The following is a 54,501-nucleotide window of genomic DNA, read 5'->3' as shown; positions in this document are numbered from 1 at the left end:
GGGCCGTGATGTCCAGCGGGCGCGCGTAGGCGCGGTCCATGGCGTTTCGCGCCCGGAGCATACGGCGGTTGGTGTCCTCGGTGGCGCCGCTCACCCGGCCAGGGCCGCTACCGTACGGTCACCGGGTACGTGACCGACCGGGCCAGCTCCGGGGAGTAACAGCCGGCCTCGCGGTCGCTGCCGCACCGGTTGGTGAGGTTGATGCGCGTGGTGCCGGGGTTCCCGGCCACGAACGTGAAGTACAGGGCGTAGCTCGAACCGGCCGCCTCCCGTTCGCGGGCGGTCTGGTAGCTGCTGGTGCCGGCGGGCCGGACGACGTTCCGGTCGGGTCCCGGGGCGGACAGGCTCCAGTCCAGGCGCGCGGACGCGCTCTGCCGCATCTCGATCGTGAAGCGCTCGCCGTGCCGGACGGTGAGCGTTCCCTCCGTGCGGTCGCGCGGGTTCGGCTGCGCCGGGTCGTACGGCGGCATCCGGTCCTGGTGGACGGTGCCGAGCATGCCGCGGCGGTCCTCGTCCCCGCCCTCGGCCGCGTGGCTCTCCTTGCCCTTGTCCTTGCCGGGGGCGTGGCTCCCGCTTCCTCCTCCGCCTCCGCAGGCGGTCAGAGCGAGCGTCAGCAGGGCCGCTCCCGCGGGCAGGAGGGCGGTGCGGACGACGGGTCTCTTCGCTGTGTTCACGGGGTCATGTTCGCCGGTGCGGGGGATCGGGTGGTACCCGCGGTCCCTTACGCGCGGTGGCGATGTCAGTGGCGGGTTCTAACGTGCTGTCATGACGTCCTACTTCACGCGGTACGCGCAGGGTGAACACGAGCAGGTCTGGAACGAGTTGCGCCGGCTCGGTCCGGTGCCCGGGGCGCTCCGGGAGGATGTGGAGGCGGTGGCCACGGCCACCATGGAACGGGTGGCGCGGCACGTCGTCCGGCTCGCGGAGGCGCTGCCCGAGCTGGGGTTCGTCCAAGCCTCGGAGGGGATGGCGCCGCACCGGCCGCCCACCGAGGGCACTCCGGCCGCCGTGCGCGCCATGGAAGAGGCCGTCGGCGTGCTGCCCGCCGCGCTCAAGGCGAGCTTCCTGACCGTCGGCGACGTGTCCTTCCTCGGCGACTGCCCGGTGCTCGGGCTGCACTATCACCACGGCCCGCCGCCCCGGACGGGCCCGCCCGGCGTCGAGTACCCGGATCCGCTGGACATCGCGGGCGTCGAGCACCTCGCGTACGAGTGGGAGGCATACACCGAGGATCCGGACTACGCGAACGGCGACGCGGAGGAGGAGTTCCTCTTCTCCCTCGCGCCCGACGAGCTCCACAAGGCCAACGTCAGCGGCGGTACCCATGACGTCGCCCTCCCCGACCCCAGCGCCGATCCGGAGGTGTACGGGGTGGCCGGGCGCGCGGGGATCACGCTCGTGGAGTATTTGAGGACGTCCATAGCCTGGGGCGGGCTTCCCGGCTGGGAGTTCGCCCGGGGTCCGGCGCCGGACGCGCTCGCCCGGCTGGCCGTCCGGCCCGATTTTTGAGCCGCCCTGACTTCTGAGCCGTCCCGCGTCCTGGGCCGTCCGCGTAAGGAGAGCGTCGCTATACGTGATTACAGACGTGATTCAGGTGACTTGGGTCACTCTCTGAGCAAAAGGAGGCATGAGCGCCCCGCTTTCGGTTAGGCGCGCCCCGTTGACGGCCGAGCTCTGTGCTGAGGCGGTCGTCGGCGGGACCGCACGGAGACCGGAAGCAGAGGAAGAACATGTCGTCAGTCGAGACGATCCACGTGAACGGCAGGTGGCGCGCCGCCGCCTCCGGCGCTCAGCGGGAGGTGCTCGACCCGGCCGACGCCAAGGTCCTCGCCGTGGTGGCCGAGGGCGGTACCGAGGACACGGACGCGGCCGTGGCCGCGGCCCGGGCCGCGTTCGACCACGGCCCCTGGCCGCGGACGCCCGTCGCCGAGCGCGCCGCGCTGCTGCGCCGCGTCGCGGACCTGCTCCAGCGGGACCGCGAGGAGATCGCCCTCACCGAGAGCCGCGACACCGGCAAGACGCTGGAGGAAGGCCGGGTCGACGTCGACGACGTCACCAACGCCTTCCGCTACTTCGCCGACCTCGTCGTGAACGAGAGCGGCGGCCGGGTCGTCGACGCCGGCAGCCCCGACGTGCACAGCGTCGTCGTGCACGAGCCGGTCGGCGTCTGCGCGCTCATCACGCCGTGGAACTACCCGCTGCTCCAAGCCAGTTGGAAGATCGCCCCGGCGCTCGCCGCGGGCAACACCTTCGTGATCAAGCCGAGCGAGGTCACGCCGCTGTCGACCGTGCACCTGATCCGCCTCCTCGTGGAGGCCGGCCTGCCCGCCGGCGCCGCCAACATCGTCACCGGCGCGGGCGACCCCGTCGGCGCCCGGCTGTCCGAGCACCCCGACGTCGACCTGGTCTCCTTCACCGGCGGCCTGGCCAGCGGCACCCGCGTGATGCGCGCCGCCGCCCCCACGGTGAAGAAGGTCGCGCTCGAACTCGGCGGCAAGAACCCCAACGTCGTCTTCGCCGACGCCTGCGCCACCGACGAGGGCTTCGACACCGCCGTCGACCAGGCCCTCAACGCCGCCTTCATCCACAGCGGCCAGGTCTGCTCGGCCGGCTCCCGGCTGATCATCGAGGCGTCCGTCCGCGAACGCTTCGTCGCCGAACTCGCCCGCCGCGCCGAGCGCATCCGGCTCGGCCGCGGCACCGAGCCCGGCGTGGAGTGCGGACCGCTGGTCTCCGCCGCCCAGTTGGAGAAGACAGAGGCGTACGTGGCCTCCGCGCTCGCCGAGGGCGCGGTGCTGCGCTGCGGCGGCGCCCGCCCCGAGCCCAGCGAGATCCGCCCCGCCACGGGTTACTTCTACGAGCCGACCGTCCTCGACCGCTGCACGCGCGGCATGAAGGTCGTCCGGGAGGAGACCTTCGGCCCCATCCTCACCGTCGAGACCTTCCGCACCGAGGACGAAGCCGTCGCGCTCGCCAACGACACCGAATACGGGCTCGCCGGCGCCGTGTGGACCCGGGACGCCGGCCGCGCCCGCCGCGTCGCCGGACGGCTGCGGCACGGCACGGTGTGGATCAACGACTACCACCCCTACCTGCCCCAGGCGGAGTGGGGCGGGTTCGGGAAGTCCGGCATCGGCCGGGAGCTCGGACCCTCCGGGCTCGCGGAGTACCGCGAGGCCAAGCACATCTACCAGAACCTCGCTCCCGCGCCCGTGCGCTGGTTCGCCGGCTGACCCCGGCGGCCCGGGCCCTTCCTCGGATGCCGGCGCGCCGTCGCGGCCCACCCCCCGCCCGGCGCGCCGGACGTAACCGGCCTCGCCGTCGACCCGGCACCCCGGCCGGAACCGGGCAGTCGGAGACCGGCACCCCGGCACCCCCGGACGTACCCATCGCAAGCCCTCACCGCAAGCCCCCCACCCCCAAGCCCGCTACCCGCTCACGTGCCACCACCGGCCGTGAGGCGGAAGCGCAGTACCTTCCGCGACCACTCCACACCTGAGGAGCGTCACCGCATGCCCCCCGCAGTTGAGAAGATCACGGCCGACTACGTAGTCGTCGGCGGCGGAACCGCCGGTTCGGTCATCGCGTCCCGCCTTGTCGAGAACCCCGACACCAGCGTCGTCGTCATCGAGGGCGGCCCCACGGACATCGACCGCCCCGACGTCCTCACCCTGCGCCGCTGGCTCGGCCTGCTCGGCGGTGACCTCGACTACGACTACCCGACCGTCGAGCAGCCGCGCGGCAACTCGCACATCCGCCACAGCCGCGCCCGCGTCCTCGGCGGATGCTCCTCGCACAACACCCTGATCTCCTTCAAGCCGCTGCCCGGCGACTGGGACGAGTGGGCCGCCGCCGGCGCCGAGGGCTGGGACTGGGCGTCCATGGACCCGTACTTCGAGCGGCTGCGGAACAACATCGTCCCGGTCGACGAGAAGGACCGGAACGCCATCGCCCGCGACTTCGTCGAGGCCGCCCAGACGGCGGCCGGCGTGCCGCGCGTCGAGGGCTTCAACAAGAAGCCGTTCCACGAGGGTGTCGGCTTCTTCGACCTCGCGTACCACCCCGAGAACAACAAGCGCTCCTCCGCTTCCGTGGCCTACCTCCACCCGCACATCGAGGCCGGCGACCGCCCCAACCTCCGCATCCTGCTGGAGACCTGGGTGCACAAGCTGGAGCTGGACGGCACCCGCGCGACCGGCGTCCGCGCCCGTACCAAGGACGGGCGGGAGCTGCTGGTCGAGGCCGGCCGCGAGGTGATCCTCTGCGCCGGCGCGGTCGACACCCCCCGGCTGCTGATGCACTCCGGTATCGGCCCCAAGGCCGACCTGGAGGCGCTGGGCATCCCCGTGGTCCACGACCTGCCGGGCGTCGGCGAGAACCTGCTCGACCACCCCGAGTCGGTGATCGTCTGGGAGACGAACGGACCGATCCCCGAGAACTCGGCGATGGACTCCGACGCGGGCCTGTTCGTGCGCCGCGACCCGGACGCCACCGGGCCGGACCTGATGTTCCACTTCTACCAGATCCCGTTCACCGACAACCCCGAGCGCCTGGGCTACGAGAAGCCCGCGCACGGCGTGTCGATGACCCCCAACATCCCCAAGCCCCGCAGCCGCGGCCGCCTCTACCTCACCAGCGCCGACCCCGAGGTCAAGCCCGCCTTGGACTTCCGGTACTTCACCGACGAGGAGGACTACGACGCGCGCACGCTCGTCGACGGCATCCGCCTCGCCCGCGAGATAGCGAAGACCGAGCCGCTGGCCGGCTGGCTCAAGCGCGAGGTCTGCCCGGGCCCGGAGACCACCTCCGACGAGGAGCTCAGCGAGTACGCGCGCAAGGTCGCCCACACCGTCTACCACCCGGCGGGCACCTGCAAGATGGGGGCCGTGACGGACGAACAGGCCGTCGTCGACCCGGAGTTGCGGGTGCGTGGTCTGGAGGGGGTGCGCATCGCCGACGCGTCGGTCTTCCCGACCATGACGGCGGTCAACCCGATGATCGGCGTGCTGATGGTGGGGGAGAAGTGCGCGGAACTGCTTGTATCGGGCCCGACCGAGAGGGGTGACGGCCAGTGAGCGGAACCGACACCGTCAACCGGACGCCCGACGCGGAGTCCTCGCGGACCACCGCCGCCACCACCGCCACCGCGAAGCCCGCCACCGGGCCCGGCCGCCCGGCGGCGGCCGAGAAGCCCGCCGCCACCGCCCCGGTCACCGCCGCCGATCGCGCCCCCGAGCCCGACCGGGCCCGCGAGGCCGACCGCACCACCGAACCCGGCGGCACCGCCGCCCCCGTCTTCTCCGTCCGCAACCTGTGGAAGGTCTTCGGCAACCGCCCCGAGCGCGTCCCGGGCAGCGACCTGGCCGAGCTCACCCCCGAGGAGCTGCGCGAGAAGGCCGGCTGCACCGTCGCCGTCCGGGACGTGTCGTTCGACGTCCGGCCGGGTGAGGTCTTCGTCGTGATGGGCCTCTCCGGCTCCGGCAAGTCCACCCTCGTCCGGTGTCTCACCCGCCTCATCGAGCCCACCAGCGGCAGCATCGCCATCGACGGCGAGGACGTCCGCTCCATGGACAAGAACGCCCTCCGCGAACTGCGCCGGCACCGCGCCGCCATGGTCTTCCAGCACTTCGGCCTGCTGCCGCACCGCACCGTGCTCGACAACGTCGCGTACGGCCTGGAGATCCAGGGCATGGCCAAGGCCGAACGCCGCGCCCGCGCCGCCGAGATGGTCGACAAGGTCGGCCTGGCGGGCATGGAGGCCCGGCGCCCCAGCCAGCTCTCCGGCGGCCAGCAGCAGCGCGTCGGCCTGGCCCGCGCCCTCGCCGCCGACCCCGAAGTCCTGCTGTTCGACGAGCCGTTCAGCGCCCTCGACCCGCTGATCCGCCGCGACATGCAGGAGGAGGTCGTCCGCCTGCACCGCGACGAGGGCCGGACGATGGTCTTCATCACCCACGACCTCTCCGAGGCGCTCCGCATCGGCGACCGCATCGCGCTGATGCGCGGGGGCCGGGTCGTGCAGTGTGGCACCCCCGAGGAGATCGTCGGTTCCCCGGCCGACGACTACGTCCGCGACTTCGTCCAGGACGTCCCCCGCGAGCAGGTCATCACCGTCCGGCGTGCCATGCGCCCCGCCACCCTCGGCGAGGCGCGCGGGGACACCGGGCCCACCGTGACGGCCGGGACGACCGTGGCCGAGGCCATCGACGTCGTCGCCCGCGACGGCAAGCCCGCCCGCGTCCTGGACGGAGACCGCTGCGTCGGGATCGTCGACTTCAAGTGCCTCCTGAACGTCGTCGCGGGGCTGGACGGCCCACAGCACGGCGGACGCCTGGAGAAAGCGGCCGCATGAGCACCACCAGCACCACCCCCACCCTGGCCACCGCCCCGGACACCGCGCGGCTCCGGACGCTCCTCCGCCGACCGGCCGCCCGCAAGGTCCTGGCCCTGGCCATGGCCGGGCTGGTCCTCGCCCCCTTCGCCCACGCGGCGTGGGGGAGCGGCGGCTGGCCGGACGCGCTGTCCGTCTCGCTGGACGGGCCGCTGCGCTCGGCCGGCGACTGGATCGTGGACAACCGTGACAGCCACTGGCTGTTCCTGTACTTCTTCGGCCACATCAGCAACGTCATCATCGGCGCCGTGCACGCCGTCTACGTCGTGCTGCTCGCCCTCGGGTGGGCCGGTGTGACGGCCGGCGCCGCGCTGGTGGCCTGGCGCGCGGCGGGCGTACGGGCCGCCGTGACGGCCGTGGCCTCGTTCGCCGTCTGCGGCCTGCTCGACATGTGGGTGCCGACGATGCGGACGCTCGCGCTGATGGCCGTCGCCGTCGCCGCGTCCGTCGTCGTCGGCGCGCTCCTCGGCCTCGCGGCCGGGCTGTCCGACCGGACGTTCCGCGTGCTGCGGCCCGTCCTGGACACCATGCAGGCGCTGCCCGCCTTCGCCTACCTGCTGCCCGTCGTCCTCGTCTTCGGCATCGGCGTGGCCCCGGCCGTCCTCGCGACCGTCGTCTACGCGGCGCCGCCGATGGCCCGGCTCACCGCGCTCGGCCTGCGCTCCACCGACCCCGGCATCATGGAGGCCGTGGAGTCGCTCGGCGCCACCGGCTGGCAGCGGCTGGTCACGGCACGCCTGCCGATGGCCCGCAAGCAGCTCCTGCTGGGCCTCAACCAGACGATCATGATGGCGCTGTCGATGGCCGTCATCGCCTCCGTCATCGGCGCGGACGGCCTCGGCGACCGCGTCTACCAGGCGCTGTCCACCGTCGACGTGGGCGCCGCGCTGGCCGCCGGCATCCCGATCGTGCTGCTGGCGATCGTCCTCGACCGCACCACGTCGGGAGGCTCCGACGGCACCCCCGTCCGCCGGGGCCACCCCGCGGTCGGCTGGACGCTCGCCGCGGTCACCGTCGCCGGCTTCGCCCTGACCCGCTCGCACGACTGGCCGCGCGGCTGGACCGTCGCGATCACCGAGCCCGTCAACCGGGCGAAGGACTGGATGGTCGACCACCTCTACTCCGGGATCCCGGGCATCGGCGGCACCGCCGACTGGGCGGCCCACTACACCGGCTGGGTCCTCGACCCGCTGCGCGACGGCCTCCAGGCGCTGCCCTGGTGGGGCGCCGTCCTGCTGGTCGCCGCCCTGGCCTGGGCCATCGGCACCTGGCGCACCACCCTGACGGCCGTCCTGTCGCTCTCCGCGATCGGCGTGCTCGGCCGCTGGGACAGCGCCATGGACACCCTCTCGCAGGTGCTCGCCGCCGTCGCCGTGACGCTCGTCCTCGGCTTCGCGGTCGCCGTCGCGGTCGCCCGCAGCCGGCGCACCGAGCGGCTGCTGCGGCCGGTGCTGGACGTGTTCCAGACCATGCCGCAGTTCGTCTACCTCATCCCGGTGGTCGCCCTGTTCGGCGTGGGCCGGGCGCCCGCCGCCGCAGCGGCCGTCGTCTACGCGCTGCCCGCCGTCATCCGCATCGCGGGCGAGGGGCTGCGGCAGGCCGACCCGCGGGCCATGGAGTCGTCGACGTCCATGGGCGCGACCGGCCGGCAGCAACTGCTCCAGGTCCAGTTCCCGCTGGCCCGCAACGAGCTGCTGCTCGCCGTCAACCAGGCCGTGGTCCTCGTCCTGTCCGTCGTCATCATCGGCGCCCTGGTGGGCGGCGGCGGCCTCGGCTACGAGGTGGTCTTCGGCCTCGCCCGCGGCGACCTCGCCACCGGCCTCGTCGCCGGCGCCTCGATCGCCTGCCTGGGCCTGATGCTCGACCGGGTCACCCAGCCGACGAAGGGAGCGCGCGATGCGCGGTAAGTGGATCGCCGGTGCGGCGGCCCTCGGCACGCTCGGCACGCTCGCCCTGACCGGCTGCGGGGCGGCCGACATGACCAAGCAGGGCTCGCCGTACGCCAACGCGGCCGGTACGAAGTCCGTGACGCTCTCCGTCCAGTCCTGGGTCGGCGCCCGCGCCAACACGGCCGTCGCCCAGTACCTGCTGGAGCACGAGCTCGGCTACCGCGTCGACACCGTCCAGGTCGACGAGGTCCCCGCCTGGGACGCGCTCAGCCAGGGCCGGGTGGACGCCATCATGGAGGACTGGGGCCACCCCGAGCAGGAGAAGCGGTACGTCGCCGACAAGAAGACCGTCGCCGACGGCGGCGACCTCGGGGTCACCGGCCACATCGGCTGGTGGGTCCCCAAGTACTTCGCCGACGCCCACCCCGACATCACCGACTGGCGGAACCTGAACAAGTACGCGGCGCAGCTCAAGACCCCGGAAAGCCGCGGCAAGGGCCAGCTCCTCGACGGCTCGCCGTCCTACGTCACCCACGACAAGGCGCTGGTGAACAACCTCAAGCTCGACTACCAGGTCGTCTTCGCCGGCTCCGAGGCGGCGCAGATCACCCAGATCAAGCAGTTCGCCAAGGACCGCAAGCCGTTCCTGACGTACTGGTACGAGCCGCAGTGGCTGTTCAACGAGGTGCCGATGGTGGAGGTCAAGCTTCCGCCGTACTCGGACGCCTGCGGGACGAAGGGCGAGACGGACCCCGACTCCGTCGACTGCGCCTACCCGACCACGCCGCTGAAGAAGTTCCTCAACGCCGACTTCGCCCGCAAGGGCGGCGACGCGGCCCGCTTCCTGAAGAACTTCCGCTGGACGAAGCGGGACCAGAACGAGGTCGCCCAGCTGATGGCCGAGGACAAGCTGCCGGCCGACAAGGCGGCGGCGAAGTGGGTGAAGGCGCACCCGGACGTCTGGAAGAAGTGGCTGTGACGGTCAGCGGGTGAGCAGCCCGGCGACGTGGTCGTACATCCCCACTAGCCACTCCGGGTCCCCGTTGTCGCGCCCCCACAGCGCGGCGCGGACGCAGCGCAATTGCGCCCAGCGGACCGTCCGTTCGCGGTCCAGCTCCGCCGCCTCGGCGAACACGTCGAGGCGGCGGAGCAGTGCCGCGCCCAGGTCGGGGGCGGTGAGCAGGTCGGCCGCGTGGCTCCGCAGCAGGGTGAACGCGTCGTAGGCCGGATCGCCCACGAAGCCCTTGGGGTCGATGGCGAGCCACGGCTCCCGCTCGGCGCGCAGCACGTTGGCGGCGTGCAGATCGCCGTGGACGAGCGTGTCGGGCTGGTCGGGGACCAGCTCGCGGACGGTGGCGAGCGCCGCGCCGAGCACGTCGCCGGGTATCGGCTGCCCCAACCGCCGGTCGCACGCCGGTAGTTCCCCTTCCCACGCCCCGGCGCGGTCGCGCAGCCGGGGCAGGCCGGGTGGCGCGGGGACCGCCAGGCGGCGGGCGAGCCGGCCGGCCTCCGCCATGGCCTCGTCGGCGTCGGGGAGGTCCGCGAGCGAACCGCCGTCCGCCCGTTCCAGCAGCATCGCGAAGCGCGCGTCGTCCCGTTCGAGGAGGCGGACGGCGCCGCGTCCGCCCCAGACGGCGAACGCGTCGGGCTCGTGGACGTTGCCGGGGTGCGGGAACGACACCTTCAGCACGGCGGGCGTACCGTCCTGCCGCCGGACGGGCACGACGACGCCGACCTGGCCGTGCACCACGGACCCGTCCCGGTGGCAGCGCCACCGCCCGAGCAGGTCCTCGACGATCCCGGGCAGCCGGGCGAGCCAGGCGCGGCCGGCGTCGCCCTCGCGATCGGTCGTGAGCGTGGCGAATACCTCTGGTACCAGCATCATCGGGCTACCGTAACCACGGCCTCCGTTCGACGGGTTCCGGCGTGATCGGCCGGGGAGGGATCCGCGGTACGAGGAAGTGTCCGGACCCGGGCGGAAGGCGATAGCGGCCCTGTTCAACGCACGACCCGGCCCGGGCGGGCGTCCGTTCCGGGCATATCCCGAGGGGCCCAGGCCGGCCGGCCCCGTGTCCGGCCGGCCTCCGGCGGTCCGGAAAGGGCCTACGCCGACGGTCCGGAAGAGCCCTACGCCGAGCGCAGCCCGGCCTCCGGCGGTCCGGAAAGGGCCAACGCCGACGGTCCGGAAGAGCCCTACGCCGAGCGCAGTCCGGCCGCCATCTCCCCGGCCGCCGCCATCGCGCGCACGTACATCCCCTTGCCGAACGTGATCCGCCCGGCGCCCAGCGCCCCCAGCCGCCGGACGGCCGAATCGTCCGGCGCGGCCAAGGCGTTGACCGGGATGCCCGACGCCTCCGCGATCCCGGCGAGGGCCTCCTCGGGTGCCGTGATCGGGTACACGCAGTCCGCGCCCGCCATCGCGTACAGCCGGGCCCGCTCCCGGGCGTCCTCGTCGGACGCGCCGTGCAGGAAGCTGTCGATCCGGGCGTTGAGGAACAGGGCGTCGCCGGCCTCCGCGCGGACGGCGGCCAGCCGTTCGGCCTGCTCGCGCGGGTTCCGGAGCCGGCCGGTACGCCGGTCGGTGTCCTCCAGGTTGCAGCCCACCACGCCCGTCGCCAGGGCGCGTTCGACCAGTTCCCGGGGCGGGAGCCCGTAGCCGTCCTCCAGGTCGGCGGAGACGGGTACGTCGACCGCGCGGACGACGCGGGCGACCGCCGCGAACATCTCCGCCGCCGGAACGTCACCGTCCGCCAGGCCGAGCGAGGCGGCCACCGCCGCGCTGGGCGTGGCCAGCGCGGGGAAGCCGGCGTCGGCGAAGGCGCGGGCGCTGCCCGCGTCCCAGGGGCCCGCCAGGACCAGCGGGCCCCCGGCGGGCCGCCCGTGGTGCAGGGCGCGGAACGCCGCGGCCGTCACTAGCGGGCCTGGTAGGCGCCGGGGACGGCGCGGGTGGAGACGGCGAACCGGTTCCAGGCGTTGATCGTGGTGATCACGGCGAGGAGCTGGGCCAGTTCGCGCTCCTCGAAGACGCCCGCGGCCCGCTCCCAGACCTCGTCCGGCACGAAGCCGTCGGTGAGCACGGTGACGGCCTCGGTGAGGGCCAGGGCCGCCTGTTCCTTCTCCGTGTAGTAGCCGGCCGCCTCCTGCCAGGCGCTGAGCAGGTAGATGCGGTCCTCGGCCTCGCCGGCCTTGCGGGCGTCCTTGGTGTGCATGTCGATGCAGAACGCGCAGTGGTTGAGCTGCGAGGCGCGGATCTTGACCAGTTCGACGAGAGAGTGGTCCAGGCCGTTCACGGCGGCCCGCTCCAGGGCGTACATCGCCTTGTAGACGTCGGGGGCGACCCGCGCGTACTCCATCCGGGGGCCGTGCTGGTGGGTGCCGGTGTTCTTCGTGGTCTCCGTCATGGTCTCGACACTACGACCGGGGCAGCCCACGCGTATGGTCCATTCCCATGGAGAAAACGTGGGCCAATTCCGCCGGGGACGGTACGGTCGCGGGAGCCGATCTGCACCTCGACCTCTCCGGCCCCGGCGGCGTGCGCGCCGCGCTGATCAGGGCGCTGCGGGACGCCGTACGCTCCGGCCGGCTCGCTCCCGGCACCCGGCTGCCGTCCTCCCGCTCCCTGGCCGGCGACCTCGGCCTGGCCCGGAACACCGTCGCCGACGCGTACGGGCAGCTCGTGGCCGAGGGCTGGCTCACCGCCCGGCAGGGCTCGGGGACCCGAGTGGCCCAGGCGGCGACGGTACGGGCCGCCGCCTCCGGGCGGGCCACCGCCCCCCGGCCCGCCCGCCCGGCCGCGCGCCCTCCGCACGACCTGCGCACCGGAACGGCGGACGTCTCCTCCTTCCCCCGCACCGCCTGGGCCGCGGCGACCCGCCGCGCGCTGGCCGCCGCCCCCAACGAGGCGTTCGGATACGGCGACGGCCACGGGCGCGTCGAACTGCGGACCGCCCTCGCCGGCTACCTGGCCCGGGCCCGCGGCGTACGGGCCGACCCCGAACGGATCGTCGTCTGCTCGGGGTTCATGCAGGGCCTGGCCCTCCTCGGCGGCGTCCTGCGGCGGCGGCGCGGCGCCCGTACGGCGGCGGTCGAGACGTACGGCTTCTGGATGCACCACGACGCGTTCACCCGCGCCGGGCTGCGGCAGGTGCCGCTGCCGGTCGACGGCCGGGGCGCCGACGTCGCCGCGCTCGACCGGCACCGCGGCCTCGGCGCCGTGCTGCTCACCCCCGCCCACCAGTTCCCCACCGGCGTGCCCCTCCACCCGGACCGCAGGGCCGCCGTCGTCGACTGGGCCGGGCGGACCGGCGGACTGGTCGTCGAGGACGACTACGATGGCGAGTTCCGCTACGACGGGCGCCGGGTCGGCGCGCTCCAGGGGCTCGCCCCGGAACACGTCGTCTACTGCGGGACCGCCAGCAAGTCCCTCGCGCCCGCCCTGCGGCTGTCCTGGATGGTGCTTCCCGGACACCTGGCCGCCGAGGTGGCGCGGGCCAAGGAGACGGGGGAGTGGAGCACGGGCATCCTCGAACAGCTCACGCTCGCCGAGTTCATCACCTCGGGCGCGTACGACCGCCACGTCCGGTCGATGCGGCTGCGCTACCGGCGGCGCCGCGACCGGCTCGTCGCCGCGCTGGCCGAACACGCCCCGCACATCCGGGTGACCGGCATCGCCGCCGGACTCCACGTCGTCCTCGAACTCCCGCCCGGAACCGAGCAGTCCACCCTGCAGGCCGCGCACTGGCAAGGTCTGGCCCTGGAAGGGCTGAGCCGCTACCGCCACCCCGCCGCGCCGGCCCTCCCGCCCGGCAGCCCCGACGGGGTGATCGTCGCCTACGGGACCCCGGCCGACCACGCATTCCCCGGCGTCCTGGAGGCGCTGCTCAGGGCACTGCCGCCGGCCGCGTAAGGCTGCCAGGGGCCGTTGTCGGTGCCCGGGTCTATCGTGGAGCGATCAGTCGGACGCACGGCTGTACGACGGGGGAAGAAGAATGGGACAGAACAGCTCACGACGTAGATTCCGGTCCAGCACGGTCATCCTGGGCGGCATGGGCGTGCTCGCCACCGCCCTCACCTCTTGCGGCTCCGAGCCCGACAAGCGCTGCGTCGACCCGAACAGCTACGACGTGGCGCGCGGTTACCGCGTGCTGGACTCCAAGGCGTGCAAGAGCACGTCGTCGTCCGGGTCCTCGGGCTCGACGGGATCATCGGGCTCGTCCTCGGGCTCGTCGTCGGCCCGCTGGTACTACGGCGCCAACCGGAAGTCCGGCGGTTACGCCGACAGCGGCACGTTCAGCAAGAGCCAGGCCGTAGACCGCGGCGGCTTCGGCTGCTCGTCCTCCGGCTCCGGAGGCGGGTGACCGCCGTGCGCCGTCACCGCACCACCCCGCGCCCCGGCTGGCAGGAGACCGTCGAGGAACAGGGCCTGATCTACCCGCTCACCCGCCACCCGGACGGCGAACTGCGCCCGTACTGGGACGAGAGCGCGTACTACTCCTTCACCCTGCCCGAGATCGAGGCCCTGGAGGAGACGGTCGAGGAGCTGCACGCCATGTGCCTGGCCGCCGCCGCGCACATCGTGGAGCGGGAACGCTTCGAGGACCTGGGCATCACCGACGCCCGGCTCGCGGGGCTGGTCGCCGAATCCTGGCACCGCCGAGCCGAACTACCGTCTCTGTACGGCCGCTTCGACCTCCGCTACGACGGCGACGGCCCCGCCAAGCTGCTGGAGTACAACGCCGACACCCCCACCTCCCTGGTGGAGGCGGCGAGCCCCCAGTGGTTCTGGATGGAGGAGCGCTTCGCCGACACTCCCCAGGCCGACCAGTGGAACTCCCTCCACGAACGCCTCGTCGCCGCCTGGCGCCGCCAGGCGCCCCTGCTCCCGCCCGGCGCGCCCGTCCACTTCGCCCACTCCGCCGGCGACGAGCTCGGTGAAGACCTGATGACGGTCGCCTACCTCCGCGAGACCGCCGCCCAGGCCGGCCTCGACACCCGCGCGATCTCCATGGAGAACATCGGCTGGGACCGGATATCCGGCCGCTTCGTCGACGAGCGCTACGGCTTCGTCCGCGCCTGCTTCAAGCTCTACCCCTGGGAGTGGCTGGCCACCGACCGCTTCGGCCCGCACGCGCTGGACACCCTCGACAACGGCGGCGGCACGGGCTCCACCCTGTGGATAGAGCCGGCCTGGAAGATGCTCCTGTCCAACAAGGCGCTGCTGGCGGTGTTGTGGGAGCTGTACCCCGGCCACCCGAACCTGCTGCCCGCCTACCTGGACGGCCCGAGGGAGCTGTCCCGCACGACGGGCTACGTCGCCAAGCCGCTGCTCGGCCGCGAGGGAGCGGGCGTGACGATCCACCCGCCCGGCACCGACACCCCGGCCCCCCGCGACGAGCGCTGCTGCTACCAGGAGCTGGCGCCACTGCCGTCCTTCGACGGCAACCATGTGGTGCTCGGGGCGTGGGTCGTGGAGGACGAGCCGGCGGGCCTGGGCATACGCGAGTCGGAGGGCCTGGTGACGGACGGGTACGCGCGCTTCCTGCCGCACGTGATCCTCTGACGCCCGGCCGCCCGCCGCGTCACCCGCCCCGCCGCTCCCCACCTTGCCGCGAACGACCTCCCGGGCCCGCTCCATGAGCGCCTTGACGGACCGGGCCGGATGGCGGCGCGGCCGGCCCGGCCCGTCCGGTGAGCGCGAGCCGGGGCGCGTCTTCGACGCGAGCCGTCCTAGCCCGCCAGCACCGCCCGCAGCTGCTCCAGCCCCCAGTCCAGGTCTTCCTTCGAGATCACCAGCGGCGGCGCGATCCGGATCGTCGCCCCGTGCGTGTCCTTCACCAGCACCCCCCGCTCCATCAGCCGCTCCGACACCTCCCGTGCCGTTCCCCGGGACGGCGCGATGTCGATGCCGGCCCAGAGCCCGCGGCAGCGGACCGCGTCGATGGCGCCGGTGCCGGCGAGGACGTTGAGCTCGTGGTGGAGGTGCTCGCCGAGGCGGGTGGCGCGCTCCTGGAATTCACCCGTCTTGAGGAGGGCGATCACCTCCAGGGCGACCGCACACGCGAGGGGGTTGCCGCCGAAGGTGGAGCCGTGTTCACCCGGCCGGTGGACCCCGAGCACCTCCGCGGAGGCGACGACGGCCGACACCGGGACCACGCCGCCGCCGAGCGCCTTGCCGAGGACGTACATGTCGGGGACGACGTCCTCGTGGTCACAGGCGAACGTGCGGCCCGTGCGCCCCAGCGCGGACTGGATCTCGTCGGCGATGAACAGCACGTTCCGCTCGGTGGTGAGCCGCCGCACCCCGGCCAGGTAGCCGGACGGCGGGATGAGCACACCGGCCTCGCCCTGGATGGGCTCCAGCAGGACGGCCACGGTGTGCGCGTCGATCGCGCCCTCCAGGGCGGCCAGATCGCCGTACGGGACGGTCTCGAAGCCGGGGGTGTACGGGCCGTGGTCGGCCCGGGCCTCGGGGTCGGTCGAGAAGCTGACGATGGTGGTGGTGCGGCCGTGGAAGTTGTTCGCCGCCACGATGATCTTGGCGTGGCCGTCCGGCACGCCCTTGACCCGGTAGCCCCACTTCCGCGCGGTCTTGACGGCGGTCTCGATCGCCTCGGCGCCGGTGTTCATGGGCAGCACCATGTCCTTGCCGCACAGCGCGGCGAGCTCGGTACAGAACTCCCCGTACCGGTCGTGGTGGAACGCCCGGGACGTGAGGGTCACCCGTTCCAGCTGGGCCTTGGCGGCGTCCAGGAGACGACGGTTTCCGTGGCCGAAATTGAGCGCCGAGTACCCGGCGAGCATGTCGAGGTAGCGGCGCCCCTCGACATCGGTCATCCACGCGCCCTCGGCGGTCGCCACCACGACCGGAAGGGGGTGGTAGTTGTGCGCGCCGTGGGCCTCGGCGGCGGCGATGCTGCGTTCGGTGGCGGTCAACGTGTGCTCCGTTCGGGTCGGGGCATGCGGTTGTCCGCCTTTCTAACACCGGCGCGGCCACCGCCGGACCGAGTCGGCGCCCGTACCTGAGAGAATGTGCGCATGGCCCTTGATCGTCCGCGCGCACTGTCCGGTATCCAGCCCACCGCCGGCTCCTTCCACCTCGGCAACTACCTCGGTGCCATCCGGCAGTACGTGGCGCTGCAGGAGACGCACGACGCGTTCTACATGGTCGTCGACCTGCACGCGATCACTGTTCCGCAGGACCCGGCGGAGCTGCGCGCCAACACCCGCGTCGCCGCCGCCCAGCTGCTGGCCGCCGGGCTGGACCCCGAGCGCTGCACGCTGTTCGTCCAGAGCCACGTCCCCGAGCACGCGCAGCTCGGCTGGGTGATGAACTGCCTCACCGGCTTCGGCGAGGCGTCCCGGATGACCCAGTTCAAGGACAAGTCGGCCAAGCAGGGCGCCGACCGGACGACGGTCGGCCTCTTCACGTACCCGATCCTCCAGGTCGCGGACATCCTGCTGTACCAGGCGAACGCCGTCCCGGTCGGCGAGGACCAGCGCCAGCACATCGAGCTGACCCGCGACCTCGCCGAGCGCTTCAACGGCCGGTACGGCGACACCTTCACGCTGCCCGCCGCGCACATCGTCCGCGAGACGGCGAAGATCTACGACCTCCAGGACCCGACCGCCAAGATGAGCAAGTCGGCGTCCACCACCAAGGGCCTGATCAACCTGCTCGACGAGCCCAAGGTCTCCGCGAAGAAGATCAAGAGCGCCGTCACCGACACCGACACGGTGATCCGCTTCGACCCCGAGGAGAAGCCGGGCGTCAGCAACCTGCTCACGATCTACTCCACGCTCACCGGGACGGGAATCGCGGAACTGGAGCAGAAGTACGAGGGCAAGGGCTACGGTGCGCTCAAGACCGACCTCGCCGAGGTGATGGTGGAGTGGGTGACACCCTTCCGTGCCCGTACGCAGGAATATCTGGACGACCCCGAGACGCTGGACTCTGTCCTGGCCAAGGGCGCCGAGAAGGCCCGCGCCGTCGCGGCCGAGACCCTCGCCCAGGCGTACGAGAAGGTGGGCTTCCTGCCCGCCAAGCACTGAGCCGCTCCGGTACCAAGCGGTACCCGGCGTGAGAAGTCCGTCACACCGGACAAGTCCGGACGGCCCGAAGGCGCAGGGAGGACCGTCGTCCTCCCGCGCCCGGGACCAGGGGACCTGGCAGGGGACGCGGCGCAGCCGCCACACTGACCACGGGGACCTACAGGCGCACAGGAGGGAGAACTCGATGGGGACCGTAACGCTCGGCGTTTCGATCGCGGTCCCGGAGCCGTACGGCAGCTTCCTCCAGAAGCGCCGCGAGGGCTTCGGCGACCCCCACGCGCACGGCATCCCCACCCATGTCACCCTCCTCCCGCCCACCGAGGTCGAGGCGTCGTCGCTCCCCGTGATCGAGGCGTACCTCGCCGAGGTCGCCGCGGCCGGCCGCCCGTTCCCGATGCGGCTGGCCGGGACGGGCACGTTCCGCCCGCTCTCGCCGGTGGTCTTCGTCAACGTGGTGGAGGGCTCCTCCGCCTGCTCCTGGCTGCAGAAGCGGATCCGGCACGCGTCGGGGCCGCTGGCCCGCGAGCTCCAGTTCCCGTACCACCCGCACGTCACCGTCGCCCACGGCATCCCCGAGGAGGCCATGGACCGGGCCTACGAGGAGCTGGCGGACTACGAGGCGGCCTGGACGATCGACGGCTTCGCGCTCTACGAGCAGGGGGCCGACGGCGTCTGGCGGCTGGACCGCGAGTACCCCTTCGGCAAGGAGGAGCCCCTCCCGGCCGCCGTGCCCGGCCAGACGGGTGCCTCCCGGCCGCCCGCGGCGTCCCGCTGAGCGCCGCGGCCTCGCGCTGAGCGCCGCCGGATTCCGGCGCGCGCCCCCGGGCGCGCACCCCGCCGAGCGGTGAGCACCGCCCGCGTGGGGTAGACGTGGATCATGGATTGGTTGTTCCGGCTGCCGGTGATCGGGCCCGCCGCGGCCCGGCTGTCCCGGACGCACGCGTGGCGCTCGTACGAGACCCTGGACCGCGTGAAGTGGACGCGTCTCGCCGCCGCGATCACCTTCACCAGCTTCGTCGCCCTGTTCCCGCTGCTCACCCTGGGCGCGGCCGTCGCCGCCGCCGTGCTCAGCGACAAGCAGGTGCAGGACCTGGAGAAGAAGCTCGCCGAGCAGGTGCCCGGCATCTCCGGCGCCCTGGACCTCGGCTCGCTGGTGGACAACGCCGGTACCGTCGGCGTCGTGGCCGGCGCCCTGCTGCTGTTCACCGGCGTCAACTGGATCGGCACGCTGCGCGAGTGCCTGCGGGCCGTGTGGGAGCTGGAGGAGAGCCCCGGCAACCCGTTCCTGCTGCGGCTGAAGGACGCGGGCGTGCTGCTCGGTCTCGGCGGGACGACCCTGCTGTCCCTCGGCTGCTCGACCTTCGCCTCGACGGCCGTCACCTGGTCGGCGGACAAGACCGGCCTGCCCACCGCCGGCATCGGCGGCGCGCTGCTGACCGCCGCCGGCTTCTGCGCCGCCGTACTGGCCGACTTCCTCCTGCTGCTCTACGTCCTCACCCGGCTGCCCCGCGTCCAGCCCACCCCCCGGACGCTGGTGGTCGCCGCGCTGCTCGGCGCGGTCGGCCTGGAGGTGCTCAAGCTGGTGATCGGCGGCTATCTGAGCGGGGTGGCGGCCAAGAGCATGTACGGCGCGTTCGGCACGCCGATCGCCCTGCTGCTGTGGATCAACTTCATCGCCAAGCTGCTGCTGTTCTGCGCCGCCTGGACGGCCACCACGCGGCGCGGCAAGGACGGCGCGGATCTGCTGGCGGAGAACTCCGACGGGCGGGACGCGCGTGGTGGTGATCGAGACGGGCGTGATGAGCGGGGGCCGGCGTGACGGTCGACGACGGGTGGCGCGGGTGACGGCCGCGCGCGGCCGTCACCTCCCCGGACCTGCCCCGGCCTCGGCCGCTCTCAGCCCCCGTCGTTCCGCCGCTTGCCCAGGTCCGGCAGCGGCCACCGGCGGTGCACCACGTACGCCGCCGCGGCCAGCGCCACCACCGAGGCGCCGGTGATCCCGACGGCCGTCCACATGCCGCCGTCCGAGCCGGACGAGCCGGCGACCGACGCCTGCGCCTTGTCCCCGGCCTTGCTCCCGGACGGCCCGCCGTCCTTCCCCGCCGCGTTCAACGGCGGGACGAGCGTGCCGACCGGTTTGACGTGGCCGACCGCCTCGAAGCCCCAGTCCAGCAGGGCCGCCGCCTCCTTGTAGACCTCGTTGGGCTCCTTGATCTCCGGGTTCATCACGGTCACCAGAAGCTTGTGGTCATCGTGCTGGGCGACGCCGGTGAAGGTGTTCCCGGCGTTGGTCGTGGAGCCGTTCTTGACCCCCGCGATCCCTTTGTAGAAGGGCACGCCCTGGCCGGTCAGCAGCCGGTTGGTGTTCTGGATGCCGAAGGTCTCGCGCTTACCGCCTTTCCGCTCCTCACCGGGGAACTGCGCGGTGGCGGTGGAGCAGTACTTCCGGAAGTCCGGTTTCTGCAGTCCGGAGCGGGCGAACAGGGTGAGGTCGTAGGCGCTGGAGACCTGGCCGTCCGCGTCGTAGCCGTCGGGGGACACGACGTGCGTGTCGTTCGCCTGGAGCTGCTCGGCGTGCGCCTGCATGTCCTTGACGGTCTGCTGGATGCCGCCGTTCATGGCCGACAGCACGTGCACCGCGTCGTTGCCCGAGCGGAGGAAGACCCCGAGCCAGAGCTCTTCCACGGAGTACGTCGACTCCTCCTTCAGCCCGACCTGGCTGCTGCCCTCGCCCATGCCCTCCAGATCGGCCGGGACCACCTTGTGCCGCCGGTCCTTGGGGAACTTGGGCAGCAAGGTGTCGGCGAAGAGCATCTTCAGGGTGGAGGCCGGTGCCAGCCGCCAGTGGGCGTTCTTCGCCGCCAGCACCTCGCCGGACTCGGCGTCGGCGATCAGCCAGGCGTCCCCGCTCAGGTCCTTCGGCAGCTCGGGGGCGCCGGGCTGCCGGAGGACCTGGACGCCCGGCCGGCCCAGCAGCTCGCCGCCGACTTCGGACATCTTGGCCGGTGGCTGCTTGGGCGGCCGGCCCTTGCCGTCGTCCGGTGTCCCACTCGGCTTCCCGCCGGGAGTCGCGCTCGGATGCGCGCTCGCACCGGTCGCCGGGCTTCCCGGGGCGGACGGGGTATGGGTGGCATGGGAGGCGGCGGGGGACGGCGGAGCGGACGGGGCCGCGAACGCCGGGGCCACGGTGGCGAGGGGGAGCAGCAACGAGGCCGAGGCGGCCACCAGGGCCGCGCCACGGCGGTACGCCGCCGCCGAGCCCGTCGCGTTGGGTGATGTCATGATCGGCACGCCGGTGAACGTACCGTTCCGCCCGCTCCCCGAGGGCGAGCCGGCGGCCCGGGCAGCCGCCGAGGACCCGATAGGACCAGTGCGTGCTGTGGATCGCATACTGAAACCCATGGTGAATCCCTCCGGCTCGACAGCCTCTCGAACCCCCGCCTCCCTCTCCCGCCCCGTCTCCTGGTTCCTGCTCGCCTTCGGCGTGTGGAGCTGGTTCATCTGGATCACTTTCGCAAAGAATCTCTGGAAGGACGGAAGCGGGCTCGCCTTCGACGACGCGGGTGAGCCGACCGCGTACTTCTGGGTCCATCTGCTGCTGGCGGTCACTTCTTTTCTTCTGGGGACGGTCATCGGCCTCATCGGGTTGCGTGGGGTCAGGGCGTTGCGTCGCACCTCATAGCCGTTCCCGGGCCACGTCCCCTGACAGCCTGTCGGCCACGGAAGTCGATCACTTGGCCGATTCCCCGGACGTACGCGCGTTCGTGTGTTTAGGTGAGGCGCGTCACGGAAAGGGGGCGCAGCCATGCGTGGGGTCCGGAGGCGAAGCCGCAGCAAGGTCGTTGTGGCGGCGTTGGCACTGCTGTCGGTGGGGTTGAGCGGCTGTTCGAGCCTGTCGTCGGATGACGAGGACACGAAGCCGATCGTCGTGGGGACGACGGACGCGGTCATCGGGCTGGATCCGGCCGGCGTCTACGACGCCGGCTCGTGGTCGCTTTTCGGCAATGTCTACCAATCACTGCTCACGTTCACGCCGGGCACCGACAAACCGACGCCCGACGCCGCCAAGAGCTGCGGTTTCATGGACGAGGAGCGGCGGACGTACACCTGCACCCTGCGGTCCGGGCTCAAGTTCGCCAACGGGCACGATCTCACCGTCCAGGACGTCAAGTTCTCCTTCGACCGGATCCTGCGCATCAAGTCGGACCAGGGGCCCGCGGTGCTGCTGGAGACGCTGGAGTCGGTGCGGACCGAGGGGGACGACAAGGTGACCTTCCGGCTGCGGACGCCGGACGCCACCTTCCCGTCCAAGATCGCTTCCGGGCTGGGGTCGATCGTGGACAGCCGGACCTATCCGGCGGGCAAAGTGCGGCCGGGCGACACGGTCGACGGCTCGGGCCCCTACCGGCTGGAGAGGTTCCAGGCCGACGGGGAAGCCGAGTTGAAGCCCAACCCGCACTACAAGGGCGCCAACCGGACGTCCGGAATCCCCATCACCGTCCGGTACTTCGGCAACCCGGCGAAGCTCAGGGATGCCTGGAAGAGCCAGTCGATCGACGTCGCCTCACGCGACATGCCGGCCGCCGACGTCGCCCGGCTGTCCCTCGGCGCCAACGACTTCAGGGTCACCGAGAACGCCTCGGCGAACACCCGCTTCCTGGTCTTCAACCTGAAGAGCAAGTCCCCGGTGAAGGACGTCGCGGTCCGGCGCGCCGTCGCGTCCGTCGTGGACCGCGTGGCCGTCGCGCGCGACGTCCACTACCGGACCGTCGAACCGCTCTACTCCCTCATCCCGCAAGGCGTCTTCGGGCACACGACGTCCTTCTACGACCGCTACCCGCGTCCGGACGGGGAGGCCGCCCGCCGGGTGCTGCGGTCCGCCGGGGTGACGGTGCCGGTGCGTTTCCGGCTGGCCTACTCCAAGGGCGTGTCCACGGACGAGGAGACGGCCCTCATCAAGAAACAGCTGGAGGCGACGGGGCTGTTCCGGGTCGAGACCGAGCACGTGGAGTGGGCGCGATTCCAGCAGGGCCGGGCCAAGGGCGAGTACGACGCGTACCTGCTGGGCTGGCTCGCCGACTACCCGGACGCCGACACCTTCACCAGCCCGCTGGTCGGCACCGGGAACACGCTCTACTCGGGATACTCCAACGACCGGATCGACAAACTCATCCGCGACGCCCAGCGGAACGGCCGGCGGGACGGGAGCACGGACGACTACCGGACCATCCAGAAGATCATCGCGGAGGACGTACCGCTGCTGCCGCTCTGGCAGAAGAAGGAGTTCGTGGTGAGCAAGCAGTCCGTCTCGGGGGTGCAGTACCTGAGCGACGGGACAGGGCTGTGGCGGCTGTGGCGCCTGGGCAGGATCTGACCTGACGGATTCCCCGCCGGCCGGCGGACCACCGGCCGGCGGGGGACCACCGCCCTTCGCGCGTGGAATCCATCGCCCGGGGCACCGCTCGTGCTCTCGACCGCACTTGACCTCGACCGCGGTCGAGGTCGTTGAGTGGGGGCGTCGGCCCTTCCCGGCCGGCGCCCGGCTCAAGCGAGAAAGCGGTATTCACCATGGCAACGAACAGCGAACTCCTCGACGCCGTCCCCGCCGACGTCGCCGCCGCGGTACGGGACGTCGTCCGCGGACTCCAGGACGCGTTCAACGCGAAGGACGCGCGGGCACTGGGCGACTGCTACGCGCGGAACGCCACCTGGACCAACGCCATGGGGCGGCGCGTCACCGGCCGCGAGGAGATCGCCGAGACCGCGCGGAAGGTGTTCCCCGCCCTGCCCGACCAGCCGGTCCGCTACGACGTCGTCCGCATGTTCACCATCCGGCCCGACGTGATCGCCGTCAACGTCGTCCAGGTGCCGGTCTCCCCGGCGGGCGATCCGGTCGAGGGGGCCAAGGGCGCGCCCCTCTACGTCGTCTCCCGGGAGGACGACGGCTGGAAGATCATCGCCGGCATGAACGGTTTCGTCACCGACCCGGCGGCGGCCTGAGCGGGCGTACGCGGCCCGGAGCGCGCCCGCCGGCGGACCCGCCGCCCCTCCGATTCCGCGGCGCCGCCCCTCAGACCCGCAGCTCGGGCGGGAACCCCGTCCAGCGCAGCTCTTCCGGCAGATGGCCCATGTCGTTGACGAGCAGCACGGAGGACGGCCGGTCCGGCGCGTAGCGGATCACGGTCAGGGCCGCGTTGCCCTGGTTGAGCATCAGCCAGCGCCACTGCGGGGCGTCCAGCGCGGCGCGGAGCAGCCAGCCGACCAAGAAGTTGTGGGTGACGACCAGCTCGTGCCGGTCCTCGGAGCCGGCCACCGGCCCGGTGAAGCGCTCCAGCGCCCGCCGGGCGAGGACCGGCCCCCGCTCGCGGTGGACGGCCGGGAAGCGGTCCACGTACCGCAGCAGGAAATCCGCGTGCGCGGCGGGCAGTTCCTCCCGGCGCGGTACGTACGGGATGCCGTCGTCCGCCTCCTCCGCGAGCTCCAACGGCACCCCGTCGAGCCGTTCGGCGATCAGCCGCGCGGTCTCCGCGGCCCGCCCGAGCGGGCTGTGCCGGACCACCGACAGCGGCGCCCCGCGCAGCCGCTCGCCGAGGAGCGCCGCCTGGCGCCGGCCCACCTCGGTCAGCGCGGTGCCGTCCTGGACGGCCTCGCCGTGCCGGGCGAGGTAGAGGTACCGGGTGGCGTACGAGGGCATGGGGGGCTCCTGGGCGTTCGCCGTCGCGTGCTTCACGGGCGAGGACGCCCGCCCTCACCGGCCCGGTTCCGGAAGCGCCTTGACTTCGAGTGCGCTCCAACTCCTACCGTCTGGGACGACAGCGCACCACATCGCCCCAGGAGGCACCGGTCATGACCAGCATTCCCACCCGACGACTCGGCGGACTCACGGTCGGCGCCCAGGGCCTCGGCTGCATGGGCATGAGCCACGCGTACGGCGCGTCGGACGACGACCAGTCGGTCGCCACCCTGCACCGCGCCCTCGACCTGGGCGTCACCCTGCTCGACACCTCCGACTTCTACGGCCGCGGCCACAACGAGGAGCTGATCGGCCGGGCCCTCGCCGCCCCCGCGCGGCGCGAGCGGGCCGTCGTCGCCACCAAGTTCGGCTTCGCCAACCGGCTCGGCGAGCCCACGGTGATCCGCGGCGACGCGGCGTACGTCCGCCAGGCGTGCGAGGCGTCGCTGCGCCGGCTCGGCCTCGACCACATCGACCTCTACTACGTCCACCGGGTCGACCGGAACGTGCCCATAGAGGAGACCGTCGGAGCGATGGCCGAGCTCGTGGCGGAAGGCAAGGTGGGCCACCTCGGTCTCTCCGAGGCGAGCGCCGACACCATCCGGCGGGCCCACGCCGTCCACCCGATCACCGCGCTGCAGAGCGAGTGGTCGCTGTGGACCCGCGACATCGAGGCCGAGGTGCTGCCCGTCTGCCGCGAACTCGGCATCGGCGTCGTCCCGTTCTCGCCCCTCGGCCGCGGCTTCCTCACCGGCCGTTACACCTCGGTGGACGGGCTGGAGAAGACGGACCTGCGGCGTACCCAGCCGCGCTTCGCCGACGGCAACCTGGAGAAGAACCTGGCGATCGTCGAGCGGCTGGAGGCCCTGGCCGCCGGGCGCGGTGTCACCGCCGGCCAGCTCGCCCTCGCCTGGCTCCAGCACCGCGGCGACGACGTCGTGCCGATCCCGGGCACCCGCCGCGAGAAGTACCTGGAGGAGAACGTGGCCGCGGCGACCCTGGAGCTGTCCCCGGCGGAACTCGCCGCGATCGACGAGGCGGCCCCGGCCGACGCGGTCGCCGGCTCGCGGTACGACGAGAACAGCCTGACCTTCGTCGACGGCTGATACGGCTGATGTGGCTGCCATGGCCGGGCGGCTGAGCGGCCGCGACGGCCGCGGGGCCGTGACGGGGTGCCTGCGTCGGCTGAGCGGTCGAAACGACGCACCGCCCGGCGGGAGGCGGTCACCCGCCCCGCCGCCCGCCGCCCCGCAGCGCCACCGCCGCTCCGGCGAGCACCACCGTGATCACGAGGGCACCGGCCCACCCCAGCGCCGCCACGTCGGTGCCGGAGTCCAGCAGCCGCGAACCGCCCCACGAGCCCGCCGCGTTGCCCAGGTTGTAGGCGGAGGTGTTCGCGGCCACGGCCAGGGCGGATCCGCCGTCCGCCGCGCCCAGTACCCAGGACTGGAGCGGCGGGACCAGGGCCCCGGAGGCGAAACCGATCAGCAGGATCGCCGGCGCGACCGCGGCCTTGCCGTGCGCCGCCGCGCCGATCAGGGCCAGGGCTCCCGCGAGCACCGCCAGCACGGTCAGCAGCGGTGCCGCGCGGCGACCGGTCCGCGAGCCGCCCGCCCACCGCGTTGCCCGCGAAGCCGCCCAGGCCGAAGACGAACAGCAGGAGGTCGTGGCGGTCGCCCCGAACCCCGTCACCCCCCGCAGCAGCGGTGACACATAGCTGTAGAGGTTCCGGGCGCAGCGGGCGACGAGTTCCTGCTGCTGTTCCCGGGTGCCGAACCGGTACTCGGCGTCGCCGACCCCGCACGGCAGCGGGCCGGACAGCCCGGTGCGCGCGGGTCGACCAGCAGCAGGTCGGGGTCGGCGAGCAGGTCCCGCAGGCCGTGGGCGAACTTCTCGGCCCGGTCGATAGCCGTCTCGCCGGGGCCGCCGGGGTTGATCGCGACGGTGCCCTTGGCGGCGCCCGCCGCGCGGTGCCGGACCACCGCGTACCGCACCTTGATCGTGCCCAGCCCGGGTTTTCCGGCCACCAGCGGCCGGTCCACCGTGCCGCAGTCGACCCTGTGCCCGCTCACCGTCGGGCATCCGGCCACTCCCGCGCCGGCCACTCCCGCGCTGCCCGTGCCCGTGCCGGCTCCCGTGCCGCCGGCGACGGCCGGCGCCACCGCCGACGCCAGCACGGCCATCACTCCCGCGACCAGCCCCGCCCGCCGCGATCCGCGCTTCACCGTCCGCACTTCTCTGTTCCCCTTCGTGCTTGGGCTTCGTTCGGCTTCGGTCGAGCACGACATTGCCGGGTGTTCGGCAGAGGTACGGCAGAGCGATGACAAAAGTGTGTGAGAAGGCCGGGCGCCTTCGGGCGCTGCCCGGCGGCGCGGCGCGGCCCGAGCGTTCACCTGACGGGCTGAGCCATCGCCCCGCCGGACGCCTTGGACCGCGAGACGGCGTTGGAGCCGGCCACCGGCTCGACCACCTCCCGTGGGCCGGCCTGTACGACAGACAGGCGGACCGCGGTGGGCCGTCAGCGGGGGCACGTCTCCGTGGCCGGTGCCTCGCCGCCCGGGCGGTGGACCGTGACGCGCACGTCCTGCGGCCAGGTCCGGTCGTCCGTGCCGGCGATGGCGTCGGCCGCCGTGCAGACCAGCTTGCGGAGCGCCGCGCGGCCGGCGGGCCAGCCGGGCGGCAGGTGGACGTCGGCCGTCCGCCGGTCCTGGGCGACGGCGGTCGGTGCCAGGGTGCCGGGCGGGATGAAGGTCACCAGTCCGCGCCCGCGTTCGGCGGCGTCGGGCCCGGCCACCAGCCGGTCCACCGCCGCCTGAAGCACGTCGGGACCGGAGTGGACACGGGAGACCCGCTCCAGCCCCAGGGGCGAGGAGAAGTAGAGGTGCAGGGCGGGGGCCGGACGCCCTCCCGCCGGCGGCAGGCCGGAGGCGGGGGCACCGGACGGGGAGGGGCCGGTGTCGTCGATACCGCAGGCGGCGAGTGTGAGGGGGAGCAGGAGGAGGGCGGTTCCTGCCGGGTGCCGTCTCATGCCGGTTCCCGGGGCAGGGAGAGCGTGAACACCGCTCCGCCGTCCGGGCCGTTGGCGGCCGTGAGGGTGCCGCCGTGCAGCCGGGCGTTCTCGGCGGCGATGGCGAGGCCCAGACCGCTGCCCTCGCTGTGGGTGCGGGCCGCGTCGCCCTTGGTGAACCGGTCGAAGACGTGCGGCAGGACGTCCTCCGGGATGCCGGGCCCGCCGTCGGCGACGGTGACGACCAGCCGGTCACCCTCCGCCCGGGCCCGCACGTCCACGGGCACGTCAGGACCGCCGTGCCGGAACGCGTTGCCGACCAGATTGGCCAGGACGACGTCGACGCGCCGCGGGTCGAGCCGGGCGCGCAGCCCCGGCGGCACGCCCACGCCGACCCGGTCCTGCCAGTGCCGCAGGGCGAGGGTCTTGCGGACCAGCTCACCCACGTCGATGTCGTCGAGGTGCAGGGCGGCGGCGCCCGCGTCGAAGCGCGAGATCTCCATCAGGTCCTCGACCATGCGGACGAGCTTGCCCGTCTCGTCGGCGACCAGCTCCAGCGCCTCGGCGGTCTCCGGCTCCAGCTGCCCCGAGGCCGCGTCCTGGTCGAGCACGTCGGTGACGGCGGACATCACGGCGAGGGGCGTGCGCAGCTCGTGCGAGACGTCGGCGGCGAAGCGCCGCGCCCGGGCCTCCATGGCGCGCAGGGCGGCGGCGTCGGCCTGGAGGGTCTCGGCCATGGTGTTGAAGGTCCTTCCCAGGTCGGCGAGTTGGTCGTCCCCGGTGACGCGGATGCGGGTGTCGAGGGCTCCCGCGGCCATGCTCTCGGCGGCCGAGCGGAGCCGCCGCACCGGGCGCAGCACGCGGCGGGCGGCCAGCAGCGCCGGTCCGACGGCCAGCAGGACGACGGGCAGGGCACCGGCGCGCGCGGCGGCGACGAGGACGTCCACGTCCCGTGCCTCGTCCTTCAGGGAGAAGGAGGCGTAGACGACGAGTCCGGACGGATCGGCCGGCCGGTCGGCGCGGGTGACCGGCAGGGCGACGGCCAGCCACGGGTTCCCGCCGTGGTGGAAGCGCTGGACGACGGCGGTGCGGGCTGAGGACGCGGCGTCCCGCAGCGGCCCGGGCAGGACGGGCGCGGGACCCGCGGCGGGGACGAGCGGGCCGGCGCCGTAGGCGGCCGCCGTGCGCCAGTCCCGCGACCCGCCCGCCCGGTCGAGCTGGAGCGCCAGGGCGCGCAGGTCCCGGTCGGCGGGCGCGGCCGGCAGGTCGGGGGCGAGGGCGCCGGTCTGCGCGCGCAGGTCGTGCACGGCACCGTCCCGGGCCCGGTCCAGGATCGCGGCGCGCGCCTGCCGGAAGGTGAGGGCGGCGGTCGTCAGCGCGCTGAGGGCCGACACCAGGAGGAACGCGACGACGAGCCGGGTGCGCAGCCCGCGCGGGAGGAGGCGTCGCAGAAGGCGCCGCACCGCTTCGAGCAGGCGTCTCACAGCGGGCCAAAGCGGTAGCCTCACAGCGGCCCGAAGCGGTAGCCGAACCCGCGCACGGTCTGGACGTACCAGGGCTCGCGCTGGTCGTCCTCCACCTTCGCGCGCAGACGCTTGACGCACGCGTCGACGAGCCGGGCGTCGCCGTAGTAGCTGTTGTTCCCAGACCAGTTCGAGGAGCTGCTGACGGCTGTAGGTCTGCCCCGGGGTGGCCGACAGGAAGAGCAGGAGCTTGAGTTCGGACGGGGCGAGGGTCAGCTCCCGGCCGTGCTTGCACACCCGCACGGCTGCGGTGTCGATCTCCAGGTCGCCGTGGACGACGGTCTGCCTGCGGTCGGCCAGGTCGGGCTGCGACGGGGCGGCGCGCCGCAGTACCGCGCGCATCCGGGCCTCGATGATCTAGGTGCTCGCCGACTTGACGATGTAGTCGTCGGCGCCCGCCTCCAGGCCCACCACCACGTCGATGTCGTCGCCGCGCGCGGAGAGGATCACGATGGGCACCTGGCTGGTCTCGCGGACGCGCCGGCACACCTCCAGGCCGCTCATGCCGGGCAGCATCAGGTCGAGCAGCACGAGGCCCGGGGCGAACGGACCGAGCGATTCCAGGCCGTCCTCGCCCGTGCCGACCGCCTCCGTCTCGTGGCCGTTGCGGCGCAGGCCCAGCGTGACCCCACGGCGCACGGCGGGGTCGTCCTCGATCAGCAGGACGCGTGTCATGGCGCGGACTTCTCCTCTCTCGTCGGGTCTCCCGCCCGTCGGTCCGCCCTCTCCGGGAGACCGTCGGCCTCGCCCGAAACGCCGAAAGAAGGCCGATACCTGGGTGAATGTACATATACGGACCATGCGTCACCGGGCGGCAGGACGAGCCCCCGCCGGGGCGGCGGCACCCGTCTCGTCGCACAGGACGGTCCACGGCTCCCCGGACAGCCCGGACTCGTGGACCTGGACACGCACGTCCGCCGGCCGCTCACCGCCCGGGACGCCCGGCGCGGCGGCGGCCGTGCACACCAGCTGGTTCACCGCCGCCCTGTCCAACTCGGGTACCAGTCAGGGCAGGTACAGCTCCACCGTCCCGGGCGCCGTAGCCTCGGCCCGGACCCGGTGGGCGCCGCGCGGCAGCGCCGTCCCGAGCCCGCGGCCCCGCTCCTCCGGGGTGGGCCCGGCCAGCAGCGCGTCCAGCGCCTCCTGCGGCCCGGCACCGGCCGGACGCGCCCCGGCGGCGGGCGCGCCGGCCGCCGCGGGCCCGGCGTCGGAGACACCGCAGGTGGTCAGGGCCCAGGCGGCGGCGAGCAGCGCGAGGACGTGTGTGCGTCCGGCTTTCGCGGTTATTCGCCCAGTTTGTCCGCCCGCGGCACCCCGTGGCGCGCACCCGTGCCTCACAGTGCCGTCAACTTCTCGATGTCCACCGTCCCCGCCCCCGGAACCGGCCGCGGCACCGCCACCCACACACCCGCCGCCACGGCGACGGCGACGACGGCGGCACCCCCGGCAGCCCCCGGCATCCGGCGGCCCACCACGTCCGGAACCGGACCGGATCCTCCACCAGGACCTTCGTCAGCCAGGCCGCCGCCAGCGACACGGCGATCGCCACCGCCGTACGTCCCACCCCGTCAGCCCGAACACCGCCCCCGGCAGCAGCAGATACGCCGGCCAGTGCCACGGGTACAGGCCGTACGACACCTCCCCGAGTCGGCGCGGGACGGCGCTGCCCACGAGCCGGCCGGCGCGCCCGTGTGGCGCGTGGGCGAGGAGCGCGATCAGCAGGGCGGCCGCCAGGGAGTGGACGAACAGCCCGCCCCGGAAGAGCCCCGGCGCGTTCTGCCCGTCGGTCAGTACCCAGACGGCACCGATACCGCACGCCAGGACCGCGCACCCGCCGTCCGCCACACCCCCCCCTGCACCCGGGCGAGCGCGCCCCTGACCGGTGCCGTGGCCGCCAGCGCGCCCAGCAGCAGCGCGAACGCCCGCGTGTCCGTCCCCTCGTACGCGCGCGTCGTGTCCACGACGTCGCCGAAGCGCAGCATCAGCGCGAGCGAGACGAGCGTCCCCGCGCCGGCGAGCACGGCGATCCGCCGCTCACCGCCCCGGCCCCGCCCGGCGAACGCCACCACCAGCGGCCAGGCCAGGTAGAACTGCCACTCGACGGCGACGCTCCACAGGTGCGCGAAGAGGCGGGTGCCGGAGGCGTTCCAGTAGCCGATCCGCTCGGTGATGAAGTGCCAGTTGACCGACTGCGCCGCGACCGGCGCGTCGTCGAGCGCGAACAGCAGGACGGACGGCCCGGCGAACGCCCAGGCGAGCAGGAGCGTGCCGACGCCGACGACGGCCAGCGCGGGCAGCAGGCGGCGCGCCCGTCGGACCCAGAACGCGAACAGGCCGATCCGCCCCCGGTCCGCCGCCTCCCGCAGCAGCAGTCCGGTGATCAGGAAGCCGGAGAGCACGAAGAACAGGTCGACACCCAGGAAGCCGCCGCTCAGGTGCCCGGCGTGGAAGAGCAGGACGGCGAGAACGGCCAGCCCGCGCAGCCCGTCGAGCGGGGCGATGTGGGCGCGGCGTACGGGGACGGCCCCGCCCGGAGCGTCGCGGGCCGTGGCGCGGCTCATCGGCAGCCGAGCTTGCCGTAGCGCGCGTCACCGGTCCACGAGCCGGTCGCCCACTTCTCCGGGGCGGCCGGAGTGAACCCGTACGCCGCGCCCAGCCGCTCGCCGAACCACTTGGCGAAGGCGGCCGAACCCTGCTGGCACGAGTGGATGCCGTCGTCCGACCGCCGGGCGTCGGCGGCGCCGGGATCGGTGCCCCACAGCGTGGAGGCGTCGAGGAACCGCACCGCCCCGCCGCTGCGGTCGGCGACCTCCTTCGCCGCCTTCGGCGCGCTCGCGATGGCCCCCGTGTACTTCTTATAGAAGTCGTCGATCTCGAAGGGCGGCGCGGAGACGATCACCAGCTCGGCACCGGCCCGCTTCGCGGTCTTCGCGAGCTTCTCGTACGAGGCGCGTTGCTGCTCGGCGGTGCCCCAGTCGTAGGTGGTGATCTGGTAGGCGATCACGTTCGGCCGGAAGGAGCCGATGTGCTTGGCGAGGTCCTTCCAGGTCGACTCCGCGGTCTGCCGTGCCATCCGGTCGCCCTCGACGACCGTGCCGCCGCCGTCCGACGACGCGTCCTTGAACTCCACGCCGCTCGCCTTCAGCGCCGCCGCCAGGGCCGGCGCCTCCGCACCGGAGATGGAGTCGCCCACCCAGAGGATCTTCTTCCCCTGGCCCGCGCCGTCCCGTGCCGCGTCCGACGACCGCGTCCGCGCACTGTCGCCCTCGCCGCCCGACGCGGTGCCTGACGCGCCGCAGCCGGTGAGGGCGGCGGCGGCGGTGGCAGTGGCGGTGAGGAGGACGCCGAGGGCGGCGCGGCGGCGACGGGAGGAGCGGGGAATGTTGTCCGTGTTCATGACCACAGGCAAGCAGCGCGCGAAGCCGATAAGCCGGGCGGTCACCTTCCGGTCACATGACGGGCAAAGAGCGGTCATACGGCGAGGCGCGAACAAAGGTTTTGGGCACTTCTGTGCCCGGAACCCCGGTTTCTCCGATTTCCGTCGGCTCGGCCGCCTCGGCAGCCGCCGGCTCAGCAGACGATGTAAATGCTCTGCCAGCCGAAGGGAGTGGACTGTTCCGCGCCCCTGTTGCTCCGGAGGACGGTGTGGACGGGGTCGCGCCCGTCGGCCGCGTTGTGCATGCGGCCGTCCTGCCCACGGGGAATCCATTTGTAGGAACCGTGGAAGGGGATGGTGTGGTGTCCGCAGCCGTTGACGTCGGCCGACCGTCCGGAGTAACTCGTCCCCTCGTAGGCGACGAAGGACGAGGTCATACCGGCCGCGCCGGAAGCGGACGCGGGCGCGGATACCGACGCGGACGCCGATGCGGCCGCGCCGGCCGGAACCGCCGTGAGACCACCGATCGCCGCCGTCGCCGCCAGTGCGACCGCCACTCGCCGACCGAATGCCGAATTGGTCATGAGAATGCCTTCTTTGTGTTTTCCGTGGCTCAGGCCTTGCCTTGATGCTAGACACCGTCCCTGCGGCCCTCCTATGCGTTTCGATACCGCTCTAAAGCACCGCGTCGACGTGGCGGAACAAGAAGGGGAAGTTGCCGGAGTTGACCTCAGGTGCGGTTGAGGGAGGAGAGTGAGCGACATGACTGCACAGCAGGAACACTTCCAAATCACCACGCTCGTCAGCCGCTTCTTCCGCGCCCTCGACGAGCGCGCGTTCGAGAACGACTGGACGCGCGCCTACGTCACCGACGACATACGCGCCGAAACCCGATCGGAACGACCGAGGGCCACGATGCGATGCGGAAACACAGGAGGAGGCCGTCGGCTGGTTCGCCCGCACCCAGCACCTCACCACCGACCTCCTGGTCGACGTCGACGCCACCGCGGGAACGGCGACGGCCTCTTGGAACTCCCTGATGACCCACGTCCACCACGCCGCGACCCTCCGCGAATGCGGCGAGGGCGCACTCCCCGTCTTCACCGTCGGTGGCCTCTGGCAGGCGACACTGCGCCGCACCCCCGACGGCTGGCGCTTCTCCCGCACGTCCGTCCGGCCAAACTGGACCACGGGCGAGCCGCCGCCGCTCCCGGAGGCGGCGACAGCGGCCCGGGCACTTGAGGAGGGCCGATAACAGACCGGAATCCCCGGGGCCGACCTCCTTCGGCAACGCCCCGGGCCTCGTCGGTGGGCCCGGTGACGGGCCGGGGCGGCCCGGACTGGCGGGCGGTGGGCTCGGGCTCACACTCCCAGGCGGCGTGCCAGTGGCCGGCGGGCGAGGAACAGGGTGGTGGCCGTGGCCAGGGCGGTCAGGGCCAGGGCGAGGAAGTACGCGGGGGAGGGCGAGTCGCTCCCGGCCGCCTTCAGGGCGTTGCCGCCGAGTCCGCCGCCGAGTGCTCCGGCCAGCCAGAACAGGCCCACCATCTGGCTGACGAACGTCGCCGGTGCCACGGCGGTGGCGACACTCATGCCGACCGGCGCGAAGGCCACCTCGCCGGCCGCCAACAGCAGGAAGGCCAGCAGCAGCCACAGCGGTGACACCCGGCCGTCGGCCGCCGAGGCGGACTGCCACGCCGCGAGCGCCATGACCGTGAAGGCCGCGCCCATGCACACCATGCCGATGGTGAACTTGGCGGCGGCGTTGATCCGGTCCCCCGCGCGCCTCCACACCATGGCGAACAGCGGTGCGGTGAGCAGCACGAACAGCGGTAGCGCCGACTGGAACCAGCTCGCCGGCACGGTGCGGCCGAACACCACGCGGTCCGTCGAGTCCCTGGCGAAGACCGAGAAGACCGACCCAGCCTGCAGCGACATCGCCCAGAACAGGGCCGAGGCCAGGAACAGCCAGACGTACGTCCTCACCCGGACCCGTTCCGCCTTCGTCAGCCGGGGGACACGGAGCAGGTGCCGGAAGAAGAGCACCGGCACCACCACGGTCAGCAGGCCGGTCAGAGCCATGACGTGGGCGATCCGGAAGGTGCCGAGCGCCGCGTCGGTGCCGTACCCGAGCGCGAGGACGGCGACCGCCACCGCGGTGACCCACAGCACCCGGGCGCGCTGCGCCGGGGTGGCGGGGTGTTCCGGGGCGCGGCCGACGGCGCCGAAGTGGCGGGAGCCGCGCACGTACTGGAACAGCCCCAAGGCCATGCCGAACGCGGCGAGCCCGAATCCCAGGTGCCAGTTCACGGTCTCACCCACGGCGCCCACGGCGAGGGGCGACACCAGGGCGCTGATCTGGACGCTCATGTAGAAGACCGCGAACCCGGCGTCCCGGCCCGCCCGGTCCCGGGGCGGGTAGAACGCGCTCAGCAGTCCGGCCATGTTCGGTTTCAGCAACCCGGTGCCGGCCGCGATGAGGAGCAGCCCGGGGTAGAAGAACGTGTGCCCGGGGACGGCCAGCGACACGTGGCCCAGCCCGATCAGGGCAGCCCCGTACAGGACGGCACGGCGGGACCCAAGCAGCCGGTCACCGACCCAGCCGCCCGGCACCGACGCGACGAAGACCGTGGCCAGGTACAGGCCGTAGAGCGCGGCGGCGTCACCGTCGCCCATGCCGAGCCCACCCTCCGCCGCCGGCGCCGAGGCGTACAGGACGAGGATCGCCGACATTCCGTAGAAGCTGAACCGTTCCCAGATGTCGGTGGCGAACAGGGTGGTGAACCACCGGGGCCGGCCCAGCGGACCTCTGCCGCCGGTACGGGGCGGGCGGACCGGTTCGGCGGCCCGCGGGCGGATCGGCGCGGTCATGGCTCCTCCATCAGGACGCTGGCGCGGGGGAAGAGACTCGCCTCGGGGCGTCGGAGGCCGGTCGAGGGCGGGTGGAGGCCGGTGCCGTCCCGGGCAGCGGCCGCCGGTTCGAGCCGGTGTCGAGGGCGGTCGCCGACCCTGGATGCCTTCCGCGAACGCCGACAGAGGACGGAGGCCGGCCAGATGCCGCAGTCCCTCCCCTTCCGAGTGATGCTGCGCATGGAGGTCCACCCCGGCCAGGGGGCCGAGTTCGAGCGGGTGTGGCAAGAGATCGGGCGGCGCATCGCCGCACAACCGGGCAATCTGTGCCAGACGTTGGCCCGGTCGGCCGACGAGGACGACGTGTACTACGTCGTCACCGACTGGGTCGACGCCCCGAGCTTCCACCGCTTCGAGCACAGCGAGGAACACGTGGACAACCGCCGGCGGCTCGCCCCCTTCCGGTGCGGTGGCGAGATGCGGCTCAGCCAGACGCTGTGCCTGCTGCCGGGGGAGGCGGCCCGATGACCCCTCCCGTACGTCCCCGCGGCCCCACGCCCCTTATGCCCCACGCCTCCCTGCAACGGACAGGAGCACTGTCGTGCTGCACCAGGAACTGAAGGAACTGGCAGAGCCCGAGTGGAAGGAGATCACCGAGCACCCGTTCTGGGCGGGAGTGCGGGACGGGACCCTGCCCGCCCGTGCCCTGACGCACCTCGTCGAGCAGTGCGCGGGCCATGTCCTGCCCGCCTACGCCAGGGCCCTGGCCCGTACCGCGGCCGCCACCCGCTGGGACCGGCACGTCGTGCTGCTGGCACAGGCCGCGGCGGGCACGGTACGGGCGCGCGACCGGTTGCTGGCAGCGCACAACGGGCTGGACGCCGCCCTCGGCGTCCCCCGCGCCGACCCCAAGGCGCCCGCCGGCGCCATCACCCACGCGCACACCGCGTTCCTGCACGCGGCGACGGCCACGACGGTGGCCGCCGGCATGGGCGCGCTCCTGCCCCTGGCCTGGTTCCGTCAGCGTGTCGGGGACGACCTGCGCCTGCGCCGGGTGCCCGGCTCGCGGCACGGTGCCTGGGCCGACGCCTTCCGGCCCGGACCCGAGTACGCGCGGAGCGTCGCCGAACTGGAGGGCGCCTACGACGAACTCGGTGAGCTGATGGCTGCGCCAGGACGGACGGAACTGGTCGAGTACTTCACGCTGGGACTGCGCTACACCGCGTCCCTCACGAAGGCCGCCTGGGCCGAGGCCGGACCGCGGGCGGTCGGCTGACCCGCCGCCGGCCCGCACCGCCGCCCGGCCCGGCCCCCACGGCACGGGCCCGGCCCCACCGAGGGGCCGGGCCCGTGCTCCGTCCCGCGCGTTCACCAGTCGATGACCGCGTCCCGCCGCAGGAACACCCCGCACGGCCCGCCGTCCGGCAGCGTCGCGGCGTCCGCGACGTGCCGGGCCGCCTCCTCGGGGGTCTGCTCCGCCTGCGGCTGCATGCGGGTGCGGACCAGGCCGGGGTTGACGGCGTTCACCAGGACGCCCGTCCCCTCGACCTCCCGCGCCAGCATCGTGGTGAGCGCGTTGAGGGCCACCTTCGAGGCCGTGTAGCCGGGGCACTCGGGAGCCGGGCCGTACGCGAACGACGCGGCCCCGCTGGACACGTTGACCACCCGCCCCCAGCCCCGCTCCACCATGCCGGGCAGGAACGCCTGGGTCACCCGCCAGGCGCCCAGCAGGTTGACGTCCAGGCTGCGGCGCACCAGGTCCAGGTCGGCGACGGCCGGTGCGGAGCCCCAGTCCAGCAGGACGCCCGCGTTGTTGACCAGGATGTCGACGGATCGCCGCGCGGCGGCCGCCCGTACGGCGTCGGGGTCGGTGACGTCCAGCGCGAGGGCCGCCGTGTCGCCGGCGGCCCTGGCGGCCGCCCGCTTGGCGGCCGCCTCGTCCCGTGCGGCGAACAGGACCCGGTGCCCGCGTGCCGCCAGTTCCGTGGCCACCGCCAGGCCGAGGCCGCGGTTGGCCCCGGTGACCAGTGCGGTACGCGCCGGGCCCGTCACGCCCGTACCTCCTCGATGTACGAGGTGCCGTGCGAGCCGTCCGCGCGGCACCACTCCTCGCGCAGCCGCAGCCGGCCGTCCGGCAGCCGTTCCGGGTGGCTCACGCACCGCCCGGACACGACCTCGCCGTCGGTGAGCACCTGGCAGTACGCGGCGGAGACGACCCCGTCCGCGTCGCACCGGCCGACCAGGCGGCCCTGCCGGACCCGGCCGCCGGAGAACTCCGCCCAGACCAGGTCCCGGTGTTGGTGGTAGTGACCGGTGGGGACCTGTGCGGCGCCGGGGCCGGAGGCGGTCTCCGCGGCCGTGGACCGGAAGGTCAGGCCGTCGTAGAGAGCCGGGGCCGGGGCGGTCGGAGGGCGGCCGACGGGGGTCATCGGGAGGCTCCCGTCAGGGTGTAACCGGACCGGAAGACCCCGTCGGGGTCCAGCCGCCGCTTGAGGCGGCACAGCCGGGCGAAGTTCTCCGGGCCGTAGGTCCGCTCTCCCCGGGCGGCCGTGAGGTCTTCCTGGCCCGCGTAGTTGAGGTAGCCCTCGCCCCAGGCGCTGTACGGCTCGGCGAGCCGGGAGACCGAGTGGGCCCACGCCCGCTGCTGGTCGTCGGCGGCCGACAGCCCGGCGTCCCAGATGGCCATGCCGGTGATGTTGAACCGGGCGTTGCGGAAGGGCACCACGCCCGGCACACGGGCCCCGTCGCGTACGGCGCCGTGGATCGGTTCGATCAGGATGGTGTCGTTGTACGGGTCGGTGACCCGGGCCGCGCGGAACCGTTCGGCCACGGCCTCGGCCAGCTCGTCGGGCAGGCCGTCGACGCAGCGCGCGCTCCAGTAGTGCCGCAGTCCGAACGGCAGCCGCCCCAGGCACTGTTGCACGGAGACGTACGAGCGCTCGCCTATGTTCCAGGCCACCGGGGTGAGGTCGGCACGCAGCGCTTTGTCCAGCACGGCCGGGTACGCGGGGTCGGCCCCCGAGTAGCACACGCTGAGGACGCCCGCCGGCTCCTGCATCGGGCCGTACCGTTCGAGGAGCAGGGTGCAGACCAGCTCGTCGGGCGCATCCCGCATCAGGTCGCGGAAGAGCCGTACGACGGCGGCCGGGTCGTCGCCCGGGTAGGCGACGTAACCGCCGTACACGGACGGCACGTCGTGCAGCCGGAAGGTGAACTCGGTGACCGCGCCGAAGTGGTGGCCCGCGCCGCGCAGCGCCCAGTCGATCTCCGGGTACGTCTCCGGGGAGACCCTGAGCGTCTCGCCGGACGCGGTCACCAACTCGTAGCTCAGTACGTTGTCGCAGCTGAGACCCGCGCGGCCCATCAAGTGCCCGATGCCGCCGCCGAGAGTCAGCCCGCCGACGCCGGTGTCGTCGAACGTGCCGCCCGTCGTGGCCATCCGGTACGTGTCGGTCGCCAGGTCGACCTGGGCCCAGGTGGCCCCGCCGCCGACGCGCGCCGTCCGGGCACCGGGGTCGACCCGCACCCCGTTCAGCGACCGCAGGTCGATCACGACGCCGCCGTCGACGGACCCGGCGCCCGCGATGTTGTGCCCGCCGCCCCGTACCGTCGTCGGCAGACCCGTCTCCTGCGCGGCCAGCACCGCGGCCCTTACCCCGGCGGTGTCCCGGGGCAGGCAGACGGCGGCCGGGCGGCGGTCGTGGACCCCGTTGAACAGCAGCCGCACCCGGTCGTAGGCGGGGTGCTCGGCGGTGACCACCCTCCCGGGACAGGCTGCTTCGAGTGTGCGGCGCACATCGGCGCTCATGACGTCTCCCTCCGTGAGATGGGGGTGGCGGCCGGGGCGGGACCGGACCCGGGCGTGCCGGGGGAGAGCCGGGCCAGCAGGGCGCTCGCCGCCTCCCGGGACGCGGCGAGCGCGAGCTTCGCCGAGCCGCCGCTGCCGCCGGTGAAGGTGAACAGCCGCCCGGCGGTGCCGGCCACGGGCGCCAGGGCGAGCCGCCCGGCCGGGCCGTACGCGTCCACGGCGGCCACCGGGTGCAGCAACCGCCCCAGGGACAGGCGGGGCAGTCGCGTCCCGGCCGCCGCCCGGACGGCGCGCTCCTCGTGGCCGAGGAAGCGCACGGTGCCGGGGGCGGCTCCCCAGCGTTCGGTGGGCAGGCCCAGCAGCATCCGGCCGGGGCCCGCCGGGCGGCCGTACAGTCCGCTGGTCTCGTCGACGAAGGCGGGCGGCAGCAGCCCGCCGGCCCGGTAGACGGCGCACTGGGTGGCCTTGGACCGCAGGCTCCCGTCGTCGGGGACGCCAAGGGAGCGCAGCAGCGGGCCTGTCCAAGCGCCGGTGGCCGCCACCAGTACGTCGGCCGTGCCCCGGACGGTGCCGGTCAGGTAGCTCACGCCGCCCTCCGGGCCGTCGAAGGACAGGGCGCGCAGCCGGTCCGGCGGTACGTCCGCGCCGCGGGCGACGAGGTCGGTGATCACCGCCCGGCGCAGGCCGTCGGGGGAGAGGTGGCCGGCGCACGGCTCCAGCACGGCCACCGCGCCCTCCGGGAGGCCCCGGAGGCCGAACTCGTCGGCCAGCCGGCGCGCGTCACACCACTCGGCCGTCGGCGGCAGGGCGTCGGTCCCGGCGGGGGCGGGCCCGGTCGCGGGAGGCAGGACGTACAGGGAAGCGCCGGGGCGGTAGCCGGACCACTCCCGTAGCGTGCGGCTGGTCCGCAGCTCCGCGAGGCTGAGCGCGGACAGCCGCGCCGTCTCGGGATCGCGCTCGAAGGCCCGCACGAGGCCCCCCGACGCGGCGGTCGCGTCCGGCCGGGCGCCGCCGGCCAGCAGGGTCACCCGGACCCCGTGCTCCGTGACGAGCCGCCAGGCCAGCAGCGCACCCGCCATCCCGGCGCCCACGACGCAGATCTTCATGTGGCCGACGCTCCTTGGGGAGCCGGAGCCGGAGCCGGAGCCGGAGCCGGAGCCGGAGCCGCGGCCGGGGCGCCGGCCGTACCGGTGAGCGCGCCGCGCAGCTCCGGGTCGCTTCCAGGGCGCAGCAGACAGCGGGCGGCGTACGCGGCGTCGAAGTACGCAGGCGTCAGGGCCCGCGCGGCCCGCTCCCGCTCGGTGGCGTACTCGGGGCCCCGCACCGCCGGGGCATCGAGGTCCCAGCCGGCGGTCAGGGCGCGGTAGCGCTCCGGGGTGAAGTCGGTGGCGTACGGGGCGGGCCGGTCCCAGCACAGGAACGCGCGCAGCTTCCGCGGCTCCTCGTGCTCCAGCAGTTCGTGGGCCCATACGGCGTGGCCCCTGCTGGTGGAGAACTTGGCACCCGACAGCCGGTAGAACTCGTTGACCACCAAGCCGCCCAGCACGTCCGGCGGCAGTCCGCAGGCCAGGAACAGCACGGGGATGTGCACCAGGTAGTAGAACATGTTGTCCCGGCCCAGGAACGCCCACACGGCATCGACGCCGCGCCAGGCGCGCAGGTGCCCGTCGATCCCCGCCGCGCCCGGTTCCAGTCGCTGTCCGATGGCGTACAGGTAGCCCAGTGCCATCTCGGACCACACGTCGACGCGGTGTCCGGGCGTGGTGACGGACTCCACTCCCCAGTCGGTCGGATAGCTGAGCGGTACCTCGGGGAGTTCGGGGAGGTGGAACAGCCGCCGCAACAGCAGCCGGGCACCGGGCGGCGCGTCGGCAGCGGCCCAGACGCGGCCGAGGCCCTCGCGGTACCGCTCCAACGGGAGGACGGGGCCGCGCACCGTGCGCCGTGCGGTGAGCGGCGCACCGCAGCGGGTGCACCGCGCGTCCACCAGGTTCCCGGCCGCGGTGTACCAGCCGCACCCCTCGCATGTACCGCCGCACGCCTCCGACCCGCACCGGGGACAGGCCCCGGACACGTACGCGTGGTGGGCGACGCCGGGGCAGGACGGGCAGTCGGGGGTCTCCCACTCCCGTACGGGCACCCTCCCGGAGGCGACCAGCTCGTCGAGGAATCCGGCGACCGCGGTCCGGTAGCCGACGTCGCCGAGCGGGTCGGTGAAGACGTCGTGGTGCACGCCCGCCCGCTCGAACACCTCGCGGATGCGCGCGGCGTGTCCGTCGCGTTCCGCGCGTACCTCGGTGCCCTGCTGCCGGGCCCGGGCGAGCACGTAGTTCTGGTGGTCGTCCAGGCCGCACACCGTCAGGACCCGCTCGCCGCGCAGCCGGGCCGCGCGGGCCGCGACGTCCGCGGCGATGTACGGGCCGGCCAGGTGCCCCACGTGCAGCGGACCGTTGGGGGTGGGCGGCGGGGAGAGCAGTACGGTCGTGCCCGGGCCGCCGGGTGGCGCCGCCGGGGTCATCCGGCTTCCCCGGAGTCCGCCGCGGACGGCAGCCAGTAGACGCTGAGGATGCACACCGGCTCCTCGGCCGCCGTGATGACGTGCCGCTCCCCGGGGGACAGCAGCACGGCCGTACCCGGCCTGGCCGTGACCTCCTCACCCTCCACCGTGAACACGGCCGTGCCGCCGACGACGACGGCGAGTTCGACTTCGGGGTGCTCGTCCGGCGCGCTCTTTCCGTGTGCGGGAACGCGGCACCACATGGCGTCGAACGGCAGCGGCTGTTTCGTCGGCCGGTGCTCCCAGCGTCCGATGCCGATTCCGTATTCCTGACTCAGCTGCGATTCATCCAGGGTGAACGTCTGCACGGCCAGCTCCCAGCCGGTAGTCCCTCCGCGCGGCGCGCGGCCGACGGGAAGAGCATCCGGGACACCGCTCAAGGAGCGGTCGAACGGGGTTGGGCCGCCCACCCGCGCGTGCCACCATGAGGTCATGGCCACCGAATTACCGGTGGGGCAGCGCCCCACCCGCTATGCGCCGCGTTCCGTGCGCACGCTGGCATACGAGGAGGTGGGCGGCTGGACGGTGAAACGGTATTCCGTGTCGGCTCTGCGGGAGCTGCCGCCCGCGGAGGTGCACGCCTTCGCCCGGGACGCGGTCCGCCGGAGCCTGCCCGCGCCGCACGACGAGGGCCCCGCGCACGCGTTCAGCGTGGTGCACGAGGACGAGGACGGCGTGTACGCCGTCGTCGGCTGGTGGAGCGTCAACCGGCTGATCCTGCACACCCGTACCTGGCTCGCCGACTGGACGGGCCTTCGACGGCCGACCGAGGCGCCGGCCCACGCCACCGCCTGCGTCTGGGAACTGGCTGCGATCGGCCGCGAGCGCGACGCATGGGTCGAGCACGTCGTGCAGAACGACCCGCCGGACTACGCCCGTTATCTGGCCGCCGGCATCGACGGGGCGTACTGAGGGGGTGAGTACGGTGGGGGTGTCCCGCGACGCCTGCCGGCGCCGCGGGACACCCGGGGAGCAGCCCGCCGCCCCGCGGGACGGGCTGGTCGCGGACCTACAGCGGCGCCCCCTGGTAGGCACCGATGTGCGGGACGTTCGGTACAGGGTTGCCGTAGAAGTCCCGCCCGCCGTCGTCGGCGACGCGGCTGCCCGCGTTCAGGGCCGGTGAGCCGCCCCTGAGCCGGTAGCCGTCGGCGTCGGACACGCGGACCGCCGAGCCGGGCGCCGTCAGCAGCGGGTCGCCGGTGATGTTGTGGTCCCCGTGCGCGGGGAGCGCCGTGGCCCGGTGGAACAAGTTGTACCGGTACGTGCCGTAGTCGTCGTCGACGGTGGAGCCCTCCGGCCGGCCCACGAACACGTTGCCCTGCAGGGAGAAGTCGTTCCGCCGGTCGACCTCCACAAGGTTGGGCGCGTTCGGGGCGTAGAAGGTGTTTTGGTAGACGCGCAGATTGGAGACGCCCTGGCAGAAGGAGCTGATCACGCCGAATCCCTGTGCGCCGGAGGCGTCGTTCTGGCTGATGTTGTACCGGACGACACTGTCCTTGGCGATTTCCCCGTCGCTCTGGCAGAAGTAGAGGAAACCACCGCCGTTGTCCTGTGAATAGTTGTACTGGTAGGTGGTCCCGACGTTTCCCCCTTCCACGGCGAAGGCCATGCCCGGGTACCTTCCGCGCCGCACGGTGTTGTATTCGAAGGTGGTGCGGTCCGAATTCCAGGCGTAGGCGCCGATGTTGTAGTCGGTGGACCGGATGTTGTACCCGTCGACGGTGTTCTCGGTCACCCGGGCCCGGTTCCCGTTGAACAGGACGATGCCGTCACCGCCGACATCCGTGACGGTGTTGCGACTGATGACGATCCCTTCGTTGGGGACGAAGGTGCTGCCGGGGCCCTTGGGGTTCTCCGTGCGCTTCTGCCAGTCGGAGGTGATGCCGATGCCGATCCGGTCCACGTGGCTGACCTTGGTGTCGGTCACCGCGATCCCGGAGAAGCCGGTCGGCTTCGCGGTGCCGGCCGCCTCGAAGAGGATGCCGCCGCTGGGGTTGGGGTAGCGGTCGTCGCTGCCGTTGACGTCGCGGACGGTGACTTGGTCGATCACGTAGTGGCGACCGATGCCGTAGTCCCGCAGCAGGACCCGGATACCCGCGCGCCGGGCCGCCGTCGCCCCGGTGTTGGTGACGGTGATCTTGCGGACCTGGTAGTACTCGACGTTCTGCAGCAGGACGGCGGCGGAGGCGCCGGCGCCGTCGACGACCGGGGCGCCCGTGCCGTAGGGCTCCACGGTCACCGGCTCCTTCGCGGTGCCCGACCCCTTGGGGGCGAGGGTGCCCCGGCAGGTGGTGCCGCCGCGCAGCAGGAGCCGGTCGCCCGGCGCGAACGTCACGCTGTTGGCCCGGGCCAGGGACCGCCACGCGGTGGCCTCGTCGGTGCCCTTGGCGTCGTCGTTGCCCTTGGCGCAGTCGACGAAATACGTGGTGCGGGCCGTGATCGCGGCGGCCGCGGGGGAAAGCGCTGCGGCGGACGGGGCCGGGGCGAGGCCCAGGGCCGTCGCGGCGACCAGTGCGGCCCGGACCGGTCGGGTGGTGAACCATCTACGCACATCTCCTCCATTCCACCCGCGCGGGCGGCCGTCGCCAGCGCCGGTGTGCGCCGCATCGTGGCCGGGTCCGCACGAGCGGCGCTAGAGAAGGCCTGGATTCCTCTTGCGATGTGTCGAATTTAGGTGTTAGGAGGACGCGTGCATTCGATGGCGGTCGCCCGTGAGCGGTCGCAGGCGGCGCGCCGGACACGCCGGTCGGACCAGTCAGGCCAGTCGGATCGGTCAAGCCGTCCCGGAGCGAACGGCAGGCGTCCTAGCCGCTTTCGAGCAGCACTGTCCACCCTGGCGGCAGACCACGACACCGAACCCGTGACGCTCGAAGGCGAGGACACGATGACGGCGCACACACCACCGGCGAATGCCGAGGAACTGACCCAGGCGGTCACCCGCGACGGGGTGGAGTTCCTGCTGGTCATGTTCGTCAACCTGCGGGGCAAGACCTGCGCCAAACTGGCGCCCGCGCACACGCTCGACCGGCTGCTCACCGACGGCCTGGGCTTCGCCGGCAACGCCGCCGACGGGCTGGGGCAGACCTCGGCCGACCCGGACGTCGTCGCGATGCCCGACCCCACCTCCTACGTCCGGGTGCCGCTCCAGGAGAACCTCGGCATCGTCCAGTGTGACCTGTATGTACGGGGCGAACCGTGGCCGTACGCCCCCCGGGGCATCCTGCGACGGCAGCTGGGCCGGCTCGCCGAGCAGCGGCTCGAACTCAAGGCGGGTGCCGAACCCGAGTACTTCCTGGTCCGCCGTACCGAGGACGGCGGCATTCGCGTCGCGGACGAGCTGGACGACACCGCCTCCCCCTGCTACGACGCCCACGCGGCCACCCGCTCACTGGACCACCTGACCACCGTCAGCCGTGCCCTCGACGCCATGGGCTGGGACAACTACTCCAACGACCACGAGGACGCCAACGGCCAGTTCGAGCACAACTTCGGCTACGCGGAGGCGCTGCGCACCGCCGACCGCGTCGTCGTCTTCCGCCACCTGGTCCGGCTGGCCGCGCACCGGGCCGGGCTGATCGCCACCTTCATGCCCAAGCCGTTCGCGGACCTCACCGGCAGCGGGCTGCACCTGCACCTGTCGCTGTGGCAGGACGGCCGCAACGCCTTCCACGCCCCGGACGACTCACGCGGACTGGGCCTGTCGCGGCGGGCGTACGGCTTCGTCGCGGGCATCCTCGACCACGCGCCCGGACTGATGGCGCTGACCTGCCCCACGGTCAACTCCTACAAGCGGCTCGGGGCGGGCGCCGCGACGCTGTCCGGGTCCAGCTGGGCGCCGGGGTACGCCAGTTACGGGGGCAACAACCGCACCCACCTGGTCCGGGTGCCGGACTCGGACCGGATCGAGGTGCGCTGTGTGGACTCCGCCGCCAACCCCTACCTGGCGCTCGCCGGACTGGCGGCCGCCGGCGCGGACGGCATGGAGCGCGGCGCCGACCCCGGCAGCCCCCTCGAGGCGGACCTGGAGGCGGTGGGCGCGGCCACGGGCGCCGGGCGGCCGCGTCCGCTGCCGCCCACCCTGCTGCACGCGGCCGAAGCCCTGGCCGCGGACGACGTGCTGCGCGAGGGTCTGGGCAAGACACCGGACGGCTTCTACGCCGATTACTACGCCGACGTGAAGCGTGCCGAGTTCGACGGCTACCACCGCCAGGTCTCCGCGTGGGAGCTGCGCACCTACCTGCAGGTCTGAGCCGCGCGTGGAAGGCCGGGGGGCCGGCCGGACCCCGGCCGGTCCCCCGGCGTAAGCGGTGGGCGGCTACAGGTCGAGCGTGATGCCGTAGTGCCGCAGCCAGAAGTCGAACCCGAGCGCCATCTCCAGGTTGGACCGGCTGTGCCACTCGTGGGCGGTGGGAGACCGGTCCGCCACCGCCTTGCGTGCCGCGTCGGTGTCCAGCAGCGGGAGCACCGGCGCGTTCGGGTCGGCCAGGACGGCGGCCATCGCGTCGTGCAGTGCGTGGGTGTACGCGGGGTCCTGCGTCACCGGGTAGGGGCTCTTCGGGCGCTCCAGCACCGACTTGGGCACCAGGCCCCCGCCGGCGGCGGCACGCAGCAGGCTCTTCTCCCGGCCGTCGAAGGTCTTGAACGACCAGGGCGTGTTGTAGACGTACTCCACCAGCCGGTGATCGCAGAACGGCACCCGGGTCTCCAGGCTGGACGCCATGGCGAGCCGGTCACCCCGGTCCAGCAGCATCGGCAGCCAGCGGTTGAGGTGGGCGAAGCACAGTTCCCGCATCCGGTGCTCGTGCGGATCCTCGTTCTCCTGGTGCGGGGTCAGCGCGCGCGTCTGCGCGAAGGCGTCCGCGTAGTAGCCGGGCATGTCCAGCTTGTCGAGCAGACCGCGGCCGAACAGTCCGCGGCCCTGGCCGCCGCGGCTGCCCTCCTGGCGTTTCTCGGCCTCGATCCACGGGAAGTTGTCGGCGGCCACCAGCTCGCTGTCGTGTAGCCACTTGAAGCCGCCGAAGATCTCGTCGGCGGTCTCGCCGGTCAGGGCCACCGTCGAGTGCTCGCGGGTGGCGCGCAGCATCAGGTACAGCGAGGTGTCCATGTCGCCCAGCATGGTCGGCATGTCCTGCGCGAGGACCGCGGCCTCGCGGGCCTTGGCGCTGATGAGGTCGGCCGTGCCCAGCACGATGTCGGTGTGGTCGGCGCCGACGTGCCGGGCCAGTTCCGCGGCGTACGGCGCGTCCGGGGTGTCGCGCTGGTCGTCCGGACGGAAGTTCTCGCTGTAGCCGACGAAGGTGGCGGTGATGGAACGCACCGCCTCGTCACCCGCCGCGGCGCGGGCCTTGGCGGCCAAGGCAGTGACCACACTGGAATCGATGCCGCCGGACAGCGTGGTGCACAGCGGGACGTCGGCCACCAGCTCGCGGGTGACGATCTCCTCCAGCAGGGACCGGATGTGCGCCACCGTCGTGTCGAGGCCGTCCGTGTGCGGCCGCGCCTCCAGGGCCCAGTAGCGGTGTTCGCGCACGCCGGAGCGGCTGACAGTCATGGTGTGGCCCGGCAGCAGCTCCCGCATGTCACGAAAGGCGGCCTGGCCCGGGGTCTTGGCGGTGGAGAACAGCTCCCGCAGCTCCGCCACGCCCACCACCGGCTTGACGTCGGGGTGCGCCAACAGGGCCTTGGGCTCGGATCCGAAGAGGACCCCGTCCGGCCGGACGCTGTAGAACAGCGGTTTGATGCCGAGCCGGTCGCGGACCAGCAGCAGTTCCTCGGCCCGCGGATCCCACACTGCGAAGGCGAACATGCCCTCCAGGTGCTCGGCGCAGCCGGCCCCCCACTCCAGGTACGAGCGCAGCACCACCTCGGTGTCCGAGCGGGTGCGGAAGCGGTGGCTGCGGGACTCCAGTTCCGAGCGGAGCTGCTTGAAGTTGTAGACCTCACCGCTGTAGGTGAGGACGGCGAGGGTCCGGCCGTCCTCCTCGGCGACCATCGGCTGGACGCCGCCGGCCAGGTCGATGATGGAGTTACGGGTGTGGCCCAGCCCCGCGTGCGGGCCGACCCACACACCGCGGGCGTCGGGGCCCCGGAGGCCGAGCGTGTCGTTCATGGACTGGACCGTCGCCTTCTCGCGACGGAGATCACGGGCGTAGTCCACCCAGCCGGTAATGCCGCACATGCGGAGCTCTCCTCACTGTCGACTCACCGTCGACTGTGTCGTCGGTCGGATCCGGGGTGTCGCCGGCCGCCGGTGCGTGCCGGTGCGACGGGTCAGAACGGCCAGGCCTCCCGGCGCCAGGCCGCGTCCACATGGGCCCACTCGAAGTAGGCGGCGTGCCGCGCGTGCGTGACCAGCTCCCGGCGGCCGGTCGGCGAGCAGTCCTTGGCGATGTCGTCCACGGTGGCCAGGAACACGTCGACCAGGCCGCGGTAGGTGTCGCCGGGGTGCCACTCCTCGATCACCGCGGCGTAGCGGGAACCCGGCACGCGCCGGGTCAGCAGTCCGTCGGTGACGAGCAGGAACAGCCACGCCGCGGGCAGGACGGCGCCGGTGCCCGCGGGCAGCGAACGGGCCGGGGCGGCGGCCAGGAAGGCGGTGTAGCCGAGCGTGGTGGGCAGCGGCTCCGGCGTGCCGTCCGCGAGCGGCAGCCGCAGGTCCTTCCCCCACCGCCGCACCCGCTCCTGACGCCGCTCGGCGTCCTCGGCGGTGCCGGTGCCCATCCGGCTGAACAACAGGGCCTGGCGCGGGTCGGCGGCCACCGCGGCACAGCGGGCGTGCGCGGCGGCGTAGGCGGGCAGGACGTGCCAGTGGTCCTGCTGGAGGAAGTGCGCCAGCGCGGTGTCCGGCAGGCTCCCGTCGGCCAGCCCCCGGTAGAAGGGGTGGCCGAGCAGCCGTCGGGCGGTGTCCCCCACGGTCCGGGCGAGTTCGGTCCGTGCCGGCGGATGCCGTTCGGTGGTGTCACGCTCCATGCGGGGAAGCGTGGCCCCGGGTGCTCGAGGAACGATCGGAGACGGCTCGCGGGGCGCGGTCCCGCGCGGCGCCGGGCACGCCCCGCCCGCGCGGGGGTACGCCGCGGCCCGCCCCCGGCGTACCGGGGACGGACCGCGGGCGGCCGGGTCTTGGCGTCAGTCCTGACAGGCGGCCCGGGACAGGACGCCGGTCAGCACCTCCTGCGGGTCGCCCGCCAGGTGCTCGGCGCGCCAGGAGACGAAGGCGTCCGGACGGACCAAGACGGCACCGTCCGGCCCCACTCCGTACGCCCCGGCCCAGTCGCGGTCGGCCGGCCGCAGCTCCGCCCGCTCGCCGACCGTCCAGGTGCGCAGCGGGACGCCGAGCTTCCGGGCGACCGGTTCCGCGGCCCGCGCCCAGGCCCCGCCACCGGGCCCGGTGAGCAGCACGTAGGAGTCCCAGAACAGGTCGACCGTGGAGAGCTCCTCACTCCCGCGCCGCAGCCACACGTGCGGGGCCCGGGTGCCGGGCTCGCCGGTGAGCCGCAGTTCGGGACTCAGGACCCGGGCGCCGAGGTCGTCCGCCAGGACGGAGGCGGAGCGGTAACGGTAGCCCAGCGTGATGATCACGTCGTCCACGAAGTCGGCCAGGTCCGCCTCGGTGGCGTACCCGTGCCGGATCCGGTTGCGTACCAGCGCCTGCTCGGACATGGCGATGCCCAGCGGGCGCCGCTCGGCGTCGTAGGTGTCCAAGAGCGCGTCGGTACCCCAGCCCCTGAGGACGGCGGCCAGCTTCCAGGCGAGGTTGTGGGCGTCGTGGATGCCGGTGTTGGCGCCGAATCCGCCGGCCGGCGGGTGGACGTGTGCGGCGTCCCCGGCCAGGAACACCCGGCCCGCCCGGAACGTCTCGGAGACCAGTTGCGCGCCGCGCCAGGGCACCCTGTCCACGATCTCCACGTCGATGTCCCGCCCGGCGGCCCGCCGCACGATGTCCACGCACCGCTCGTCTGTGAAGTCGGCCGGGGTCTCGCCCTTCTCGGGGAAGTACAGCGGCGCGGCCAGCCACGGGTCGCGGCCGTGCAGCCGGGACAGGCCCATCAGGCCGCCGCCCGCGGAGGCGTAGCACAGAATGAACTTGCGGTCTTTCAGCAGCCGTTCGAGTTCCGGCGCCCGGAAGTAGACGCTGATCGCGTCGAACACGGTGCCGCGTCCGGCGCGCCGCACGCCCAGGGCCTCCCGGGTGCGGCTGCTCGCGCCGTCCGCGCCCACCAGGTAGTCCGCCCGTACCGTGAACCGCCGGCCGGTCGCCTTCTCGCCGACGACGGTGGTCACGCCTTCGGAGTCCTGCTCGAAGGAGAGCAGCTCGCAGCCGAAGCGCACGTCGGCGCCGTGCTCCCGGGCCTTGGCGACCAGCACCTTCTCGTACCGGTCCTGCCCACACCCCATCACCCGCTCGGGGCTGACCGTGGGGCCGTCCAGGGACGGCACCTCCAGTACCTCCGCGTCGTCGATCTCGGCGAAGGTGCGCACCTTGATGATGCCGCCCTCGAAGTACGGGTGGGAGTCGCCCATCTCCAGGGCCCGGATGTCGGGCCCCAGACCGGCGGCCCGGAACAGCTCCATGGTGCGGGCCTGCAGACCCGGGGCGCGGGGCAGTGTGGAGGTGTCGTCGCGCTTCTCCAGCACCATCGTCCGCAGCCCGTGCCGTCCGCAGAACAGCGCGGTGGCGAGCCCGACCGGTCCGCCGCCGACGACGAGTACCGGGATTCTCAGGTCGTACATGCATGTCCCCTCTGCGTGGACTGGGCCGAACCCGGACCGCTTCCAGGCCCTGCCGGCAATCGGGAACCCGCCGGCCGTCCGGCCGCGGGGCGCCCTTCGAGAAGTACCGGCGACTCCTCAAGCGGTGCTGGAGGACAGCCCTCCCCGCGCCCCGCGGTTTCTCGAGGGGGTCTCGACCCACGACTGCGAAGGTCCCCGCTCACCGTGTGGCACCAGGCCACGGTCGGTGCCGGAAGGAGCCCCGCGCATGACGCACACCCCGCCCGATGTCACCACCCCGGCCGGAATCATCCGGTTGGGCAACATGTTCTGCGACGCAAAGGCGCTGCTGACCGCCGTCGAACTGCGCCTGTTCACCACGCTCCACGAGCAGGGCCCCTCGACGCGGGAGGAGATCCGCACCGCGCTCGGCCTGCACGGCCGGGGGCTGTCCGACTTCCTCGACCTGCTGACCGCCCTGGGCGTGCTGGAGCGGGCCGACGGCCGCTACCGCAACGCGCCGGGTGCCGACGCCTGCCTCGTCCAGGGCACGCCGGGGTACGTCGGTGGGTTCCTGGAGCGCTCCAACCGCAACCTCTACCCGGCCTGGGGGCGGCTCGCCGAAGGGCTGCGCACCGGGCGGCAGCAGTCCGGCAGCGACTTCGAGCAGGTGACCAGGAACCCTGCCGTCCTGCGGCAGTTCGTCGGCATGATGGACGGCCTGACCAACGTGGTGGGGCCCGAGCTGGCGCGGAAGTACGACTGGTCCGCGCACGGCTCGGTGCTCGACGTGGGCGGCGCCCGCGGCAACCTGTGCTCCCTCGTCGTCACGGCGCACCCGCACCTGACCGGGCACGTCTTCGACCTGCCGGCGATGGCGCCGCTGTTCGACGAGCAGGTGGCCGAGCGCGGTCTCACCGGCCGGATCTCGTTCACCGGCGGCAGCTTCTTCGAGGACGTCCTGCCGCACGCTGACGTCGTCGTGCTGGGCCACGTCCTGCACGACTGGAACCGGGAGCAGCGGGCCTACCTGGTCCGCAAGGCGTACGAGGCGGTCAACCCCGGCGGCACCCTGCTGGTCTACGACCGGATGCTGGAGGACGGGCCGGCGTACATCGAGAACCTCGTCATCAGCCTGGACATGCTGCTGGTCACCGACGGCGGCGAGGAGTACCGGGCCTCCGAGATCACGGCGGTGGCGGAAGAGGCCGGCTTCGTCAGTACCGAGGTCACCCCGCTGAGCGACTACGACACCCTGGTGATCTGCCGCAAGGGCGCCTGAGCGGGCCCGGCGTCCCCGGACCGGCTCCGCCCCGCTCTCGACCGGCGCCCGATCCGCGCCGCCGACCCTGAACCGTATCGACGACGGCCCGTCGGAACCTGCGCGTCCGCGGCCGGGAGGAGAGTGATGAGCGAGCAGCGCCAGCGCCCCCCGGAGGGGGCCGAGCACCGGTCCGGCATCCGGCCGCCCCATCACACGGTGGCGGGCGTCGGAGCCGGCCCGGCCAACCTGAGTCTCGCCGCGCTCGGCGAACCGGTGGTCCCCGGCGGGATCTGGCTGTACGAGCGACGGTCCTCGGCGGCCTGGCATCCCGGCCAGCTCGGCGAGGGCACCCGCCTGCAGACCTCCTGGCTCAAGGACCTGGTGACCCTGGTCGACCCGACCAACCGGCTGTCCTTCCTGAACTACCTGGTGGCCGGCGGGCGGATGTACGCGTTCCTCAACGCCCAGTACGAGGAGATCCCGCGGCTGGAATTCGCGCGCTACCTCACCTGGGCCGCCGGTGAGCTGGGCACGATCCGGTACGGCAGCCCCGTCGAGCGCATCGGCTTCACCGGTACCGGGACGGACGGGCGGTTCGTGCTGCACGGGCCCGACGGTCCGGTGGCCACCGCGGACCACGTCGTCCTCGGTCTGGGGACCCGCCCGCGCGTCCCGGCCTGCTTCGACGGCCTCGACGCCGGAGGGCTCGTGCCGGCCGAGCAACTGCACGCCTGGCTGCGCGGGGCGGCCGTACCGTCATACCAGCCGGCCGTGGTCGTCGGCGGCGGGCAGACCGGTGCCGAGTCCGTGCTCGAACTGATCCGGCACGGCTTCCGGGACATCCGGTGGATCGGCCGGCGCAACTGGTTCGCGCCGATGGACGACTCACCCTCGGCCAACGACTTCTTCCGCCCCACGTACCTGCGGTTCTTCCACGGGCTGCCGGCGGAGGTGCGGCAGCGGTACGTGGCCGAGCAGCAACTGACCAGCGACGGCATCTCGTTGGGCACGATCCAGCAGATCTACCAGCTCAACTACGAGATGTACCTGCGCGAGGGCCGCTACCCGGTCATGCTGCTGCCCGGGCGCGACGTGGTGCGGTCCCGCGAACGCGACGGCCGGGTCGTCCTGTGGTGCGAACGCGACTGGGGAGGACGCGAGCGGCACGCCGCGCCCCTGGTGGTGCTGGCCACCGGCCGCGAGGCGGCGAAGCTGCCGCTCGTCCCGGAACTCCTCGCGCTGATGGAGCTGGACGAGTCGGGCCAGCCGGTGCTGGAGGCCGACTACTCGGTGCGGTGGAAGAACGCCGAGCACAACCGGCTCTACGTGCAGAACCGCAGCCGGACGGGGCACGGCATCGCCGACCCCAACCTCAGCCTGCTGGCCGTGCGGGCCGCCACGATCCTCAACTCCCTGCTGGAGCGGGAGGTGTACGCGATCCGCGACGAGCACGTCAGCACGGCCTGGCTGTGACGCGGCGGTGGCGGCCCGTCCGTCCGTCCGGCAGCGGACGACCCCTGCCGATCACTTGACAATCTAGCTACTAGGTGAGCAAGCTCGTCGGACTTGGGGGTGCCAACCGGCACCGCACCACTTCTGGCACGACCGTATTCGGCGTAGGCGGAGAGGCGAACGATGGATCTGGGCTTGCGGGACAAGCGGGTTCTGGTGACGGGGGCGACGCGCGGCATCGGCCGTGCCACCGCCGAGGCGTTCGCCGACGAGGGAGCCCGGGTGATCGTCACCTATCACACCGGCGAGTCCGCCGCGAAGGCAGTGGTGGAGGAACTGGGCGGTACGGAGCGCGCCCACGCCGTCCGCCTGGACCTCGCCGACCCGGACTCCGTGACCGCCGGCGTACGGGCCGCCGAGGAGCGCTGGCGGGGCATCGACGTGGTCGTCGCCAACGCCCAGACGTGGCTGTGGGTCGACCCCGACCGGCAGCCCAAGCTGGAGGACCTGCCGGTCGACGAGTGGTTCGCGACCATGCGTGCCAACGTCGAGGGACACATCCGCACCGTCCGGGAGGCGCTGCGCGGGATGCGCGAGCGCGGCTGGGGGAGAGTCGTGTTGCTCTCCTCGGTCACCGCGACGGCCGGTATGCCCGGCTCCGAGATCTACAGTGCCGCCAAGTCGGCGCTGCACGGCTTCGCCCGCGGCCTGATGTGGAACCACGACGGCATCCTGGTCAACGTCGTGGCACCAGGCGGCACGCTCACCGAAACGCTCGGCGGCGTGGACCCGGCGGTCATCGAGAAGAGCGCCAGGGAGACCCCCAGCGGGCGGCTGACCACCGCGCAGGAGGTCGCGCGCCTGATCGTGTTCCTGGGCTCGGACGGCAACGGCAACATCAACGGCGAGATCATCCACACGGCCGGCGGGCGCTGACCCGGCGCGGGGGGGGGGGGGGGGGGGGGGGGGGGGGGGGGGGCCCCCCGTCCGTGTACGGGGTGGTCACCCCCAGCCCGGCTTCCCGAACTCCTCGATCAGCACGGGGTACCGCCCCCCGCCGTGCCCGGCGGCGATCGCGAGGCCGGCCATCGCCTCGAAAGCCGCGGCAGTTCGGTGTCGACGCCCGCCGCCTCGCTCTCCTCGACCAGGTGGCCCATCGCCCGGGCGTCGGTCCCCAGGGCCGACACCTCGGCCGGGAAAGAGCCGCGGTCTGTCTGCTCGGCGTTTCCGGGCAGCCACTCGGCTATCCCGACGGCCATCGACGCGGGCCTGTCCTCCGAGGACATCGCGTACGTGCCACCCTGCGCGACCGGTGAGGTCCCGGAACCGCCCCGGCCGCCCCGAACCGCCGGCCGCGATGCGGACGCGGCTGCGGCGCCTGGACGACCGGATGGACCACCTTGCCCGGTCCCGCGACGCGCTCACCCACTACATCGACGCGGAGCTCCGGCGCCGCCACCCCGCGCAGCAGCCAGTCCGCCGCCAGGGGCGCGAGCTCCTTGACCTCCCGGCCGGTCAGCCGCAGCCGGCGATCGGCATGCGAGACGGAGGCGAGGATCAGGGTGCCGTGCTGGACGGGCCACCGCCACTCGTGCGCGTAACCGGCCTTCTTCAGCTGCGCCTTGGCGCGTTGGAAGGCCCCGTTCTTGATCCCGGCATGCCGCGCGATGTCGGAAAGGCAGACATCACCGGTATCGGCGAGCGACAGCGACCAGACGAGAAGACGCACGGCGTCCGAAGAAAGATTCGGGTGGCGAATGATGTCGTTCGATACCTGGGTGAAGCGACACTGGGGCGCGCTAACATGGCGCATCAGACACGCGGGGGTCGCTCCGTTTACGGAGTTCGACGAGGCCGAAATTACACGCAACTCCCCTTGCCAACCGCCCGGTTGAAGGTG

54 protein-coding genes and 3 pseudogenes (1 of these 57 only partly in view) are annotated in these 54,501 nt (G+C 73.1%); 24 read left to right on the top strand and 33 right to left on the bottom strand.

The features are described 5' to 3' along the window. Together ACSNOK_RS02130 and ACSNOK_RS02125 are read right to left on the bottom strand one after the other, a co-directional pair. Positions 1-61, bottom strand: a pseudogene (locus tag ACSNOK_RS02130) (helix-turn-helix domain-containing protein); it reaches 285 nt to the left of the window's first position. Between the two features lie 46 nt (positions 62-107). Next, positions 108-674 (bottom strand): protease inhibitor I42 family protein, encoded by a 567-nt coding sequence (locus tag ACSNOK_RS02125; protein ID WP_436778792.1) that lies wholly within the window; start codon positions 672-674, stop codon positions 108-110. Positions 675-765: 91 nt separating this feature from the next. Between ACSNOK_RS02125 and ACSNOK_RS02120 the strand changes: the two genes are divergently transcribed. From ACSNOK_RS02120 to ACSNOK_RS02095, 6 genes are all read left to right on the top strand, one after another. Further along, a complete protein-coding gene (locus tag ACSNOK_RS02120; protein WP_436778791.1) occupies positions 766-1,509 on the top strand; it encodes a hypothetical protein in 744 nt (247 codons plus the stop codon). Positions 1,510-1,730: 221 nt separating this feature from the next. Beyond that, positions 1,731-3,233 (top strand): aldehyde dehydrogenase family protein, encoded by a 1,503-nt coding sequence (locus ACSNOK_RS02115; protein WP_436778790.1) that lies wholly within the window; start codon positions 1,731-1,733, stop codon positions 3,231-3,233. A gap of 279 nt (positions 3,234-3,512) precedes the next feature. Further along, the gene (locus tag ACSNOK_RS02110; RefSeq protein ID WP_436778789.1) at positions 3,513-5,075 is read left to right on the top strand and encodes a GMC family oxidoreductase; all 1,563 of its coding nucleotides are present in this window, start codon (positions 3,513-3,515) and stop codon (positions 5,073-5,075) included. Then, positions 5,072-6,349, top strand: a complete 1,278-nt coding sequence (locus tag ACSNOK_RS02105; RefSeq protein ID WP_436778788.1) for a quaternary amine ABC transporter ATP-binding protein — start codon at positions 5,072-5,074, stop codon at positions 6,347-6,349. Before ACSNOK_RS02110 ends, ACSNOK_RS02105 begins: the two co-directional genes overlap by 4 nt. After that, on the top strand, positions 6,346-8,295 hold the full coding sequence (locus ACSNOK_RS02100) for an ABC transporter permease (RefSeq protein ID WP_436778787.1): 1,950 nt from the start codon (positions 6,346-6,348) through the stop codon (positions 8,293-8,295). Before ACSNOK_RS02105 ends, ACSNOK_RS02100 begins: the two co-directional genes overlap by 4 nt. Then, on the top strand, positions 8,285-9,256 hold the full coding sequence (locus ACSNOK_RS02095; RefSeq protein WP_436778786.1) for an ABC transporter substrate-binding protein: 972 nt from the start codon (positions 8,285-8,287) through the stop codon (positions 9,254-9,256). Before ACSNOK_RS02100 ends, ACSNOK_RS02095 begins: the two co-directional genes overlap by 11 nt. 3 nt (positions 9,257-9,259) lie before the next feature. On the opposite strand, the gene ACSNOK_RS02090 is transcribed toward ACSNOK_RS02095, so the two are convergent. The 3 genes from ACSNOK_RS02090 to ACSNOK_RS02080 all read right to left on the bottom strand — a co-directional run bounded on the left by ACSNOK_RS02090 (position 9,260) and on the right by ACSNOK_RS02080 (position 11,678). Next, complete coding sequence (locus ACSNOK_RS02090) at positions 9,260-10,162, bottom strand: aminoglycoside phosphotransferase family protein (RefSeq protein WP_436778785.1); 903 nt, start codon at positions 10,160-10,162, stop codon at positions 9,260-9,262. Positions 10,163-10,470: 308 nt separating this feature from the next. Further along, on the bottom strand, positions 10,471-11,190 hold the full coding sequence (locus ACSNOK_RS02085; RefSeq protein ID WP_436778784.1) for an isocitrate lyase/PEP mutase family protein: 720 nt from the start codon (positions 11,188-11,190) through the stop codon (positions 10,471-10,473). Beyond that, positions 11,190-11,678 carry a carboxymuconolactone decarboxylase family protein gene (locus ACSNOK_RS02080; protein ID WP_436778783.1) on the bottom strand — a complete coding sequence of 163 codons (489 nt, stop codon included), beginning with the start codon at positions 11,676-11,678 and terminating at the stop codon, positions 11,190-11,192. The genes ACSNOK_RS02085 and ACSNOK_RS02080 overlap by 1 nt, the downstream gene beginning before the upstream one ends. Positions 11,679-11,725: 47 nt before the next feature. Between ACSNOK_RS02080 and ACSNOK_RS02075 the strand changes: the two genes are divergently transcribed. From ACSNOK_RS02075 to ACSNOK_RS02065, 3 genes are all read left to right on the top strand, one after another. After that, positions 11,726-13,183 carry a PLP-dependent aminotransferase family protein gene (locus tag ACSNOK_RS02075; RefSeq protein ID WP_436778782.1) on the top strand — a complete coding sequence of 486 codons (1,458 nt, stop codon included), beginning with the start codon at positions 11,726-11,728 and terminating at the stop codon, positions 13,181-13,183. Between the two features lie 82 nt (positions 13,184-13,265). Continuing rightward, positions 13,266-13,634: a hypothetical protein gene (locus ACSNOK_RS02070; protein WP_436778781.1), complete on the top strand. Its 369-nt coding sequence runs from the start codon at positions 13,266-13,268 to the stop codon at positions 13,632-13,634. Positions 13,635-13,639: 5 nt separating this feature from the next. Further along, positions 13,640-14,836, top strand: coding sequence for a glutathionylspermidine synthase family protein (locus ACSNOK_RS02065; RefSeq protein WP_436778780.1), 1,197 nt, complete (start codon positions 13,640-13,642; stop codon positions 14,834-14,836). Between the two features lie 167 nt (positions 14,837-15,003). Here the strand turns inward: ACSNOK_RS02065 and rocD are convergent, their stop codons facing one another. Further along, entirely contained in the window at positions 15,004-16,209 is a 1,206-nt protein-coding gene (gene rocD / locus ACSNOK_RS02060; RefSeq protein ID WP_436778779.1) for an ornithine--oxo-acid transaminase, read from the bottom strand. 102 nt (positions 16,210-16,311) lie between these two features. Here rocD and trpS point away from each other — a divergent pair, with 102 nt between their 5' ends. The 3 genes from trpS to ACSNOK_RS02045 all read left to right on the top strand — a co-directional run bounded on the left by trpS (position 16,312) and on the right by ACSNOK_RS02045 (position 19,144). Beyond that, a complete protein-coding gene (trpS, locus tag ACSNOK_RS02055; protein WP_436778778.1) occupies positions 16,312-17,325 on the top strand; it encodes a tryptophan--tRNA ligase in 1,014 nt (337 codons plus the stop codon). A gap of 184 nt (positions 17,326-17,509) precedes the next feature. Then, on the top strand, positions 17,510-18,100 hold the full coding sequence (locus ACSNOK_RS02050) for a 2'-5' RNA ligase family protein (protein ID WP_436778777.1): 591 nt from the start codon (positions 17,510-17,512) through the stop codon (positions 18,098-18,100). 102 nt (positions 18,101-18,202) lie between these two features. Further along, positions 18,203-19,144 (top strand): YihY/virulence factor BrkB family protein, encoded by a 942-nt coding sequence (locus ACSNOK_RS02045; RefSeq protein ID WP_436778776.1) that lies wholly within the window; start codon positions 18,203-18,205, stop codon positions 19,142-19,144. A gap of 77 nt (positions 19,145-19,221) precedes the next feature. Here the strand turns inward: ACSNOK_RS02045 and ACSNOK_RS02040 are convergent, their stop codons facing one another. Beyond that, entirely contained in the window at positions 19,222-20,607 is a 1,386-nt protein-coding gene (locus ACSNOK_RS02040; RefSeq protein WP_436778803.1) for a D-alanyl-D-alanine carboxypeptidase family protein, read from the bottom strand. 118 nt (positions 20,608-20,725) lie between these two features. On the opposite strand from ACSNOK_RS02040, the gene ACSNOK_RS02035 reads away from it, so the two are divergent. From ACSNOK_RS02035 to ACSNOK_RS02025, 3 genes are all read left to right on the top strand, one after another. After that, the gene (locus ACSNOK_RS02035; RefSeq protein WP_436778802.1) at positions 20,726-21,007 is read left to right on the top strand and encodes an SCO4848 family membrane protein; all 282 of its coding nucleotides are present in this window, start codon (positions 20,726-20,728) and stop codon (positions 21,005-21,007) included. Between the two features lie 123 nt (positions 21,008-21,130). Further along, positions 21,131-22,699 carry an ABC transporter substrate-binding protein gene (locus tag ACSNOK_RS02030; RefSeq protein ID WP_436778775.1) on the top strand — a complete coding sequence of 523 codons (1,569 nt, stop codon included), beginning with the start codon at positions 21,131-21,133 and terminating at the stop codon, positions 22,697-22,699. A 194-nt stretch (positions 22,700-22,893) separates the two neighbouring features. Next, positions 22,894-23,325, top strand: a complete 432-nt coding sequence (locus ACSNOK_RS02025; protein WP_436778774.1) for a YybH family protein — start codon at positions 22,894-22,896, stop codon at positions 23,323-23,325. Positions 23,326-23,395: 70 nt separating this feature from the next. Here the strand turns inward: ACSNOK_RS02025 and ACSNOK_RS02020 are convergent, their stop codons facing one another. Further along, positions 23,396-24,019, bottom strand: coding sequence for a histidine phosphatase family protein (locus ACSNOK_RS02020; RefSeq protein ID WP_436778773.1), 624 nt, complete (start codon positions 24,017-24,019; stop codon positions 23,396-23,398). A gap of 152 nt (positions 24,020-24,171) precedes the next feature. Here ACSNOK_RS02020 and ACSNOK_RS02015 point away from each other — a divergent pair, with 152 nt between their 5' ends. Beyond that, on the top strand, positions 24,172-25,164 hold the full coding sequence (locus ACSNOK_RS02015) for an aldo/keto reductase (RefSeq protein ID WP_436778772.1): 993 nt from the start codon (positions 24,172-24,174) through the stop codon (positions 25,162-25,164). A gap of 118 nt (positions 25,165-25,282) precedes the next feature. Here the strand turns inward: ACSNOK_RS02015 and ACSNOK_RS02010 are convergent, their stop codons facing one another. The 12 genes and pseudogenes from ACSNOK_RS02010 to ACSNOK_RS01955 form a co-directional block, all read right to left on the bottom strand. After that, the gene (locus ACSNOK_RS02010; protein WP_436778771.1) at positions 25,283-25,618 is read right to left on the bottom strand and encodes a hypothetical protein; all 336 of its coding nucleotides are present in this window, start codon (positions 25,616-25,618) and stop codon (positions 25,283-25,285) included. A 128-nt stretch (positions 25,619-25,746) separates the two neighbouring features. Beyond that, positions 25,747-26,283, bottom strand: coding sequence for a hypothetical protein (locus ACSNOK_RS02005; RefSeq protein WP_436778770.1), 537 nt, complete (start codon positions 26,281-26,283; stop codon positions 25,747-25,749). Positions 26,284-26,576: 293 nt separating this feature from the next. Then, complete coding sequence (locus ACSNOK_RS02000; protein ID WP_436778769.1) at positions 26,577-27,086, bottom strand: GerMN domain-containing protein; 510 nt, start codon at positions 27,084-27,086, stop codon at positions 26,577-26,579. Beyond that, on the bottom strand, positions 27,083-28,528 hold the full coding sequence (locus tag ACSNOK_RS01995) for an ATP-binding protein (protein ID WP_436778768.1): 1,446 nt from the start codon (positions 28,526-28,528) through the stop codon (positions 27,083-27,085). Before ACSNOK_RS01995 ends, ACSNOK_RS02000 begins: the two co-directional genes overlap by 4 nt. Positions 28,529-28,569: 41 nt before the next feature. Then, a pseudogene (locus ACSNOK_RS01990) lies at positions 28,570-29,263 on the bottom strand (winged helix-turn-helix domain-containing protein). Between the two features lie 129 nt (positions 29,264-29,392). Continuing rightward, a complete protein-coding gene (locus ACSNOK_RS01985; RefSeq protein ID WP_436778767.1) occupies positions 29,393-29,566 on the bottom strand; it encodes a hypothetical protein in 174 nt (57 codons plus the stop codon). A gap of 27 nt (positions 29,567-29,593) precedes the next feature. After that, positions 29,594-29,926 carry a hypothetical protein gene (locus ACSNOK_RS01980; protein WP_436778766.1) on the bottom strand — a complete coding sequence of 111 codons (333 nt, stop codon included), beginning with the start codon at positions 29,924-29,926 and terminating at the stop codon, positions 29,594-29,596. Next, complete coding sequence (locus tag ACSNOK_RS01975) at positions 29,923-30,048, bottom strand: hypothetical protein (protein ID WP_436778765.1); 126 nt, start codon at positions 30,046-30,048, stop codon at positions 29,923-29,925. The genes ACSNOK_RS01980 and ACSNOK_RS01975 overlap by 4 nt, the downstream gene beginning before the upstream one ends. Before the next feature lie 52 nt (positions 30,049-30,100). Next, positions 30,101-30,433, bottom strand: coding sequence for a hypothetical protein (locus tag ACSNOK_RS01970; RefSeq protein ID WP_436778764.1), 333 nt, complete (start codon positions 30,431-30,433; stop codon positions 30,101-30,103). Continuing rightward, positions 30,376-31,149, bottom strand: a complete 774-nt coding sequence (locus ACSNOK_RS01965) for an acyltransferase family protein (RefSeq protein ID WP_436778763.1) — start codon at positions 31,147-31,149, stop codon at positions 30,376-30,378. Before ACSNOK_RS01965 ends, ACSNOK_RS01970 begins: the two co-directional genes overlap by 58 nt. Next, positions 31,146-31,985 carry an SGNH hydrolase domain-containing protein gene (locus ACSNOK_RS01960; RefSeq protein ID WP_436778762.1) on the bottom strand — a complete coding sequence of 280 codons (840 nt, stop codon included), beginning with the start codon at positions 31,983-31,985 and terminating at the stop codon, positions 31,146-31,148. Before ACSNOK_RS01960 ends, ACSNOK_RS01965 begins: the two co-directional genes overlap by 4 nt. Before the next feature lie 173 nt (positions 31,986-32,158). Continuing rightward, the gene (locus ACSNOK_RS01955) at positions 32,159-32,548 is read right to left on the bottom strand and encodes a MiAMP1 family antimicrobial peptide (RefSeq protein WP_436778761.1); all 390 of its coding nucleotides are present in this window, start codon (positions 32,546-32,548) and stop codon (positions 32,159-32,161) included. A 182-nt stretch (positions 32,549-32,730) separates the two neighbouring features. On the opposite strand from ACSNOK_RS01955, the gene ACSNOK_RS01950 reads away from it, so the two are divergent. Then, positions 32,731-33,219 (top strand): nuclear transport factor 2 family protein, encoded by a 489-nt coding sequence (locus ACSNOK_RS01950; protein ID WP_436778801.1) that lies wholly within the window; start codon positions 32,731-32,733, stop codon positions 33,217-33,219. A gap of 107 nt (positions 33,220-33,326) precedes the next feature. On the opposite strand, the gene ACSNOK_RS01945 is transcribed toward ACSNOK_RS01950, so the two are convergent. Next, a complete protein-coding gene (locus ACSNOK_RS01945) occupies positions 33,327-34,832 on the bottom strand; it encodes a peptide MFS transporter (RefSeq protein ID WP_436778760.1) in 1,506 nt (501 codons plus the stop codon). Positions 34,833-35,015: 183 nt separating this feature from the next. Here ACSNOK_RS01945 and ACSNOK_RS01940 point away from each other — a divergent pair, with 183 nt between their 5' ends. Beyond that, positions 35,016-35,339, top strand: coding sequence for an antibiotic biosynthesis monooxygenase family protein (locus ACSNOK_RS01940; RefSeq protein WP_436778759.1), 324 nt, complete (start codon positions 35,016-35,018; stop codon positions 35,337-35,339). Between the two features lie 73 nt (positions 35,340-35,412). After that, positions 35,413-36,087: a TenA family protein gene (locus tag ACSNOK_RS01935; RefSeq protein ID WP_436778758.1), complete on the top strand. Its 675-nt coding sequence runs from the start codon at positions 35,413-35,415 to the stop codon at positions 36,085-36,087. A 92-nt stretch (positions 36,088-36,179) separates the two neighbouring features. Here the strand turns inward: ACSNOK_RS01935 and ACSNOK_RS01930 are convergent, their stop codons facing one another. The 6 genes from ACSNOK_RS01930 to ACSNOK_RS01905 are packed head-to-tail and all read right to left on the bottom strand — an operon-like array spanning position 36,180 to position 41,484. Beyond that, positions 36,180-36,863 carry an SDR family NAD(P)-dependent oxidoreductase gene (locus tag ACSNOK_RS01930; RefSeq protein WP_436778757.1) on the bottom strand — a complete coding sequence of 228 codons (684 nt, stop codon included), beginning with the start codon at positions 36,861-36,863 and terminating at the stop codon, positions 36,180-36,182. After that, positions 36,860-37,240, bottom strand: coding sequence for a hypothetical protein (locus ACSNOK_RS01925; protein WP_436778756.1), 381 nt, complete (start codon positions 37,238-37,240; stop codon positions 36,860-36,862). Before ACSNOK_RS01925 ends, ACSNOK_RS01930 begins: the two co-directional genes overlap by 4 nt. After that, the gene (locus tag ACSNOK_RS01920; RefSeq protein WP_436778755.1) at positions 37,237-38,619 is read right to left on the bottom strand and encodes an FAD-binding oxidoreductase; all 1,383 of its coding nucleotides are present in this window, start codon (positions 38,617-38,619) and stop codon (positions 37,237-37,239) included. Before ACSNOK_RS01920 ends, ACSNOK_RS01925 begins: the two co-directional genes overlap by 4 nt. Continuing rightward, positions 38,616-39,725 carry an NAD(P)/FAD-dependent oxidoreductase gene (locus tag ACSNOK_RS01915; protein WP_436778754.1) on the bottom strand — a complete coding sequence of 370 codons (1,110 nt, stop codon included), beginning with the start codon at positions 39,723-39,725 and terminating at the stop codon, positions 38,616-38,618. Before ACSNOK_RS01915 ends, ACSNOK_RS01920 begins: the two co-directional genes overlap by 4 nt. After that, positions 39,722-41,137: a class I tRNA ligase family protein gene (locus ACSNOK_RS01910; protein WP_436778753.1), complete on the bottom strand. Its 1,416-nt coding sequence runs from the start codon at positions 41,135-41,137 to the stop codon at positions 39,722-39,724. Before ACSNOK_RS01910 ends, ACSNOK_RS01915 begins: the two co-directional genes overlap by 4 nt. Then, positions 41,134-41,484, bottom strand: coding sequence for a cupin domain-containing protein (locus ACSNOK_RS01905; RefSeq protein ID WP_436778752.1), 351 nt, complete (start codon positions 41,482-41,484; stop codon positions 41,134-41,136). The genes ACSNOK_RS01910 and ACSNOK_RS01905 overlap by 4 nt, the downstream gene beginning before the upstream one ends. 124 nt (positions 41,485-41,608) lie before the next feature. Here ACSNOK_RS01905 and ACSNOK_RS01900 point away from each other — a divergent pair, with 124 nt between their 5' ends. After that, positions 41,609-42,088 carry a hypothetical protein gene (locus ACSNOK_RS01900; RefSeq protein WP_436778751.1) on the top strand — a complete coding sequence of 160 codons (480 nt, stop codon included), beginning with the start codon at positions 41,609-41,611 and terminating at the stop codon, positions 42,086-42,088. Between the two features lie 97 nt (positions 42,089-42,185). Here the strand turns inward: ACSNOK_RS01900 and ACSNOK_RS01895 are convergent, their stop codons facing one another. Beyond that, positions 42,186-43,727 (bottom strand): right-handed parallel beta-helix repeat-containing protein, encoded by a 1,542-nt coding sequence (locus tag ACSNOK_RS01895; RefSeq protein WP_436778750.1) that lies wholly within the window; start codon positions 43,725-43,727, stop codon positions 42,186-42,188. 309 nt (positions 43,728-44,036) lie between these two features. Here ACSNOK_RS01895 and glnT point away from each other — a divergent pair, with 309 nt between their 5' ends. Continuing rightward, positions 44,037-45,425, top strand: a complete 1,389-nt coding sequence (glnT, locus tag ACSNOK_RS01890) for a type III glutamate--ammonia ligase (protein WP_436778749.1) — start codon at positions 44,037-44,039, stop codon at positions 45,423-45,425. A gap of 66 nt (positions 45,426-45,491) precedes the next feature. On the opposite strand, the gene asnB is transcribed toward glnT, so the two are convergent. The 3 genes from asnB to ACSNOK_RS01875 form a co-directional block, all read right to left on the bottom strand. Continuing rightward, positions 45,492-47,354, bottom strand: coding sequence for an asparagine synthase (glutamine-hydrolyzing) (gene asnB, locus ACSNOK_RS01885; RefSeq protein ID WP_436778748.1), 1,863 nt, complete (start codon positions 47,352-47,354; stop codon positions 45,492-45,494). A gap of 92 nt (positions 47,355-47,446) precedes the next feature. Next, the gene (locus tag ACSNOK_RS01880) at positions 47,447-48,145 is read right to left on the bottom strand and encodes a TenA family protein (RefSeq protein ID WP_436778747.1); all 699 of its coding nucleotides are present in this window, start codon (positions 48,143-48,145) and stop codon (positions 47,447-47,449) included. A gap of 156 nt (positions 48,146-48,301) precedes the next feature. After that, the gene (locus tag ACSNOK_RS01875; RefSeq protein ID WP_436778746.1) at positions 48,302-49,906 is read right to left on the bottom strand and encodes an FAD-dependent monooxygenase; all 1,605 of its coding nucleotides are present in this window, start codon (positions 49,904-49,906) and stop codon (positions 48,302-48,304) included. A 247-nt stretch (positions 49,907-50,153) separates the two neighbouring features. Here ACSNOK_RS01875 and ACSNOK_RS01870 point away from each other — a divergent pair, with 247 nt between their 5' ends. From ACSNOK_RS01870 to ACSNOK_RS01860, 3 genes are all read left to right on the top strand, one after another. Next, positions 50,154-51,167 (top strand): methyltransferase, encoded by a 1,014-nt coding sequence (locus ACSNOK_RS01870; protein WP_436778745.1) that lies wholly within the window; start codon positions 50,154-50,156, stop codon positions 51,165-51,167. Between the two features lie 126 nt (positions 51,168-51,293). Beyond that, the gene (locus ACSNOK_RS01865; RefSeq protein WP_436778744.1) at positions 51,294-52,622 is read left to right on the top strand and encodes a lysine N(6)-hydroxylase/L-ornithine N(5)-oxygenase family protein; all 1,329 of its coding nucleotides are present in this window, start codon (positions 51,294-51,296) and stop codon (positions 52,620-52,622) included. A 162-nt stretch (positions 52,623-52,784) separates the two neighbouring features. Further along, entirely contained in the window at positions 52,785-53,537 is a 753-nt protein-coding gene (locus ACSNOK_RS01860) for an SDR family NAD(P)-dependent oxidoreductase (protein ID WP_436778743.1), read from the top strand. A gap of 98 nt (positions 53,538-53,635) precedes the next feature. Here ACSNOK_RS01860 and ACSNOK_RS01855 read toward each other — a convergent pair whose 3' ends face one another. Both ACSNOK_RS01855 and ACSNOK_RS01850 read right to left on the bottom strand, forming a co-directional pair. Continuing rightward, on the bottom strand, positions 53,636-53,860 hold the full coding sequence (locus ACSNOK_RS01855; RefSeq protein ID WP_436778742.1) for a hypothetical protein: 225 nt from the start codon (positions 53,858-53,860) through the stop codon (positions 53,636-53,638). Then, a pseudogene (locus ACSNOK_RS01850) lies at positions 53,845-54,501 on the bottom strand (hypothetical protein); the annotation flags it as partial. The pseudogene ACSNOK_RS01850 and the gene ACSNOK_RS01855, both read right to left, overlap by 16 nt.

The organism is Streptomyces sp. URMC 126, assembly GCF_051386555.1.
GTDB lineage: Bacteria > Actinomycetota > Actinomycetes > Streptomycetales > Streptomycetaceae > Streptomyces.
The sequence above is the reverse complement of the archived record's forward strand: the minus strand, read 5'-3'. Positions and strand labels throughout refer to the sequence as shown.

Excerpts from the sequence above, each read along its gene's own strand:
- ACSNOK_RS02120 (WP_436778791.1), top strand. The coding sequence starts at position 766 with ATGACGTCCTACTTCACGCGGTACGCGCAGGGTGAACACGAGCAGGTC.
- ACSNOK_RS02115 (WP_436778790.1), top strand. The coding sequence starts at position 1,731 with ATGTCGTCAGTCGAGACGATCCACGTGAACGGCAGGTGGCGCGCCGCC.
- ACSNOK_RS02110 (WP_436778789.1), top strand. The coding sequence starts at position 3,513 with ATGCCCCCCGCAGTTGAGAAGATCACGGCCGACTACGTAGTCGTCGGC.
- ACSNOK_RS02100 (WP_436778787.1), top strand. The coding sequence starts at position 6,346 with ATGAGCACCACCAGCACCACCCCCACCCTGGCCACCGCCCCGGACACC.
- ACSNOK_RS02095 (WP_436778786.1), top strand. The coding sequence starts at position 8,285 with ATGCGCGGTAAGTGGATCGCCGGTGCGGCGGCCCTCGGCACGCTCGGC.
- ACSNOK_RS02090 (WP_436778785.1), bottom strand. The coding sequence starts at position 10,162 with ATGATGCTGGTACCAGAGGTATTCGCCACGCTCACGACCGATCGCGAG.
- ACSNOK_RS02080 (WP_436778783.1), bottom strand. The coding sequence starts at position 11,678 with ATGACGGAGACCACGAAGAACACCGGCACCCACCAGCACGGCCCCCGG.
- ACSNOK_RS02075 (WP_436778782.1), top strand. The coding sequence starts at position 11,726 with ATGGAGAAAACGTGGGCCAATTCCGCCGGGGACGGTACGGTCGCGGGA.
- ACSNOK_RS02070 (WP_436778781.1), top strand. The coding sequence starts at position 13,266 with ATGGGACAGAACAGCTCACGACGTAGATTCCGGTCCAGCACGGTCATC.
- trpS (WP_436778778.1), top strand. The coding sequence starts at position 16,312 with ATGGCCCTTGATCGTCCGCGCGCACTGTCCGGTATCCAGCCCACCGCC.
- ACSNOK_RS02050 (WP_436778777.1), top strand. The coding sequence starts at position 17,510 with ATGGGGACCGTAACGCTCGGCGTTTCGATCGCGGTCCCGGAGCCGTAC.
- ACSNOK_RS02045 (WP_436778776.1), top strand. The coding sequence starts at position 18,203 with ATGGATTGGTTGTTCCGGCTGCCGGTGATCGGGCCCGCCGCGGCCCGG.
- ACSNOK_RS02040 (WP_436778803.1), bottom strand. The coding sequence starts at position 20,607 with ATGACATCACCCAACGCGACGGGCTCGGCGGCGGCGTACCGCCGTGGC.
- ACSNOK_RS02035 (WP_436778802.1), top strand. The coding sequence starts at position 20,726 with ATGGTGAATCCCTCCGGCTCGACAGCCTCTCGAACCCCCGCCTCCCTC.
- ACSNOK_RS02030 (WP_436778775.1), top strand. The coding sequence starts at position 21,131 with ATGCGTGGGGTCCGGAGGCGAAGCCGCAGCAAGGTCGTTGTGGCGGCG.
- ACSNOK_RS02025 (WP_436778774.1), top strand. The coding sequence starts at position 22,894 with ATGGCAACGAACAGCGAACTCCTCGACGCCGTCCCCGCCGACGTCGCC.
- ACSNOK_RS02020 (WP_436778773.1), bottom strand. The coding sequence starts at position 24,019 with ATGCCCTCGTACGCCACCCGGTACCTCTACCTCGCCCGGCACGGCGAG.
- ACSNOK_RS02015 (WP_436778772.1), top strand. The coding sequence starts at position 24,172 with ATGACCAGCATTCCCACCCGACGACTCGGCGGACTCACGGTCGGCGCC.
- ACSNOK_RS02000 (WP_436778769.1), bottom strand. The coding sequence starts at position 27,086 with ATGAGACGGCACCCGGCAGGAACCGCCCTCCTCCTGCTCCCCCTCACA.
- ACSNOK_RS01975 (WP_436778765.1), bottom strand. The coding sequence starts at position 30,048 with ATGCCGGGGGCTGCCGGGGGTGCCGCCGTCGTCGCCGTCGCCGTGGCG.
- ACSNOK_RS01965 (WP_436778763.1), bottom strand. The coding sequence starts at position 31,149 with ATGAGCCGCGCCACGGCCCGCGACGCTCCGGGCGGGGCCGTCCCCGTA.
- ACSNOK_RS01960 (WP_436778762.1), bottom strand. The coding sequence starts at position 31,985 with ATGAACACGGACAACATTCCCCGCTCCTCCCGTCGCCGCCGCGCCGCC.
- ACSNOK_RS01955 (WP_436778761.1), bottom strand. The coding sequence starts at position 32,548 with ATGACCAATTCGGCATTCGGTCGGCGAGTGGCGGTCGCACTGGCGGCG.
- ACSNOK_RS01945 (WP_436778760.1), bottom strand. The coding sequence starts at position 34,832 with ATGACCGCGCCGATCCGCCCGCGGGCCGCCGAACCGGTCCGCCCGCCC.
- ACSNOK_RS01940 (WP_436778759.1), top strand. The coding sequence starts at position 35,016 with ATGCCGCAGTCCCTCCCCTTCCGAGTGATGCTGCGCATGGAGGTCCAC.
- ACSNOK_RS01925 (WP_436778756.1), bottom strand. The coding sequence starts at position 37,240 with ATGACCCCCGTCGGCCGCCCTCCGACCGCCCCGGCCCCGGCTCTCTAC.
- ACSNOK_RS01920 (WP_436778755.1), bottom strand. The coding sequence starts at position 38,619 with ATGAGCGCCGATGTGCGCCGCACACTCGAAGCAGCCTGTCCCGGGAGG.
- ACSNOK_RS01915 (WP_436778754.1), bottom strand. The coding sequence starts at position 39,725 with ATGAAGATCTGCGTCGTGGGCGCCGGGATGGCGGGTGCGCTGCTGGCC.
- ACSNOK_RS01910 (WP_436778753.1), bottom strand. The coding sequence starts at position 41,137 with ATGACCCCGGCGGCGCCACCCGGCGGCCCGGGCACGACCGTACTGCTC.
- ACSNOK_RS01900 (WP_436778751.1), top strand. The coding sequence starts at position 41,609 with ATGGCCACCGAATTACCGGTGGGGCAGCGCCCCACCCGCTATGCGCCG.
- asnB (WP_436778748.1), bottom strand. The coding sequence starts at position 47,354 with ATGTGCGGCATTACCGGCTGGGTGGACTACGCCCGTGATCTCCGTCGC.
- ACSNOK_RS01880 (WP_436778747.1), bottom strand. The coding sequence starts at position 48,145 with ATGGAGCGTGACACCACCGAACGGCATCCGCCGGCACGGACCGAACTC.
- ACSNOK_RS01875 (WP_436778746.1), bottom strand. The coding sequence starts at position 49,906 with ATGTACGACCTGAGAATCCCGGTACTCGTCGTCGGCGGCGGACCGGTC.
- ACSNOK_RS01870 (WP_436778745.1), top strand. The coding sequence starts at position 50,154 with ATGACGCACACCCCGCCCGATGTCACCACCCCGGCCGGAATCATCCGG.
- ACSNOK_RS01865 (WP_436778744.1), top strand. The coding sequence starts at position 51,294 with ATGAGCGAGCAGCGCCAGCGCCCCCCGGAGGGGGCCGAGCACCGGTCC.
- ACSNOK_RS01860 (WP_436778743.1), top strand. The coding sequence starts at position 52,785 with ATGGATCTGGGCTTGCGGGACAAGCGGGTTCTGGTGACGGGGGCGACG.
- ACSNOK_RS01855 (WP_436778742.1), bottom strand. The coding sequence starts at position 53,860 with ATGGCCGTCGGGATAGCCGAGTGGCTGCCCGGAAACGCCGAGCAGACA.